The sequence below is a fragment of the Bradyrhizobium sp. 1 genome (genome assembly GCF_023073315.1).
Lineage (GTDB): Bacteria > Pseudomonadota > Alphaproteobacteria > Rhizobiales > Xanthobacteraceae > Bradyrhizobium.
Window position 1 is genome coordinate 1 of record NZ_JADPJH010000004.1, and the last position, 52665, is coordinate 52665.

The following is a 52665-nucleotide window of genomic DNA, read 5'->3' on the forward strand; positions in this document are numbered from 1 at the left end:
ACTCCCGAAATCCAACATTCTTGCCCAGCCTCGTCGGGCAAAACACTGGCATGATGTCATCGTGCCCGCGATGGACCTCCCGGCCTGCCTCGGGGCAACCGCCGATATCGGTCCAGTAAGTCGGTTGTCAGTCGATCACCTCGTCCGCGCGCACCAATAAGGACGGCGGCATCTGGATGCCGAGCGCTTTGGCGGTCTTCAGGTTGATGACCGTCCTGAACTGCGTCGGCTGCTCGATCGGAACGTCGGCCGGGTTGGCGCCCTTCAATATCTTGTCGACGAAAACGGTGGCGCGGCGAAAAATTGCGGTGAAGTCCACCCCGTAACCCACCAGCGCGGTCCCTCGGGAAGCGACAATTGGCGCGGCAACCGACGGCACGCGGCACTTGTCGACAATCGCGGCGACGGTGGAAGGGTTGGTGACAAACGCATTGGCGTCCGTGATCACGAGGCCGTCCATGGGGGTCGCGCCGACGGCTGACAGCGCGCTTTCGAGGTCGCCGGGGAGGTCAATTTCGATCGGTCGCAGTTCGATCTTCAAGACCCGCGCGGCGGTCGTCATCGCGCTCATTGTACCGGTGTTCAGCGGGTTGCCTCGCTGCAGGAGCACCCCTGCGCGGGTCATGGAGGGAGCCAGGCTCGCGAGAATCTCAAGCCGCTTGGCGGCCAGTTCTGTCAGGAAAAAGGTTTGCCCCGTGATGTTGCCGCCGGGATGAGCCATGCTGGCTGCAAGGCCTATGGCCACCAGATCGGGGCCCACGATCATCACGGTCGGAATCTTTGTCGTCGCATGGTGAGCGGCAAGAATCCCGGGAAATGTGGCTGTCACGAGAACGGCGACATCGAGGGCGACCAGTTCAGCGGCCAGCGCCGGCAACCGGCTGTCATCGCCGCCGGCGTCGCGATATTCGACATGAACGTTCTCGCCCTCAACCCACCCGAGATCGCGAAGCGCCCCGAGGAACGCATCGACCTCCAGATTGCGCGGCGGGGGTAGAAAAAGCCCAATGCGGGCGATTCGCTTCGCTTGCTCGGCGCGTGCCGCGACAGGTTGCGCCAATGCCCCGCCAACCAGAGCCATGAATTCACGTCGCTTCATGCCAACCTCAAGCTCATAACCTTGAGCAGAGAGTATGCAATTTTCGGCATGGGTCCAAGCGAGCCAGTAAGCGTGTAGGATGGGTTTCGCTTCGCTCTACCCATCCTACACGTGCTGCGACTCTCGTGCTTCATGGGTCCCGATGTTCGAGAAATTCCTTCACCGGCCCGACGAAGGGGTGCACGAACTGGCCGAGCATGCCGCCAGGGATCGGCTTCACCGTACCGTATTTGACCGGCCAGCGATCTTTGGGCAGGTGCCAAGTTCTACCCAGCATATCGAACAGCGGCGTGTGTGCCGCGTAATTCTTGTCGATGGCCTCGGCGTCCGACGCGTGGTGCCAGTGATGAAATTGCGGCGTGACGATCACGTACCGCAGCCAGCCGACATCCATCTTGATGTTTGAATGGATCAGCACCGATTGCACAGAGATGAAAATGAGATAGGCGAAGATCGTGTCCTGCGGGAAGCCGAGCAGGACGATCGGCACCAGCACCAGGGCGCGCGTTGCCAACGGCTCGAAGAAATGGAGGCGCGATCCCGAGAGCCAGTCCATGTGTTCGGGCGAATGATGGACCGCATGGATTCGCCACAACCACGGCACCTCGTGATAGGCGCGGTGGGAGACGTATTCGACTGCATCGGCCGCCAGGATCACCAGCACGAAGCGGACGATCGCCGGCAGGGCCACGACATGCGCCTGCAGTGACGGGCTGATCGCCCAGGCGAAATAGTCATGGGCAAAATGTGTCGAGACGACCAGGAAGATGCCGATCAGCAGGTGGTTGACGCCGAAATAGGCGAGATCGAGCCTCCAGCCGGCGCTGAGTGGCCCTTGCTCCGGCCGCACCCGTGGGAAGACCCACTCGAGCAGCACGAATGCTGCGCCGGTGAAGAATAGATCGAGCACCAGCCAGTCGAGGCCGAGATAGAAGCGCGGCTGCAGAAAATCCGGTGTCGGCACGTAGGGCCCGCCAAGCAGCGTGGCGAGGAAAAGCGCGCTGAGTCCGATCGCAGCGGGCACCCGCAGGCCGCCCAGCACGATCCCGACGACGCCGAGCCAGGCACCGACGACCATGGCGATCGCGAGGGTGAGGCGGAGCAGCTCGACGTCGTAATGGACGCGCAGCTCAGGCGTCGTGAGAAAGGCAGGGTAGCGCAGGCATAGCACTGCAGCGACGCTGAGCACGCCGATTACGGCGCAGAGAGAACTGCCGATGCGCCCTTCGCCGATGCGCGGCCTTGAACTTTCTTGAGCCATTAATGGTCTCCCAACAAAGGTGCTCAAGCGCGTCAGCATAGGCGCGCGAGAGTTTTCTCAAATCCGACGGCTAAGGTACGTAGATGGCCGATAAGAGTTAAAATTGCCAGAAGTCAAAGTCCGCCTTGGGTCAAGGCAGACGGAGCAGGATCCGTAGTCTGGGTCCGCCTGGAGTCAAGAGCTGACGCTCGGCGGGTAGCGCGGCAAGGTCAGGTATGGGCCAATGGACTAAACCCCTCATCTCAAGACAGGACGCCCCGTTGCGCTATCCTCTTGGCTCCGTCGCCAGCCGTGGCGCCCTACCGCGCGAGCGGTTTAGTCCTCTGAGCCGAAGCCGACTATTGCCTCGCCGCAGCGCTTGGGGCTCATGAGCGAGCGAATACATCATCAGAGAAACCATTCATGACCGAAGCTCACGCAGCGGCTCCCGGAATGTTCAAGCCGCAATTCACGGCGACGATGTTGCTCGGGGAAAATGTGAACATCTCGTTCCGCCAATTACTGGAGGAGTTGGCGCGGATCGCGCCAGATGCGGTGCTTGGCGATTGGGGCGGGCCCGTTACCGACCCCGACTTAGTCCCAGGCATCGAGATGGTGACCCTGAACGATGAGATCCTGTCGGTGATCATCGTCGACGCTCCGGCAAATCCGGCAATCTTGCAGCCAGGTCCGTTCCGCAACCCGCTATGGCCGAATGCCGAACAGGAGGCGGCTCAACATAAGGCCCACATCCTGGTCATCGGCCTGAAAGATCCGCCCGACCGCGAAGGCGCGCTGGTGAAGGCGCGTGCAGTCACCTGGGTGACAGCGGCCTTAGCGCGGCTGGTGCCTGTTGTCGGCGTGAGCTGGGCCGATGGCGCGAATCTGGTGAGCGCGGCGGCATTCGCCTCGATCATAAAAAATAATTTCAGCCAGCCTAGCCACAACGCCGTGCCGTTCTGGGTGCGGATCAAGATTGCAAGGGCGGATGACGGGCCGAAGGGCGAACCGCTGATGACGATGGGTACCCTCGGACTGCATTTGTTTGGCTTGCGTGAGCTGGAATACGCCCCGGTGCCACCCGATCCGATGTCCATGATGGGGCACGCCTTCGGCGTCATGGAGTATCTTTTGAGATCCGGCAAGCGCCTGGACGAAGGTGAAACCATCGGAGTGGAAAGCGAAGGCGAGATGAAATTTGCAATCTCGCTTCGCGACAATAGCCACTTCGGACCGTCTCCGGTCGCTCGTCTTACCCTCATTAGTGGCCAGTGAGGGGACGCCACGGCCTACATGTTCGATCCGATGCACTTCAATGGCACGACCTTTGACCTCGACGAGACCACGCGGATGGTTGTGGGGTCTATGCGTTTTGGCCCCAATCCCATCCGGCGTCCTATGCGCTTCGGATTGGTGAAGGCTACGACGCGTAGTCAGGCTCGCGCTGTGAATGTCCGCGTCTATGTCACGAGCCGACATCGGACGAAGCAATCCGCAAGACCGCAGACAGTCCAGATGCTGACTTGCTGCCGCCAATCCGACGCAAGGCCAGATGCTACCCCGTCACACCACCCCCTGCTCCGCCAGGAACCGCATCAGCGCCTCCGTCTGCTGTGCACTCACAACAGCACCAACATAACCGTCCGGCCGCACCAGCACCCAATCGCCTGATGACACCGCGTACGCACCGTGGAAGTGCCTGCTGTCGTCGATCAGCTCGCCATCCGGACCGATGCAGTGGATGTGCAATCCGGCGCGCGCCGGCACGGCATCGCGCTTCACCTGATAGCCGAGCAAGGTCCAATGCGGACCCTTGAACAGCTCGAACAGGCGCGTGGGCTGTCCGCCAGCACCGTGGAGCGGTGCATCCGGTGCGCGGTCTCCCGCGAGCACGCCTGCGACGCGCTCCGGTTTCTCCAGCGCCAGCGGCGAGCCGGGGTAGCCGATGTCGAGTTGCTGGACTTCGCGGCCGCGCCTGATGTCGCCGCGCTTGGCGGCTTCCAGCAGTCCGGTGGCAAGACCGAGCATGCTGGCGGCGACGGGGCGGCGTTCGCGCTCGTAGGTGTCGAGCAGGGTTGCGGACGCGCCGCTGATCACGCTTGCGAGCTTCCAGCCGAGATTGTAGGCATCCTGCACGCTGGTGTTGAGGCCCTGCCCGCCTGTCGGCGGATGAATGTGCGCGGCATCGCCGACCAGGAATACGCGGCCATCGCTATAACGATCGGCGAGACGCGCGTTCATCTGATAGGCCGACGCCCAATGCACCGCGTGAACGCGGATATCATCGCGTCCGGTGCGATCGGTGACCATCGCCGAAAGCCCTTCAGCCGACAGATCGACCTCGCCTTCGCGCGGGACCGGCGCCTGCAACTGGAAAAACTCCGTTCCGGCCAGCGGACATAGCGCGAGCTGGCGGTCCGTCGCGCCATCATTGAAGCGGTGCCATGCCGTGCGGTCGAGTCCCGTCAGGACAATATCGGCTACCACCGCGCGCACGCCCAGCGTCTTGCCTGGAAAGCCGATATCGAGCACGTGACGCACGAAGCTGCGGCCACCATCGGCACCGACGAGGTAACGCACTTGTATCGTCTCCTCGCCGGCCGCGCCGGAAAGGCGCGCGGTCACGCCGTCCTGGTCCTGTGCGAGGCCGACCAGTTCGCAGCCGAACTCCACGCGGTGGCCGAGTTCGAGCAGACGCTCGCGCATCACGGCCTCGGTCAGGAATTGCGGGATCATCAGCGCCATGTGGTAGGGCTCGGCCGGTGTCGGGGCAATGTGCTCGGCGACCTCGGAGTCCGTGAAGCTGCCGTCGTCGCGATAGACGCGCTGCGGCGGGTAGAGGCCGCCGGCTGCGACGATGCGGTCAAGAATGCCGAGATCCTCGAAGATCTCCTGGGTGCGCGGCTGGATGCCCTTGCCGCGCGAGCCGTGGAACGGACGGTCCATCTTCTCGATCAGCCGGAAGGAGACGCCGCGGCGCGCTAGATCAATGGCGAGCGTGAGACCGGCCGCGCCGGCGCCGCAGATCAGGACATCTGCCGTGAATTGGTTTGTCATGGGATCCTCAATATGTGTATTATGCACACATAAGACCGGGGACGGCGGGATGTCAAGAAGCGTGCAAAATACACACATTAAAAAACGGGTGCGTTCGCTTCACGAAGCGTTGATCGACATCATCAGCGTCATCAACCGCCGGCAAGGCGACGAGATGATGATCCGCGAGGCCGGCATCTCGCTCGATCGTGCGCTGTTTCCGCTGCTGGTCGGCATCGAGCGGCGCGGACCGATCGGCGTCGTCGACCTCGCCGATCGGATGGGACGGGACTACACCACGGTCAGCCGGCAGGTCGCGAAACTGGAAAGCCTGGGCCTGGTCAAGCGCCACGCCAGCAAAGCGGATCGCCGCGTCAGCGAAGCCACCATCACGCCTGATGGCAAAGCCATGACGGACGCGGTCGACAGGGCACGCGAACGGATCGTGGGAACGATGTTTGCAGGCTGGGACGAACACGATATCGAGGAACTGGTACGATTGATGCGCAAGCTCGCCGATGCGATGACCGCGCAAAGCGACCCGGCCTGAGACCAATCACGGAAGCGCTGCCTGATGACCAAGACCAATCGCGTGCTGTTTCTTTGCACGGGCAATTATTATCGAAGCCGCTATGCCGAGGAGATTTTCAACCATCGCATTGGGCTCGAAGGACTGGATTGGGTCGCCTTCTCGCGCGCCGTCGCCGAAACACTCTCGCCTGAAAACGTGGGGCCGATCTCGCCCCACACGCTGGAGGCCCTGCAAGCGAGAGGCATCGCGCCGGGAGGCGCTGCGCGCAATCCGGTGCTCTGCACGCTCGACGACTTTGCGCAAGCCGAGCTTGTGGTCGCGCTGAAGGACGCCGAGCATCGGCCGATGATCGCGCAGCGCTTTGCCGGCGTCGTCCATCGCGTCCAGTACTGGGACGTGGATGATATCGAGTACCTCGATCCCAAGACAGCGCTGCGCAAGATCGACGAACAGGTTGGACTATTGATCGAAAGCCTGCAAATCAGCGACCGATAACGGCAAGCCCCTTGCATATGACCTTTCGTCAGATTGTATCAAGCAAGACCAAGAAGGAATCCCATGAGCCAGACGCGGCGCGTTCTCTCGGCGCAAGTCGCCCACGAGACCAACACTTTCTCGATCGTTCCGACGACGCTCGAGGACTATCGCAAGCGGCTATTTCTGCGTGATGCCGAGATCGCCGCGGCGCTGGCCGACACCAGGATGGAAATCGCCGCGCATCTGGCCGCAGCCAAACGCTACGGCTGGACCCTGGTGCAGCCGGTCGCCGCCGCGGCCACCCCATCCGGGAAGGTGACGGCGGAGTGCTGGGCCGAATTGCAGCGCCTGGTCTACCAGGCCTGCGAAACCGGGCCGCTCGACGGCGTCATCCTCGCGCTGCACGGCGCGATGGTCACCGAGACCGACGACGACGCGGAAGGCGCGCTGCTCGAAGGATTGCGCAAGCGCCTCGGCGACACGATCCCGATTGCGGTGACGCTCGATCTGCATGCCAACGTCACCGAACGGATGGGCCGGCTGGCCAGCATCATGCTGCCCTACCGCACCTACCCGCACATCGACCAGTATGAGACGGCGTTCCGCGCCGCTGAACTGCTGCAATCGGCGATGGACGGCACGACCCGCCCGAAAGTGTTCCGCATGCAGGGAGCTCTGCTCGACGGATGCAATCACGGACGAACCCAGGGCGGCGTGATGAGCGATTTGCTGGCGCGCGCCGCCGACATGCAGGCGCAAACGCCCGGCCTTTTGTCCGTCGATGTCTGCGCGGGCTTCAGCCGTGCAGACATTGCCGAAGTCGGCCCCAGCGTTCAGATCACCTACGACGCCTCCCACAACGCCGCCGAAGCGGCCGCGCGGCAGGCCGCGGCCGCGCTCCAGGACGAGATGATCCGCCGGCGCGCCGAGGTCACCGTCACGCCGCTCGATTTGCCGACCGCAACGACGCTTGCCGCCTCGGCTGCAGCGGACGTCGCGGACACCCGTCCCCTCGTGATCGCCGACTTCAGCGACAACCCAGGTTCGGGCGCCTACGGCGATGGTGTCCGCCTGCTGGAGGCGCTGCTGCAGGCTGAAATCCGCGGCGTGCTGTTCGGCGTCCTCGGCGATCCCGAAGCCGCGGCCCGCTGCCATGAAGCGGGCCTCGGGGCCAGTCTGGACGTCATTGTCGGTGCCAAGCGCCATCCCGCCAGCTACGGACCTCCGCTGATGCTGACCGGGCGAGTGACCGGCCTGTCGGATGGCGCCTTCGTCTGCGAGGGGCCGATGAATGCCGGTCAGCCCATGACGCTCGGGCCCTCGGCCTTGCTCGAGGTCGACGGCATTTCCATCGCGCTTTCGACCAACACGCTGCAGACCTACGATCAGGAAATGTTCCGAATTCTCGGAGCAGAACCGGCTCAATTCCGGATCGTCGTAGTCAAGTCGGCGCACCACTTCCGGGCTGCCTTCGGGCCGATGGCCAAGGAGGTGATCCTGGCCGATAGCGGCGGGCTCGCCACCTTTGACCACACGAAGCTGTCCTACCGAAAAGTCCGCCGCCCCATCTGGCCGCTCGACGAAATCCCGCCGGGTTGAACCTCCCGCTCGCGGCTCATCCCGCGCAAACGAAAAGCCCCGGCGCGAAGGCCGAGGCTTGCGATCCAGTCCGCGTACATCCGGCGAACCAATCGTCGGACGTAGAACTACCCGCGAATCTTGAACGGATGATGACGAGGTTGGGTCGACAAAATGTCGCGTCAGACGCCGTACTGCTCGTCCGTCACTTTTTCCATCCACGCGACGGGGCTGCCGTTGAGCGCTTCCTGAATCGCGATATGGCTCATGGCCGTCTTTGGGGACGCGCCGTGCCAGTGCTTCTCGCCGGGTTCGAACGACACCACGTCGCCCGGGCGGATGTCCTCGACAGGACCGCCCCAACGCTGCACGCGGCCAAGGCCGGAGGTCACGATCAGCGTCTGGCCGAACGGATGGGTGTGCCATGCCGTGCGCGCGCCGGGCTCGAAGGTGACGTGATTGCCGGCGACGCGCGAGGGATCGACGGCCGGAAACAACGGATCCATACGAACCGTACCGGTGAAATATTCGGCCGGGGCACGGCTTGAGGGTTGGGAGCCTGCTTGTCTGGTCTGCATCTGTTGCCTCCTTGAGCGCCCAAGCTGGCGCTGTTCACCGCAACACATAGCGCCCCGGGCAGCGTTCGATTAGCCGCTATAATTTGCTTGCATTGATCGATACCGGCCATGAATAGTGCCGGCCATGGCAGCGCAGGATTTCAACGATCTGCTGGCTTTCGTGGCCGTCGCCCGCGAGCGCAGTTTTACGAAGGCCGCAGCGAAGCTGGGCGTCGTGCAGTCGACGCTCAGCCATACGATCAAGCGGCTGGAATCGCAGATGGGCCTGCGGCTTCTGACGCGCACGACCCGAAGCGTCGGCCTGACCGAGGCCGGCGAGCGGCTTTTGCAATCCGTTGCGCCCCGCATTGAGGAGATCGATCGCGACATCGCCGCGCTGATGTCGCTGCGCGACACGCCGTCGGGCACCATCCGGATCACGCTGTCGGATCATGCGCTCGAAAAGGTGGTCTGGCCGAAGCTGGTGCCTGTTTTGAGGAAGTACCCCGACATCAAGGTCGAATTCAGCCTCGATGCCGGTTTCCGCAACATCGTCGAAGACGGCTTCGATGCGGGCATCCGCCTCGGTGAGAGCGTCGAAAAGGACATGATCGCGGTGCGCGTTGGCCCGGATTGGCGGCTCGTCGCGGTCGCCTCGCCGACCTATCTGAAATCGCACCCGAAACCGAAGCACCCGCAAGAGCTCGTCGATCATGTCTGCATCAAACGGCGCCTGGCGGCGGGTGGCCATTATGTCTGGGAGTTCGCGAAGAATGGTCCCGACCTCAGGGTACGAATCGACGGGCAGCTGACCTTCAATGACTCCCGGTCGATGATCGAGGCCGCCGTCAAAGGGTTTGGCATCGCCTATCTCCCTGAAGACATGGTGGCGCCGCGAGTCAGGTCCGGGGAGCTCGTCATCGTGCTCGACGACTGGTCGCCGAAGTTCGACGGCTATTACATTTATTATCCGACCTCGCGGCAGAACTCGGCTGCCTTCAAGGTCATCGTCGATGCGCTCCGCCATCACGACACGCGACGAAAGCGCGGCTAGTGCCCGCCGGATTGATCGACGAAGATCCGGACGCGGCCGAAATCCTCAATTTCGCGATAGCGACTTAACTCCGCGCGGAGCTCGGGCTCCGCATTGGCCCAGGCGAGCCAATCGAACGGGAACGAGCTCAGCAAGAGCGTGTCCACGAGAATGATATCGGGACGACCGTTGCGCACATCCGCCAGCAAATGCTGCCGCTCGAACTGGATGATCCCGTCCAGCCTTGCCTGCTCGGCTCGGGTTGATTGCGCACCGTTCTGGCGCAGGATTGCGCCGCCCGCCAAAAGTTGCGCGGCGCATGAGCTGCCGACCCAGGTTCCGCCGATCTCGCGCACGAGCGGATGGCCGAGACCAACGTGATCGGTAATCGTGAGCAGCCGCGGGTGTTTTACGAGGGCCTCGATACGCGCCGCCAGTGGCGGAAAGCCGGGAGCCGGTGACGACAGATAGAGCCCGATGAGCGCAATCGCAGCAAGGCCGCCGATCACGACGGGTGCCCGCAAGGCCTTCCTGCAGACATGCAGCAGTGGAGCTGCAATTGCAAACATGCAAAGCGCGAACGCCATATAGGCCCAGCCCTTGCCTTGAAGCACGAAAGTCGCCGCTCCCCCGATCGCTGCGGCCAGCCACGGCGTTGCATCGCTCCAGAGCTTCAACTGGTGCGGAGCCGACAGGCGCAGGAACGCAATCGAAGCGCCGATCACGACGATCGGGAGCGGAAGCAGGCCGCTCAGCTCTTTCCTGATCGGAAGATAGGCCTCCGCCACCATCGGCGCGTAGGTGGAGAGATAGTCGGGGAAGGCGGCAACGACGACCGCTCCGTAGCCAATGACGATGATTGCAGCCGTGCAGGCCTCAGGGGTGAGCAAGGGCTTTAACGAACGCCGGCGAACGACATCGAGGATCATGGGAAGGCCGACCACGAGCGCAAAGAAGGGCTTGATGCTCATGGCGAGCCCCGCACCTACGCCTGCGAGGATCGCAACCGGTCCGGGATCGAGGCTGCGCCAGCGCAGCGCGGTGATGGCGACAAAGGGGGTCAGCGCGACGACGGCGATGTGTTCACGCTGCCCGAACACCGCGCCGGGAAGAATCGCGAGCAGGAACGCCAGCGAGCAGATCGTCGTGCTTCGCTCCCAGGCGTCCAGCCGTGCCGCCGCAGCCGCGCGATCGATCAGCAGAAGCGCGGCGACGATCGCCGCGATCACCATCATGATCAGGACGAACTCGGGTGCGGCCCCGGTTGCTCGCGCAAGCCACGCGGCCGGCATGTACATGAAAAGCGACAAAGGCGGGTTCAACTCGAAGACGTCGATCCCGAGCTTTCCGCCATCTAGGATCTTTTCGTTGGTCGTCAGCAGGCAACCCAGATCCGGGTTGAGAACAATGGGTATTTGAACGAGCGCAGCCGTCAGGAGGATCGCGGCCACGATCACCCAGCGCTGCCTCGTGCCGAAATTGAGTCCCGGGATACCCACGGCGCGACCTTCTCTCTCGGAGCGGCCCGTGGAGGTCTGCTTCACGGGTGCGAGCGGACATCCCACATCGATCGGGCGTCTCCGTCTTAAGGTACACGCCCTAAGAGTTGGTAACAGCCCTAGCCCATCACCCCACCCCGCTTGATCAGTTCCTTGCCGACGGCGGCAAGGTGGACCTGATCGGGGCCGTCGCCGATGCGCTGCGCCATCACGATCCTCGAAAAAACGCGACTAGAGCCGGCGTGATTCCGCCATCGGGCTGTGCCTGTAAATTTCAGCCAACCGGCCCGGGAGTCCAATCGTCGCCAGACAGCGGCGTGACGGTGACGTCAGGAATGACTCCACGATCCATGTCCGGATCGAAATGCCGCATCGTCCGCTCATTGAGGTCAATGATGCGGCCGGGCTTGAGCGGACCCACGTCATTGATCTTGACGATGACCTTCTTGCCGACGGCCTCGACGAGAGCATATTTCGGCGGCGCCCCGAATTGGACCCCACCAAATTTCCGACGCAAGCTCGTCTTGATGGCGGCCGTCCAGACCTCGGGATCATAACGCTCGCCGGAGGCCGTGCTCGGGCCGCCCTCCTCCTTGCCGGGCTTGAACGGATTATACGTCGATGCTGCGCCAACGATCGCATCCCCGGAGGCGGCGACGGCGCTTGAATGAACCCCGCTGGCTTCACTTCGTGCCAAGGTAACAGAAACGGCAAGCGCAACCAGGGCGCCGCAAATTGCGGCGCTCGAGCGGAACACCATTATATCTCCTTTGATTTTCTCGATCGTCCGGTTCCCGATGCCGCGAAACATGGTCAAGCGAACGCGGAAGCGTTTCGAACTTGCGCCAATCGTTTGCGGATTCGAGCCAACCCCTGGCCGCGGAACCGTCGTCGGAACCAGAGCGGTTCCGCACAGTGTTTTCGTTGTCGCCGTCTAAGACAGGGAATGAGTCAGCAGCATGGCCCCGAGAGCCTCGGGTCGCGCCTTTCCGGAGTCTTACGTGCTCAGCGCATTGCCCGACGTCCGTGAAAACCGCAATCGCGCGAGATTGCGGGACACGTGCCTGTCGTTGTTCGGCAACGGGAGGCTCTAGCCTCCGCCTACATCGATCACTCCGCCGCGCTTGATCAGCTCTTTGCCGACTGCAGCGAGGTGGACCTGGTCGGGACCGTCGCCGATGCGGATGAAGCGGGCGTAGACATAGGCGCGGGCGAGGAACGTATCCTGCGAGACGCCGGCGGCGCCGTGGATCTGGATGGCGCGGTCGATCACACGCGCGGCCATGCTGGGCACCACGATCTTGGCCGCTGCGATCAAATCGCGCGCGGCCTTGTTGCCTTCGCGATCCATCTTGTCGGCCGCCTGCAAGGTCAAGAGCCGCGCCTGCGCGATCTCGCAGAAGGAGTGTGCGATGTCCTCACGCACCGAGCCCTGCTCGGCGAGCGGCTTGCCGAAGGCTGTGCGTGACACCGAGCGCTGGCACATCAATTCGAGGGCGCGCTGGGCACAGCCGATCAGCCGCATGCAATGGTGGATGCGGCCGGGACCGAGCCGGCCTTGCGCGATCTCGAAGCCGCGGCCCTCGCCGAGCAAAATATTCTCGGCGGGCACGCGGACGTTCTCATAGACGATCTCGGGATGGCCGACCGGCGCGTCGTCGTAGCCGTAGGTCAGCATGTCGCGGACGATGCGGACGCCGGGCGTGTTTTTCGGCACCAGGATCATGGATTGCTGGCGGTGGCGATCGGGATCGTCGGGCGCAGTCTTGCCCATCACGATCAGGATCTCGCAATCCTCGTTCATCGCGCCTGACGTGAACCACTTCCGCCCGTTGATGACGTAGTCGCCGCCGTCGCGCCTGATCTGGCACTGGATGTTGGTGGCGTCGCTGGAGGCGACCTGCGGCTCCGTCATCGAGAAGCCGGAGCGGATGCGCCCCTCCAGCAGCGGTTTTAGCCACCGCTCCTGCTGCGCCGGCGTGCCGTAATTCGCCAGCACCTCCATGTTGCCGACATCAGGCGCCGAGCAGTTGAACACTTCGGGCGCCCAGAGGATGCGGCCCATGATCTCCTTCACCGGCGCGTAGTCGAGGTTTGTGAAGCCTGGACCGTGTTCACCGGAGAGAAACAGGTTCCAGAGCCCCAGCTCCCGCGCCCGCCGCTTCAGGTCCTGCAGAACCTGGGGCGTCTTGTAGCGCGCGGCCTCCGGCTTCACCTGCTCGTAATAGAGCTCCTCGACCGGCTCGACATGCGTCCGCATGAACTTGCGGACGCGCTCCTGAAGCTCAAGCGAACGGGCGGAGTGCTGAAAGTCCATTGGGTTCTCCTCTTCCCTTCTCCCCCTGTGGGAGAGGGTGCACCGTCTCTGCCGCCAGTCGCCTAGTTACGCCTCACGTCCCGCGCAGCAACTCGCTCGCGACCACCCAGTCGTTGCCGTCGAACTGGAGGATATAGCCGTCCTTGATCGGGCGGAAATCCTGCGGCGTCGTGTTGAGCGTGATGCCGGGCATCAGAAGCGACAGCGGCACGTTCTTCAGGTTCGACGCCTGCGCCATGATGTTCTCGCGCGTCAGATTGTCCTTGCACTGCTTCAGCAGGACCACCAGCGCCTCGGCGACGGTGTAGCCATAGAGACCGGCGACGTTGTTGATGTCGGCATTGGGCAGGCGCTTCTTCATGAAATCGATATAGGCCACCATCGCCGGATCGTCCTTCGGCTGCTCGACGAACGGTTTCAGCGAGCCGAGCGACAGCACGCCCTTGCCGGCATCGAGGCCTGCCGGCACCATCACGGTCGCCTTGTTGGCGCAGCCGGAGGCAAGAAAGCGCGTCGCCTGCCAGCCGACTTCATGCGCTTTCCGGATCGCCTGCGCGCAGGCGCGCGGCGTCACAGAGTAAATCATGAACACGTCGGCCTTGGTGTTGGCCAGCGTCAACACCTGGGAATCGACCGTGGGATCGCTGACCTCGAAGCTCGAGGCCATCGCGATCGCCTTGTCGGCGTCGGCGCCGAGCGCTTCCTTGACACCGCGCAGATATTCCTTGCCGGCGTCGTCGTTCTGGTAGAGCACCGCAAAGCGCGCGTTCGGGTTCTTGGCGCGGGCATAGGCGACGTCGATCGCGGCCTCGCTGGTGTAGTTCGGCGCCCAGGGCAGCGCCATCGACCACGGCATGTTGGCGGGATCGTTCCACTTCGAGGCCGAGCTGATCAGGAAGATCTGCGGCACCTTGTTGCTGTTGAGATATTTTGCGATCGCCGAGCTCGGCGCCGTGCCCATGGTTGCGAAGATGAAGGCGACACCGTCGCCCTCGACCAGCCGCCGCGCCGCTTCCATCGTCTTCGGCGGCGAGAAGGCGTCGTCCAGCGACAAAAGATTGAGCTTGCGGCCGTTGACTCCGCCCTTCTCGTTGACCTCGTCGAAATAGGCCGAGATGACCCTGCCGGTGATGCCGAGCGGCGATGCGGGGCCGCTATAGGGCATGGTGTTGCCGATCTTGATCTCCGTGTCGGTGACGCCGGGACCATAGGATTTCTGTGCCAGGACGGGCGTGGACAGGCAGGCGGCAGCCAATGCTGCGGCCAGGGCCAAAGCGGCTTTCATGGTTTCTCCCCGGTGATGATCGTCCACGCGAGGCGAACGCGTGACGCGCTGCTTTTTGTCAGCGCGTCAGATCAGCGGAGTTCCGCAAGACGGTCTTGCGTCGAGTTGCTGATAGCCTAGCCGCGCCGCTTCAGGCTGAAGCCCAGACTCACCCAGCCGGCGCCCGCCATGATCAGGTCGATGCCGAGGAACAGGCCGAGGATGTAGACGCTGTTGACCGGCCAGCGCGCCAGGATCAGGAGCCCAAGCAGCAGCGTGATGATTGCCGACAGCGCCACCGACACCCACGGGCTCTCGCGCTTCATGCTGAAGGCGAGAAACAGCCTGACGGCGCCGGAGGCCAGCAGCGAGGCGCCGAGGAACAAGGTGAGCAGCGCTGCCGCGAACAACGGGTTCTCGAAGGTCAGGAAGCCCGCGACGATGTAGAGCACGCCGAGCAAAGCCCAGATCGCGAACTTGCCCCAGCTCTTCATCTGGAACGCGCCGATCACCTCGGTGACCCCGGCGACGATCATCATCGCGCCGACCACGATCACGCTCGCGACCGTCGCCATCATCATGCTGCCGAGCGCGACGAAGCCGGCGATGAGATAGACGACGCCGAGGGTGACGATCCAGCCCCATTTGGCATGAAGCGCCGCAATGCCCGAACCGAGGCTTGGATGATGAGACGTTTCGGAAGCACTTGTCATGATGGCCACTCCTGCATGCGAAGCCCCAGAGCACATCTCAGGATAGCATGCGCCAGACCGGGACAACAGCCAGCAGAGCAGTCCACCGGCGCCAACATTGATGCAAATCAAGATCGAATGCGGCGCTTCACGCCCATCTCAATCCGGAATGCTGAAATAGAACGCCGCTCCCTTGCCGATGTCTGCCGTGGCCCAGATGCACCCGCCATGGCGCTGCACGATGCGCGATGCGATCGAGAGGCCGATCCCCGGCGACGAAGGCGATCGCGAGCCGCTTGTAAACCGGCTGCTTGATGCGGGCCCCATATCCCAGAACAGCAACGCCACCAGACCCGAGATGAGGGCTATGCCGGTATCCAGGATGGTGTGGAGTTCGGGATAGTCGCGTCGTCCGGTCGTCAGCAGCAGCGCACTGCCGACGCCGAAGGCGATCAACATGCCGACGACGCTGAACGACGAATTCACGTTCCTGGTTGCCGTGCCCATATCGCCACTGCGGGAAAGATCGCTTCAGAGACACGAACGATGCGAATCAAAGCCTGCAATTTTTCGCCTCTTTCCGCACCGCACGCAATCTGTACGTGCGGGACGGCGCGCGAAAGCCTATTGCAGCGCCGCCTTGCGCACGTCGAGCACGGCCTGCGCCCATTCGGCGGGCCGTTCCTGCGGCAAATTATGGCCGGCGCCGGCGAACACGCGCCGCTCGAAGAAGCTCTCGAACTTGCGCGCATGGTGCGCGGTGCCAGGATTAACGCCGTCGCTGTCGCCGTCGATCGCGATCGTCGGGACGCCGACTTGTGGCTGCGCGGCGAGCCTCGCCTCGATTCCGGCATAGGCGGGATCGCCTTCCACCAGCGCGTAGCGGTGGCGGTAGGAGTGGATCACGACATCGACGAAGTCAGGGTTGTCGAACGACACAGCGCTTGTCTCGAACGTCGCGTCATCGAACGCCCATGTCGGCGACCACATCGACCACAGCTGCCGGGTAAAGCCGCGGCGGTTGCGCTCCAGCGCGCGGCGGCCGCGCTCGTTGTGAAAGAGATATTGATACCAGAGCGCGGCCTCCTCCGGCGGTGAAGCCGGCTCCATGGCGCGCGCGATGTTCTGGATGTTGTAGGAATTGCCGGACACGAGCCCGACCACGCGCTCGGGATACAGCACCGAGACCACGCAGGCCGCGCGGCCGCCCCAATCATAGCCGCCGACGACCGCGCGTTCGATGTGAAGCGCGTCCATGAAGGCGAGGAGATCGGCGCCCAGCGCCGCCTGTTCGCCGGAGCGCAAGGTCGACGCGGAACGGAAACGCGTCGGCCCGTAACCACGCAGCCAGGGCACCAGCACCCGCGCGCCCGCCTGCGCGAGCAGCGGCGCAGTCGCAGCATAAGCGTTCACGTCGTAGGGAAAGCCGTGGCCCATGATGCAGGGCCAGCCGTCGGACGCGCCGTAGTCGAGATAGGCGATGTCGAGAACGTCCGTGGTGACGGCTTTTTGTTGCATGATTGACTCACGGATTTTGCGCGATCGCAGCCCGGATGCCGCTGCGCTCATGCGGGTTCCGAGACCGAGCTATTTCTGCGGCCCGGACAGCGAGATTTCGCGCTCGGCACGGAAGACGTTGCTGTAGAGATTGGCGATCCACTGCCGGCCGATCTCGGTCTTGTTGAGATAGCCGATCTCGGTCTGGATGTGCGGTGCGACGCTGTTCCAATAGAATTGTGGATAGCGGTTTACGATATCGGCGGGCGAGTCGTAGCCGAGCTGCCGATTCATGCCGACTTCCTCGAACTCGTAATACAGCGCATTGGCCTTGCGCAGATAATTGGGATCGCCGAGCTGACCGATGAAATCCGCAGCGCGCAGGATCGAGGCATCGTCATCATATTCCTGCCCCTGGCGGGCCGGAAAACGCGTGCCCTCGATGGCACGGGCAATGCGTTCACTGTCGATGCCGCGGACCCCCGGCAGCCGTCGCCTCACGAAAAGCTTCGAGCGATCAACGTGATACAACATCAGACTGGCATCGGAGGCGCCGCGCGGCAGCGCCACCTTGGTGCCGGCATCGTCGATGATGAAGCCGTCTTCGTCATCCTCAGGAAACAGGCCACGGACATAGCCGATATCGTGTGCAAGGCAGGCGATCAGGATATGGAGGTAGTCCTCCGCCGCAAGATGCGCATGGAGATTACGTCCCGAGAGGATGGCCTGAGCGGCCAGCGTCACCAACATCGTATGCTCGATGTTGTGGTACAGCGCGTCGCTGTTGCCGATACATTCCATCGCGGTGCGCGTCGAGCCCTCCAGCACCCCGGCAGAGGCCTCGTCGTACCGGCGGCGCATGAACGAGCCCAGCATCCTTTCCAGGGTTTCGGCCGCCAGTCGCGGTAACGTCATCATGGATGCAGCCCCGCTTGTCGGTGGTGTCCCACGCCAGCTCCCGACGTCTCATTCACGTCTTCGACGCAAGGGACAGCATAGCCCATCTTTGGCTGGCTCGCCAAATCCCGAAACAAGAACACGGAAATATGTTACGCTATCGCTTCGCAACATCACGGTTGCGGTCATGGTCCGGCACACTTGGCGGGCGGCGGGCCAATGGCCGACCCTGGGGACGCTTGCACCGCGCTGCGGATGGCGGCGTCAATTCCCTCGCCCGACGCGCCCCAGCATGGCGTCGAAAGCAGCCTTGATCCGGCGGATGTAAGGGTCCTTATAAGGACAATCCGGATTCCGGTCGTGCACCAGTACCCCGCTCACTCCACCAGCAGCACGTCCACGGCGACGCTGAGCTTCTGCTTCGGCGAGCCGACGATGATGCCGTCGACCGGCGATACGTCGGAGAAGTCCCGCGCGACCGCGAGCACGATATGGTCGTTGGCGACGAGGAGATCGTTGGTCGGATCGAAATCGACCCAGCCAAGCTCCGCCCCGCACCACAGCGACACCCAGGCATGGGTGGCATCGGCGCCTTGCAAACGCGGCTGCCCCGCAGGCGGAATGGTGCGCAGATAGCCGCTGACATAGGCCGCGGGCAGACCGAGCCCGCGCAGCCCCGCGATCATCACATGGGCAAAGTCCTGGCAGACGCCGTGGCGCTTGTCGAAGACCTCGTTGAGCGGCGTCGAGATCACGGTGGCTTTGGGGTCGTAGCGGAATTCAGTGCGGATGCGATGCATCAGATCGACCGCCCCGGCAAGGATACCCGCGCCGGACGCGAAGCTCTCGGCCGCATAAAGGCTGACCGGACGCAGCACCGGGACCAGCGGGCTCGCAAAGACATAGCCGACCGGCGAGCACGGCCCGAGGCTCGTCGCCTCGAAGGCGAGGTCGCGGATACTTTCCCAGGGCGGGCTTGCAGCGTCGCGCGCGGGCGGCTTGCGCGAAATCGAGATACGCGAACGTGAATCGATGCGCAGATTGCGATGCGCGGTTTCGATCACGATGCTCTCGGTCAGCGTGCCGAAGAAATCGCGGCGGACGTTGCGCTCGGACGGGCGCGGACGGATTTCGACCTTGTGCGAGATCAGTTCTTGACCGTTGCCGTCCTTCGGCTCGAGCCGCAGCGTGCAGCGGGCGAAGCTGACCGGGCTTTCGTATTCGTAAGTCGTGACGTGCCGGATGTCGTAGATCACGCGAGCCCCGTCAGCTTTTCCGGCCGGCTAGCATTGGGGCCATGCGGGAAGTAGTGCAGACTGATGGCTTCGGCGAGACTGAGCAGGTCCTGCTCCAGCGAGAACAGCGTCTTCACCTCGAGCTTCTCGGCCTCGGCGGTAGCCAGCATCGACTGCGCCGCGAGCGCGAGCCGCTGCGGCTTCTCGATCAGGCCATGCTCCTTCAGGCTCGGAAGTGCCGCGATGTGCTCGTTCAGCGTCGTCACCTGGAACGCCACCGAGCGCGGATTGTAGGGATCGAGCACCGCGAGGTCGCGCACCGGCGCCAGGATCGGCGCCAGCAGATAGCGCGAGTGATAAGTGATCTGGGAATCCACCAGCGTCAGCAGGATGTCGAGATCCTCGTCGCCGGCCTCGTCATAGGCGAACTGGCGGGCGAAACGCGCGGTGTTGATGGCGCGCTCGGTGCGGCGGCCGATGTCGAGGAAGCGCCAGCCGGCGGCGCGGTTCATGTTCTCCTGCGCCAACCCGGCAAAGCTCGCCAGCTCCTGCAAGGTCAGCTCGGCCGCGCTGACCACGCTGTCGTCGCCCTCGACCTCCCAGGCCAACCGATCGGCCATCTCGGTGATGACCTGCCAGGCATCGGGCGACAGCCGCTCGCGCAAGGAGGTCGCGGTGCGCTGCGCCGCGCGCACCAGCGACAATGCCGAGCCGAAGCGCTCCGGGCTCTGCAAGGCTTCGGCGACAATGCGCGCGGGGGCCGCACGTGAGGCTTGCGAGATCGCGCCCCAGGCCACCAGCAGACGCTGGATACGTTCGGCTGATTGCAGCGAGGCCGCGGTGCCCTTGTTGGGCCCGCTCGGCGAGCCCAGCGCGCGCACCAGCCGCAGCGTCGCTTCGGCCCGTTCGAGATAGCGGCCGAGCCAGTACAGATTGTCGGCGGCACGGCTCGGCAGCACGCCGGCGATGCGACGGATGCGGACTTTGTCGGTCGCCGGCAGCAGTGAGGCGGTCGCGACCTTCTTCTCCGAGACTACCCAGACGTCGGCGGCGCGGGCGCCGTCGCCCATCGACACCGCGCGCGCATCCGTCTTCTCGGCGATCCGGCAGAAGCCGCCGGGCATGATGGCCCATCCGTCCGGCGTCGCCGCCGCGAACACGCGCAGCACGAAGGGACGCGGCGTGAGCTGGCCCTGCTCCCAGACCGGCATGGTCGAGAGCCGCACCACCTCCTGGCCGACGTAATCCATGCCGCGCGCGGTGATGGAGTCGATCAGGCGCTGGCGGCCCTCGGCGTCGAGCTCGCTCGCGAGCACCGGGCCATTGCTGTCGACGCCGGGCACGCCGCGCCGATAGGCGCCTTCGATCGCGACCTCGTCGAGCCGCGACAGCACCTCGTCGCGTGCCGACTTCTGGCCGCACCACCAGGTCGCGATGTGCGGCATCTTCAGCTCTTCGCCGAGCAGGCGGCGGCTGAGCGCCGGCAGGAAGCCGAGCAGCGCGCGCGCCTCCAGCACGCCGGAGCCCGGCATGTTGGCGACGACGACGCCGTCCTTGCGCAGCACGTCGATCAGGCCGGGCACGCCGAGATGCGAGGACGCATCGAGCTCGAGCGGATCGAGCGAATTGGAATCGACGCGTCGCAAGAGCACGTCGAGCCGCTTCAACCCCGCGACCGTGCGGATGTGGATGCGATTGTCGCTGACGGCGAGATCGTCGCCCTCGACCAAGAGGAAGCCAAGATAGCGCGCCAGCGTCGCGTGCTCGAAATAGGTTTCGCTGAAGGCGCCGGGAGTGAGCACGCCGATCCGCGGCTCATCGCGATCTGCGCGTGCGCGCAGGCTGTCGCGGAACGCCTCGAAGAACGGCGCGACGCGCGGCACGTTCATCGACTTGTAGAGATCGGAGAAGGCGCGCGAAAGCACCAGGCGGTTCTCCAGCGCGTAGCCCGCGCCCGACGGCGCCTGGGTGCGGTCGCCGAGCACCCACCAGCGGCCGTCGGGGCCGCGGCCGACATCGGCGGCATAGAGCGAGAGATAGCGCCCGCCCGGCGGCTCGACGCCACAGACGGGGCGGAGATATTCAGGACTGCCGGCAATCGCGGCCGCGGGCAGCGCGCCTTCGGCGACCAGCTTCCCCTCGCCATAGATGTCGCGCAGCACAAGCTCCAAAAGCTCGGCGCGCTGGGTGATGCCGGCGGACAGCTGCTTCCAGTCGGCCTCGTCGATCAGCAGCGGCAGATGGCTGATCGACCACGGCCGGTCGGCGCCGTCACCGGGCGCCCGATAGGTGACACCGGCCTCGCGCAGATGGCGGTCTGCCATGCCGAAGCGCCGCTCGACCTCGTCGGGGGCAAGCGCGCCGAAGGCGTCGAAAAAGCGGCTCCAGACCGCGCGCGGGGCGCCGTCGGGCCCCAGGAACTCGTCGGGAATGCCGGGCAGGCGGCGATAGTCGCGGACCCATTGCGCAAGGCGGCGCTGGCCGTCAGTTTGTCCTGGCGCCTTACCCGCCTTGTCGTTCTGTTCGGCTGCGCCCTCGCCCATGGGCCTGTCCCTCCCCCACCCTCATACTCATTGCAGGAGCGGGGTCCGCAAGTCGAGGGTCAGCGGAAACTCATTTGTGCGTTCCTCGGGCGGCGGCTGCATCGGGCCGGGCGTATGGCCGTGGTCCTGGAAGCGCGCCAGCCGCCGCGCCTCGGCCTCATAGGTGTTGACGGGCTTGGTCTCGTAGCTGCGGCCGCCGGGATGGGCGACGTGGTAGACGCAGCCGCCGAGCGAGCGGCCGTTCCAGGTGTCGATGATGTCAAAGGTCAGGGGCGCGTGGACCGGGATGGTCGGGTGCAGGCCGGAGGCCGGCTGCCAGGCCTTGAAGCGGACGGCGGCCACGGCTTCGCCCGAGCGGCCGGTCGAGGTCATCGGCAGGCGGCGGCCGTTGCAGGTGATGATGTGGCGGCCCTCGACAAAGCCCTCGGCTTTCACCTGGAGCCGCTCGACCGAACTGTCGACATAGCGCACCGTACCGCCGGCCGAGCCTTCCTCGCCGAGCACGTGCCAGGGCTCCAGCGCCTGCCGCAGCTCCAGCGTCACGCCGCCTTGATGGACGCGGCCGAAGGCGGGAAAGCGGAATTCGAGCTGGGCCAGATACCATTCGGGATCGAACGGATAGCCTGCTTGCTTCAGCTCGGAGAGCACGTCCTGAAAATCCTCCCAGATGAAATGCGGCAGCATATAGCGATCGTGCAGCGCCGTGCCCCAGCGCACGAACTTGCCGGCTTGCGGCTCGCGCCAGAATTTTGCGATCAACGCGCGGATCAGCAACTGCTGCGCCAGCGACATGCGCGGATCGGGCGGCATTTCGAGCGCGCGAAATTCGACTAGACCGAGCCGGCCCGTGGTCCCGTCAGGCGAATAGAGCTTGTCGATGCAGATTTCGGCGCGGTGGGTGTTGCCGGTGATGTCGACGAGCAGATGCCGGAACAGGCGGTCCACCAGCCATAGCGGCGTCTGGTAGCCCGGCGGCGGCACGTGCGAGAGCGCGATCTCGAGCTCGTAGATGCTGTCGTGGCGCGCTTCGTCGATGCGCGGCGCCTGGCTGGTCGGGCCGATGAACAGGCCAGAGAAGAAATAGGACAGCGAGGGATGCCGCTGCCAGTACAGCACGAGGCTCTTCAACAGATCAGGCCGGCGCAGGAACGGCGAGTCCTGCGGGCTGGAGCCGCCGATCACGACATGATTGCCGCCACCGGTGCCGGTATGGCGGCCGTCGACCAGGAAGCGGTTGGCGCCGAGGCGTGTCTTGCCGGCGTCCTCATAGAGCCCGACGGTGATGTCGACCGCCTCGCGCCAGCTCTTCGCCGGCTGGATGTTGACCTCGATGACACCAGGGTCGGGCGTCACCTTGACGACCTCGATGCGCGGATCGAACGGCGGCGGGTAGCCTTCGACGTGGACCTGAATCTGCATCTCTTCGGCGGTCGCTTCGAGGGCCGCGACCAGCTCGAGATAATCCTCGATGCGCTCGACCGGCGGCATGAAGGCGCAGAGCACGCCGTCGCGGACTTCGACCGACATCGCGGTACGGACCGGGACGGACGTGTTGAGATGCTCGGGCTCGACCTGCGGCGGCGATTCCGGACGCGCCGGAAGGCTGAACACCGGCAGCTTGCCGCGGGCCTCCATCGGGTCCTGTTCGACGATGTAGGGATATTGGTTGGGCGGGATATGGCCGAGCGAGCCGATCGGCAAGCGCAAGCCCAACGGTGAATCGCCCGGCATCAAAAACAGATGATTGCGCCGGAGTTGCCAGCGCTCGCTGCGCCAGCGCGGCGGCGCGTTCCAGCGCTGCACCGGCAGCACGAAACCCCGCGGCGTGTTCAGCCCCTCGTCAAACACCCGCGCCATGCGCGCGCGCGCTTCCGGATCGGATAATTTGGAGTCGGAGGGATCGACGTTGACGGCAAGCTCGGCCTCCTTGTGGAGCCAGTAGGCGGTGTCCTCATAGGCCGGGATGATGTAGCCGGGATCGAGCCCGAGCCGCAACGCCGTGCCCTCCACGAACGCCTGGGCGTCCTTGACCTCGGCGCGCCGCGGATTCTCGATCTTCGCGATCAGATCGGCATTCTTCCAGATCGGCACGCCGTCCTTGCGCCAGTACAGGCCAAAGGCCCAGCGCGGCAGGCTTTCGCCCGGATACCATTTGCCCTCGCCGTAATGCAGCAGCCCGCCAGGCGCAAAGCGCGCGTGCAGGCGGCGGATCAGATCGTCGCCAAGCGCGCGCTTGGTCGGACCGACCGCCTCGGTGTTCCATTCGGCTGCTTCGAGATCGTCGACGGAAACGAAGGTCGGCTCGCCGCCCATGGTGAGCCGCACGTCCTGCGCGGCGAGATCGCCATCGACCTGCTCGCCGAGATCGTTGAGCCGCGTCCAGGATTCGTCGGAGAACGGCTTTGTGATGCGCGGCGCCTCGCGGATCCGCTTCACGCTCATGTCGAATTCGAACTCGACCTCGGCAAAGCCGGCGCCGCCGGAGATCGGCGCAGCCGAGCGATAATGCGGCGTGGCGGCAACCGGGATGTGCCCCTCGCCCGCGAGCATGCCGGAAGTCGCATCAAAACCGATCCAGCCTGCGCCCGGCAGATAGACCTCGGCCCAGGCGTGCAGATCAGTGAAATCGTTCTCGACTTCCGGCGGTCCCTCGATCGGATCGATGTCGGGACGGATCTGGATGAGATAGCCGGAGACGAAACGGGCGGCGAGCCCGAGATGACGGAAGGTCTGGATCAGGAGCCAAGCGGAGTCGCGGCACGATCCGGCGCCGGAGGTGAGCGTCTCCTCCGGCGTCTGCACGCCGGGCTCCATGCGGATGATGTAACGGACGTGCTTCTGAAGCTCGCGATTGAGATCGACCAGGAAGTTGACGGTGTTCGGAGCTTCATGCGGGATCGTGTCGAGAAATTTTGCGAACAGCCGATCAGGCTTGATGGTGTCGAGATACGGCGCGAGCTCGGTCTTCAAATCCTTCGAATACTCGAACGGAAAGGCGTCGGCATAAGGCTCGACGAAGAAGTCGAACGGGTTGACCACGGTCATCTGCGCGCTGAAATCGACCTCGAATTTCAGCTCGGTCGTCTTCTCCGGAAACACGTAGCGCGCGAGCCAGTTGCCCTGCGGGTCCTGCTGCCAGTTCACGAAATGATTGGCCGGGGTGACCTTGAGCGAATAGCTCAGGATCGGCGTGCGCGTGTGCGGCGCCGGCCGCAGGCGGATCGTCTGCGGGCCAAGATCGATCGGACGGTCGTATTTGTAGTGCGTGACGTGGTGCAATGCGACGTAGATCGACACGGGGTGCGGTACTCCAGCAGCTTTTTTGAGCAGAACACCTGACGTCAGTGCGATCAAGCACTAACAACGGGCAAACCCTGCCTATACAAGGTGCGGGCCGTCCGCTTGCACGTCGTTAACGGGTACGCCGAAGGTCTTACGCCGCCGAAGTCAGCCGCTGCAGGAACTGCGTGACCTCGCGGCGGAGCGTCTCGACCTCGCCGTGGACGCGTTCTGAGGCGCTGTTGACGCGGCTTGCGACGCGGCCGGTGTCGGCGGCGGCTTCGCTGATGCCCGTCACGTTGGAGGACACTTCCGAGGTTCCAGCCGAGGCTTCCTGAACGTTGCGGGCGATCTCGCGGGTCGCAAGGCCCTGCTGCTCGATCGAGGTCGCGATCGAGGCGGTGATGCCGTTGATCTCGGCGATGGTCTGCGCGATGGCTTCGACGGCTGCGACCGAGTTGGTGGTCGACTGTTGCATCTCGCCGACCTTGGCGCTGATTTCCTCGGTCGCTTTCGCGGTCTGGTTGGCGAGACTCTTGACCTCGGAGGCCACGACGGCAAAGCCGCGGCCGGCCTCGCCCGCACGCGCCGCCTCGATGGTGGCGTTGAGCGCCAGCAAATTGGTCTGCGAGGCGATCTCGCTGATCAGCTTGACGACGTCGCCGATCCGTAGCGCGGCATCTGCGAGCGAGCGGATCTCGCTGCCGGCGCGATTGGCCTCGTTCACGGCGCGTCCCGTGCTCGTGGTCGAGCCGCTCACCTGGCGGCCGATCTCGGCGATCGAGGATGCGAGCTGCTCGGCGGCGCTGGCGACGGTCGCGACATTGCGCGAAGCCTGGTCGGAGGCGCTACGCACGCCGGAGGTCTGCCGGCTGGTCTTCTCGGCCGCAGCCGACATCTGGCCGGCGTCGGATTCGAGATCGGTCGCGGCGCCCATCAGCGTACCAGCAACGCCGTCGAGATGCGTGCCGAACTGCTTTGCGAGATCTGCGATCTCGACGACGCGGCGGCCGAGGCTGTCGGTGCCGGAATTGATGACGACGGCCGAACGACGGAACGAGCCGGGCAGACCGCGCGCGAGGATCTTTCGAAAGTGCTTGCCGCGGCTGGCATAGTCCATCGACGCCGAGGCCTCGCGCAGGAAGGCATCGGTGATGTCGAGCATGTCGTTGACCGACTTCTGGATCGAGCCGATCCGACCGGCCTGGCGATTGCTGAGGATGCGCGCTTCGACATCGCCATGCGAAGCCTTGCGACAGACATCGGCGACTTCATCGACGGCCATTGCCGTGCGATGCTGGCACCAGACGGCGTAACCGAGCAGCGCGACCGTCGCGCCGAGCAGCGCTGCACTGGCGATTCCGGTCACGCCGAGAAGCGAGAGGACGAACGCGACGACAGCAAGAACACACGCGAGCGCGGTCGCTCCCTGCGCCTTAGAGAGAGAGCACAAATTCATCGTAACCGACACCCTGTTGCTTCAGTAGTCCGACCATCGCTTCGAAGCTCGCGTGCATGCCGTCCTTGGCGTTGGCATGCCGCGCCTCTTCCGCGCACAGCGTCTTGTAGATCGGCTTGATGCGCTCGATCTGCGCAGGATCCGGCTTGCGACGGTTGGAGTGATAGCCGACGACATTCCCGCGCTCGTCGAAGGTCGGCGTGACGTGGGCGAACACCCAGTAATGACTGCCGTCCTTCGCGAGATTGACGACGTAGGCGAAGATCTCCTGCTTCGACTGAAGCGTGTCCCAGAGCAGCTTGAAGACGCTGCGCGGCATGTCGGGATGGCGGATCATGCTGTGGGGCGCGCCCATCAGCTCGGCATAAGAGTACTTCGCCATGCGAATGAAGACGTCGTTGGCGTAAGTGATGCGGCCCTTGAGATCGGTCTTCGACACGATCAGCTCCTCTTCACCGAGGAGGTTTTCTACGCCGGTCGGCCGTATCGCACGCGTCATCGTTGACGAATCCCGTCGAGGGGCGAACGCCCCAGATAAGGAGGCGAGCTCGCATTGTCCAAGGATTACGGCAAGAATTGTTAATCGTGTGTGAGCACAGGAATCCGTGCGGTGGTATGGCACCTACGTATGACTACGTAGGTGCGCTGCCCCTCCTGCATATTCCCGCATCGAGACGCACGACGCGCGACAATCACATCGTCGCGCCGAGCACCCAGGGCGCGAACTCGGCACCACCAAAGTCAAAGCTCTCGCTCTTGGTCGGCTGTCCCGAGGCGGTCTTCAGGATGAGCTCAAAAATGCGCTGGCCGCACTCCTGGACGCTCTCCTCGCCTTCGAGGATGGTGCCGCAATTGACGTCCATGTCCTCTTCCATGCGCTTGTACATGGGCGTGTTGGTGGCGAGCTTGATCGAGGGCGCGGGCTTGCAGCCGAACACGCTGCCGCGGCCGGTTGTGAAGCAGACCAGATTGGCGCCGCCGGCGACCTGGCCCGTTGCGGCGACCGGATCGTAGCCGGGCGTGTCCATGAACACGAAGCCGCGCTTGGTCACGGGTTCGGCGTAGCGCAAGACGTCGACGAGATTGGTGGTGCCGGCCTTGGCCATCGCGCCCAGCGATTTTTCCAAAATGGTGGTGAGACCGCCGGCCTTGTTGCCGGGGCTCGGATTGGCGTTCATCTCGGCGCCTTCGCGCGTCGTGTATTCGTCCCACCAGCGCATCAGACCGACCAGCTTCTCGCCGACCTCGCGGCTGACGGCGCGGCGCGTGAGCAGATGCTCGGCGCCATAGGTCTCCGGCGTCTCCGACAGGATCACGGTGCCACCGTGACGCACGATGAGATCGCTGGCCGCACCGAGCGCGGGATTGGCTGACACGCCGGAATAGCCGTCCGAGCCGCCGCATTGCAGCGCCACGGTCAATTCGCTCACCGGCACGGACTCGCGCTTGACCTTGTTTGAATCCGCGAGCGCTTCGCGCACGAAGGCAATGCCAGCTTCCACGGTCTTTCGGGTGCCGCCAACTTCCTGGATGTCCATCGCGCGCAGGCGGCCGGCGAGCTTCTGCTCTTCCATCAGGCCGCCGATCTGGTTCACCTCGCAGCCCAGCCCGAGCACGATTACATGAGAGAAGTTCACGTGCCGCGCATAACCGCCAAGCGTGCGGCGGAGCAGCGCCAGCGGCTCGTTCTGCGTCATGCCGCAGCCCGTCTTGTGGGTCAGCGCGACCACGCCGTCGACATTGGGGAATTCGGCCAGCGGATTGTCGCCGGTGAAGGGATTCTTCTTGAAGACGTCGGCGACGAGGCTTGCGACATGCGCGCTGCAATTCACCGAAGTCAGGATGCCGATATAGTTGCGGGTGGCGACACGGCCGTCCGGGCGGCGAATGCCTTCGAAGGTCGCCGGCAGGTCGAAGTTCGGCGTCGGCTTGACGTCGGCGCAATAGGCATAGTCCTTGGCGAAATCGCCCATGCCGATGTTCTGCACGTGCACGTGCTGGCCCGGCGCGATCGGCATGGTCGCAAAGCCGATGATCTGGCCGTAGCGGATGACAGGCTCGCCCAATGCGATCGGCTTGATCGCGACCTTGTGGCCGGAGGGAATGCGCTCGACCGTGGTCACGCCGTCGGCGACCAACGTTCCCGGCGGCAGGCTCGCGCGCGCGATCAGCACGCCATCATCGGGATGCAGGCGGATGACGGGGCTGATGGTCATGGCTATCTCCTGTATCGAAACTCTCGTGCCCCGGACGCTGCGCAGCGCGAAGCGGTGCGCTGCAGATCCGGGGCCCAGGTGTCGTGTCTTTCACTAGCAACTGTGTCCCGGCTCTGCGATGCACCGCTTCGCGCTGCATCGCGTCCGGGACACAGAGAGATCAGGCCTTGCCGCCGGCGTCCTTGCGGGTCGCGTTGACCTGCATCTTGGCGTAGGTGGTCATCAGGCCGACTTCGTTCGAGAGCGTCACCAGCTTGAAGCCCATGTTGATGGCGCGCGCGGCACCCTCGGCGCCGCTGCAATGGATGCCCGGGAACAGCCCGCGCTTGTCGCATTCCTTGATGATCTTGTCGTAGATCGCGAGGATCTCGGGCTCGGTGCGGTCGAGCTTCGGCTCGAGGCCGTAGGAGAAGCCGAGGTCGGACGGGCCGATATAGACGCCGTTGAGACCTTCGACGTCGAGGATCGCTTCCATGTTCTCGACCGCGGTCTTCGTCTCCATCATCGGCAGCAGCACGATGTCGTCGTTCGCGGTCTTCTGGTAGGAGCCCGCGGTGCCGTACATGCCGGCGCGGATCGGGCCGTTGGAGCGGACGCCCTTCGGCGGATATTTGGAATAGGAAACGAGGTTCTTGGCTTCCTGCGGCGTGTTGACCATCGGGCAGATCACGCCATAGGCGCCGCCATCGAGCACCTTGCCGATGATGCCGGGCTCGTTCCAGGGCACGCGGACCATCGGGGTGACCGGATGCTTGTCCATGGCCTGGAAGCACTGCACCATCGAGAGATAGTCCTGCACGCCATGCTGCATGTCGACGGTGACGCTGTCGAAGCCGCATTGCGCGATCATCTCGGCCGAGAAGCCGGAGGGAATCGCGAGCCACGCGTTGACCACGGCCTTGCCCGACTTCCAGATTTCCTTGACCTTGTTCGCCACGTTGCCTTCCTTCTTTGTTGTTTGGGTCGCCGTTGTTTGGGTCGTCGTTGTTTGGGCCTTCGTCACCATGACGAGCGCCGCGACAGCACACCATCGCTGTTACCGCGAACCGGGTCGCCGCGCTACGCTCGCAATGACGCAAGACCTATGCGCTTGGTCACAGGATCCGGGCCTCGCGGGCGGCGTCCACTATCGCCGCCCGGGTGTCATCCGGCAAGGGGATGCCGTTCGACGCGTTCGGCCTGGAATCCACCCCCGATGACGGAACCTTCCGGTCAAGCACTCGCCTTGGCATGGCCGCCGAGATAGGCGGCGCGGATGGCTTCGTTGCCCCAGAGTTCGTCGGGCTTGCCGCCGAGCACGATACGGCCGGTCTCCAGCACATAGCCGTAATCGGCCACCGACAGGCCCATGCGCGCATTCTGCTCGACCAGCAAGACGGTCGTGTTGCGCCGGATCTCGGAGATGATCTTGAACACGGCCTGCACGATGACGGGCGCAAGGCCAAGCGAGGGCTCATCCAGCAGCAACAGCCGCGGCTTGGCCATCAGCCCGCGCGCGACCGCCACCATCTGCAACTGTCCGCCGGACAGCGTCCAGCCGAGTGCGCTGGTGAATTTGCGGATATCCGGGAACAGGTCGAACATCGCATCCGCTTCGCGCGAGATCTCCGAGGTCGAGGCCCGGCGATTGGACGCGCCGAGCATGATGTTCTCTTTCACCGTGAGACCCGGAAACACACGACGCCCTTCCGGCACGTGCGAGATGCCCATGCGGACGATGGCTTCGGGGCCAAGACCCGCGATCGACTTGCCGTCGAACAGGATCTCGCCCGAAGTCGGTTTGGCGAGGCCGGAGATCGCGCGCAAGGTCGTGGACTTGCCGGCACCGTTGGCGCCGAGCAAGGTCACCACTTGCCCCTCCTCGACGGCGCAGGTGACGCCGCGCAGCGCTTCGATCTCGCCGTAGCGCACCACGAGATTGCGGATTTCGAGCAACGGCATCATTCGCTCCCGAGATAGGCGGAGACGACGTCGGGATGACGCAGCACGGCCATGGATTCGCCGTCCGCGATGCGGCGTCCGAAGTTGAGCACGGTGATGTGCTGGGCCGCTTCCGAGACCAGCGTCATGTCGTGATCGATGATCAGGATGGTCAGGCCTTGCGCGGCGATGCGCTTGAGCAGCTCGTGCAGCTCGAGCTTCTCGGTCGAGTTCAGGCCGGCCGCGGGCTCGTCGAGCAGCAGCAGCGTTGGATTCGAGGCGAGCGCACGCGCGATCTCGATCAAGCGCTGATGGCCGTAGGAGAAGCTCGAGATCAGCTCGTTGGCGCGGCTACCGAGGCCGACGAAGGTGAGCGCCTCCATCGCACGCTCGGTCAGGGCGTCATCGCCCTTGCCGACCATGGTGTTGCCGGGCCGCTCGGCGCCGATCTCGACATTCTCGAGCGCCGTCATCGAACGGAACAGGCGGATGTTCTGGAAGGTGCGGCCGAGCCCGGAAGCCGTGCGCTGATGCGGCGGCATGTGGGTGATGTCGGTGCCGTCGAGCACGATCCTGCCTGACGTCGCCACATAGAGACCCGAGAGCACGTTGAGCGTGGTGGTCTTGCCCGAACCGTTCGGCCCGATCAGCGCATGCACGCCGCCGCGCTTCACGGCGATGTCGACACCATCGACAGCCTTGAGGCCGCCGAAATGCTTCGACAGACCGATGACTTCCAGCACAATGTCGCCGCCGGTCATCGCCGGCTTCAAATGCAAGGCGCCCGCGACCGGCGGCGCCGGGAGCTTGGCGCGCCAGCGCGTGAAGGCGTCCGCAACAAAACCCCAGATGCCGTCGGGCATGAAGCGGATGATCAGGATCACGAACAGGCCGTAGATCGCGAGGTACAGGCCCGGGACGCTCTTGAGGAAGCGCAGCCATTCCGGGATCAGGATCAGCAAGCCCGTGCCGATCGCCGAGCCGATCGGCGAAGCCACGCCGCCGAGCAGCGACATAGTCAGGAACACGATCGATTCCGCGAAGGAGAACTGATCGGGGCTGACATAGGCGAAGCCGCCGGCGAACAATCCGCCCGCGAGACCGCCGAGGAGCGCGCAGAGCGCGAACGCGTAGATCTTGGTGCGGAAGACGTCGATGCCGTTGACGCCGGCCGCAAGCTCGTTGTCGCGCACCGCGCGCATGGCGCGGCCGAGCTTGGTGTCGGAGAGATGCCAGACCAGATAGCCGACGATCGCCAGCATCGCGACGCAGAAGGCGAGATAGCTTTGCGACGACTGGAACAGGTCGGGCCGCTTGATGTTGGGGACGCCGTCGGGACCGCGCGTCAGCCAGATCGCGTTGATCATCACTAGCGTGACAATCTGCTGGAACGAGATCGTCACCATCGCGAGGTAGTGGCCGCCGAGCCGCAAGGTCGACATGCCGAGGAAGGCGCCCGCGAGCAGCGAGATCAGACAGCCGCCGACGAGGCACAGCCAGAAGCTGAGCTGCAGATCCGTCGTCCCCATGCCGACCGCATAGGCGCCGAGGCCAAAGAACGCGGCCTGCGCCAGATTGATCTGGCCGCACAGGCCGAGCACCACCGAGAGCCCGAACACCGCGATCGCGAACGTCGTGGCCTGGAGCAGGATGTTGTGAACGTAGCCGTCGAAGTTCATGTTGGCCGCGAGCACGACCAGGATCGCCGCGCCGATGAAGTACGGCAGATGCCGGACCACGAGCGGTTTCGAACGGATGGCGGGTGCCGGAATCGGCATGTTGTCGCTGGGGGCGCTCATGCCTTCTCCGCCACGCGTTCGCCGAAGATGCCCTGCGGCCGGAAGATCAGGAAGGCGATCAGCACCAGGAAGGCGAAGCCGTCCTTGTAGGGCACCGAGACATAGGCGGCGCCAAAGGTCTCGATCACGCCGAGTGCGAGACCGCCGATGATGGCGCCGGCGACGTCGCCGAAGCCGCCGATGATGGTGGCCGCGAACGCCTTCAGTGCGATGGTCGAGCCCATCTGGATCGAGACGAACAGCACGGGGGCGACGAGGATGCCGGCAAGACCGCCAAGCACCGCCGAATAGATGAAGGTGATCATGATCATGGTCGAGACGGAAATGCCGAGCAGCGAGGCCATTTCCTTGTCCTGCGAGGTCGCCTGCAGCTTCTTGCCGAGCAGCGTCTTCTCGAAGAACCAGAAATTGAAGATCACGAGGCAGATCGTGACGCCGATGATCAGGAGGTACTGGCTGTCGAGATAGACCGGGCCGACCTGGATGCCGGGTGTTTCAAACCAGCCTTCCAGCACCTGAGGCTGCGGGCCGTAGATCGCAAGCACGGAATTGGCGAGCAGGATCGAGGCGCCGATGGTGGCGATGATGACGGGCAGATAGCTGCGGTGGCGCAGCGGATAATAGACGCCGAGATTGAAGACGGCGCCGAGCAGCGCCATGCCGAGCAGCGCGACGATGAACGCCGCCCAATAGGGCAAACCGGCCTCGACCGCGACGACCATCAGATAGGCCGCGACCATCGAGAACTCGCCTTGCGCAAAATTCACCACATTGGTGGCTCGGAAGATCAGCACGAAACCGAGCGCAACCAGCGAGTAAACGGCGCCGATACCGATGCCGGTAAAGAGGAGTTGTAGGGCGAGATCCATGACAAGCTTCTGTTGGAGATCAAATACGTTCGACGGAAGACGTCACGACCTCCCCGACCGGCATCGGGGAGGTCGTTTCAACGTCAGTCGTTGAACTCGATGTGCTTGTCGAAGGTGATGTTGCCCTTCTCGTTCTTCACGATGTTGTAGCCGTGGAGACCGTCGCCGTTCTGGTCGAAATTGTATTCGCCCTCGGCGCCCGGGAACTTCTTGATCGCGAGGATGGCTTCGCGGATCTTGGCCGGTTCGGTCGTGCCGGCCTTGTTGATGGCCTGCGCCATCACGTTGATGGCGTCAAAGGTCCAGGAGCTCTGGTTGTCGGGCGCAACCTTGACCGCGTCGCGGTAGATCTTGCCGAACGCCTTCGAGCCTTCGCTGGAATCCTCGGCATAATCCGCAACGCCATAGGTGTTATAGAGCGCGGGACCGGCGAGCTTCAGCGCGGTGATGTTGACGATCGAGGGCGAACCGACCCAGGGAATGTTCACGCCGAGCTGACGCAGCTGGCGAGCGAAGATGCCGAGATCGTTCTCGAAGGTGAAGTAGGAACCGAGGATGTCGGCGCCCGACTGCTTGATCGCGAGCACGACCGGGGTGAAATCCTGGCTCTGGTTGGCATAGCCCTGGTCGAGCACCGGCGGCGCGCCGAGCTTTTCGAGCGCAGCCGTCAGCGCCTTGCCGCCCGCGGTGCCGAACGCATCGGTCGAGTGCAGCACGGCCCATTTCTTCTTGGCGAGCGTCGTGACGCCGTATTCGGCGATGACACGGCCGGAATAGCTGTCATTGGGACGGCAGCGGAACAGCCATTGATTGCCCATGTGGGTGAGGTTCGGATCGGTGCCGCCGATCATCACGGGCTTGCCGAGCTTGATCACGTCGGGCGCCATCGCGTGCACCTGGGTCGAACGGATCGAGCCGAGGAAGCCGACGATGTCGGGCTGCGAGGCGAGCTTGGAGAAGGCGAGCACGATGCCGGGATTGGTGGTCTGGTCGTCCTCGACGATCAGCTCGCCCTGCTTTCCCAGGATACCGCCGGCTTTGTTCACGGCTTCGAGCGCGAGCTTGGCGCCCTTGATGGCGTATCCGCCGGATTCAGCCGCGGGACCGGTGACGGGCGCGCACATTCCGATCTTGATGGTGGCGCCTTGCGCATTTGCGCTTTTGATGAGGTAGGGCGCGGCAATGCCGGCAGCAATTCCGGCCGCGAAGTCGCGTCTCGTCAGTCTCATTCATTCCTCCCTGGGGCCGGGCGTCCTTGTCGGCCCTTCTTTGTTTTGGCTCTATCGCTGAATACAGAGCCGGATGCTACTTACGGATTCTGCCGACGTGAGTAAATTGATATTGAGCCATCATCGACTAAGGGCGGAGAACTCGCACCCGAAGATGACTAACACCTGCGGCGATGATCTATTCTCAGCTGTTTTCTGCGGGCTTTTCTCGCATTTGGTTGCGATCACGCTGCTCACGCGCGTTATGCAACGACGACAGTCATGCGTAACTGACAAGTCATCATGCAAATTTGCCGTTACGTCTCGTCCGTGACGTCGTCACCCGCATCGGGGAAAGCAAGGCACAATTCCAACTGCCCGAGCATCTCCTGCAACTCGGCAAGCTTGCGCGCGCCAAAGCGCTGGGTGATCTCGGCATAGATCGCTTCCGAGGACGGCGCGACGGAGGCCATCAGCTTCACGCCCTCCTTCGAGATCGAAACCATGCTGCGGCGCTGGTCGGCCTTCGCGGTCTTGCGCTCGATCAGATTGCGCGCCTCGAGATCGCGCAGGATGCGCGACAGGCTCGGCCCGAGCAGAAACGCCGTGCGCGCGAGTTCCGTGACCTCAGCGGCCTCGATGGACGCGAGCGCGCGGAGGATGCGCCATTGCTGCTCGGTGAGACCATGCTCGCGCAGCTTGGGACGAAACTGCCGCATCACGGCTTCGCGCGCCCTGAGCAGCGACATCGGCAGCGAGCGCGAGAAGTCGCGCATCGGCACTTGCCGTGTGGGCGCGCTTGCGTTCGCGGAATCAGCCGGTCTCTTCGTCATGACGCCCTTTCAGATCGCAAAACGTTTGCAGTGCAGCAAGCCGGAATTGTGTTTGACGCATTCACTTAACATGTTAAGTATCTTCGAGCACCACGATTTTGGCCGATCATCCATGGCGCTTTCCAGCGACGATATCCAAGCTTGCGCGAGCCGTCTGCACCAGGCGGAGAAGACCCGCGTGCAGATCCGGCAGCTCTCGCAGGATTTCCCCGGCATCACCATCGCCGATGCCTATGCGATTCAGAAGGCCTGGGTCGACGTCAAGATTGCCGAGGGGCGTGTCGTCAAAGGCCACAAGATCGGCCTGACCTCGAAGGCGATGCAGAGCGCTCTTGATATCAATGAGCCCGATTCCGGCGTGCTGCTCGACGACATGTTCTTCGCCGATGGCGGCCTCGTCCCGACCGAGCGCTTCATCGCGACACGCGTCGAGGCCGAGCTCGCCTTCGTCATGAGCAAGCGGCTCTCAGGCCCCGACTGCACGCTGTTTGACGTGCTCAACGCCACCGACTTCGTCGTGCCGGCGCTGGAGATTCTGGACACGCGCATCGAGCGCGTCGATCCCAAGACCAAGGCGACGCGGAAGATCTTCGACACCATCGCCGACAACGCGGCGAATGCCGGCATCGTGCTCGGCGGACGGCCGATCCGCGCGCTGGATGCGGATTTGCGCTGGATCGGAGCGTTGTGTTTCAGGAACGGCCAACTCGAAGAGACCGGCCTTGCCGCCGGTGTGCTCAATCATCCCGCGACGGCTGTCGCGTGGCTTGCCAACAAGATTGCGCCGCTCGGCCTCGCGCTGGAGCCCGGGCAAGTCGTGCTCGCGGGCTCCTTCATCCGTCCGATCGAGACCCGCAAGGGCGACACAATTCAGGCCGATTATGGCGCCTACGGCTCGGTGAGCTGCTACTTCGCTTAAATAACAAGACGACACAGGGAGTGAAAACGCGATGCCGCATTTCACGATCGAATATTCGGCCAATCTCGATGGCCGCGTCGATATCGGCGCCGCCTGCGAAGTCGTGCGCAAGGCGGCGGTCGAGACCGGCATCTTCCCGCTCGGCGGCATCCGCGTCCGCGCCATCAGGTGCGAGCACTATGCGATCGCCGATAACAGGCAGGACTACGGCTTTCTCGACATGTTGCTGCGCATCGGCGAGGGCCGCGATCTTCCCACGCGTCAGAAGGCCGGCGAGCAAATCTTCCAGGCGCTTTCAAAACATCTCGACCCCGTCTTCGCCGCCAGCAAGTTCGCCTTGTCGTTCGACATGCAGATCAACGACAAGGACACGAGCTGGAAGCGCAACAACATCCACGACGCCCTGAAAGTGGAGACCGCAAATGGATAAGCCCACGGCGAAAGCCGATATCTTCCAGGCCAACCGCGACCGCGTCGCGCCGCTGCTGAAGAAACTCCGCGCCGACGGCATCGGCCACATGATCGACGGCAAGATCGTTCCCTCGATCTCCGGCGACACGTTTGAGACGAAGTCCCCGGTCGATGGCGCGTTGCTCGCGAGTGTTGCGCGCGGCAATGCCGAGGATATCGATGCCGCAGCGACGTCCGCTGCGCTTGCCTTCAAGTCCTGGCGCGATATGGGCCCGGCGATGCGCAAGAAATTGCTGCATCGGGTCGCCGATGCGATCGAGGACAATGCCGACGACATCGCCGTGCTCGAATGCATCGATACCGGCCAAGCCTACCGCTTCATGGCCAAGGCCGCGATCCGCGCCGCCGAAAACTTCCGCTTCTTCGCCGACAGATGCGGCGAGGCGCGCGATGGCCAGAACACACCCAGCGACGAGCATTGGAACGTCTCGACCCGCGTGCCGATCGGGCCCGTCGGCGTCATCACGCCGTGGAACACGCCGTTCATGCTCTCGACGTGGAAGATCGCCCCGGCGCTCGCCGCCGGCTGCACTGTCGTGCACAAGCCGGCCGAATGGTCGCCGGTGACGGCGGCCATCTTGTCGAGGCTGGTCAAGGAAGCCGGCGTCCCCGACGGCGTGCTCAACACCGTGCACGGCTTCGGTGAAGAAGCCGGCAAGGCCCTGACCGAGCATCCCGCCATCAAGGCGATCGGCTTCGTCGGCGAAAGTTCGACCGGTTCGGCGATCATGGTTCAGGGCGCGCCCACGCTGAAGCGCGTGCATTTCGAGCTTGGCGGCAAGAACCCTGTCATCGTGTTCGAAGACGCCGATCTCGACCGCGCGCTCGATGCGGTCGTGTTCATGATCTACTCGCTCAATGGCGAACGCTGCACATCGTCGAGCCGCCTGCTGATCCAGAAAAGCATCGCCGAAAAGTTCATCGAGAAGCTGACCGCCCGCGTGAAGGCGCTGAAGGTCGGCCATCCCCTCGATCCCGCCACCGAGATCGGGCCGCTGATCCACGAGCGGCATCTGGCAAAGGTCTGCTCCTATTTCGACGTCGCGCGCCAGGACGGCGCTGTGATCGCGGTCGGCGGCAAGGCCTATGACGGCCCCGGCGGCGGACATTATGTCGAGCCGACGCTGGTAACAGGTGCCAACGGCAAGATGCGGGTGGCGCAGGAGGAGGTGTTCGGCCCCTTCCTCACGGTGCTGCCCTTCAAGGACGAAGCGGACGCCATCGAGATCGCCAACGACATCCGCTATGGCCTGACCGGCTATGTCTGGACCAACGACGTCGGCCGCGCGTTGCGCGTTGCGGATGCGCTGGACGCCGGCATGATCTGGCTGAACTCGGAGAATGTCCGCCACCTGCCGACGCCGTTCGGCGGCATGAAGGCTTCAGGCATCGGTCGCGACGGCGGCGACTACTCGTTCGACTTCTACATGGAAACCAAGCACGTCTCGCTGGCGCGGGGCACGCACAAGATTCAGAAACTGGGAATCTGACGCTCGTCGTTCCGAGGGGAAACGCAATGCCCGTACCGCAACACATCTTCGAGCCGCCGTTCAACATCGTCCGCTCCAGCCACGTCGTGCTCGACGTGACCGATTTGAAACTGAGCCGCGAATTCTACGAGACGACGATCGGCCTGCATGTCGAGGATGCCGACGACAATGTCGTATACCTGCGCGCTGCCGAGGAGCACCAGCATCACTCGCTGGTACTGAGGAAAGCAGCAGCGCCCGCCTGTAACAGGCTCGGCTTCAAGGTCGGCAATGACGGCGATCTCGACAAGGCCGCAAAATTTCTCTCCGAGAACGGCCTCGGCTACGCCTTCGTCGACCAGCCCTTCCAGGGCCGCACGCTCCAGTTCACCGATCCCTTCGGCTTCCAGATCGAGCTCTATGCGGCGATGGACCGCCGGCCGCATCTGCTTCGTCGTTATGACCTCTACCGGGGATGCCACCCGCAGCGGCTCGACCACTTCAATGTCTTCGCCGCCGAGGTGCAGGACACCGTCGAGTTCTATGCGCGGCTCGGCTTCCGCCTCACCGAATACGCCGAGGAAGACGGACCGAACGGCCGCATCGCAGCCGCCTGGATGCATCGCAAGGGCAATGTCCACGATTTCGCCATCACCAACGGTAAGGGCCCGCGGCTGCATCACTTCGCCTATTGGACGCCGACAGCGATGAACATCATCCATCTCTGCGACGTCATGGCCTCGCAAGGTTTTGTGAAGAACATCGAGCGCGGCCCGGGACGCCACGGCATCTCGAATGCGTTCTTTCTCTACGTGCGCGACCCTGACGGACACCGCCTCGAGCTCTACACCAGCGACTACTTTACGGGCGATCACGACCACGAGCCGCTGCGCTGGTCGCTACGCGATCCGCGCCGACAGACGCTGTGGGGCGCGCCTGCCCCGCGCTCGTGGTTCGAGCAAGGCTCATCGTTCTCAGGTCAGGCCGTGCGTGAACCAAAGTTCGTGGCCGACGTGCTGGTGGCGGATTAAACGATGAAGCTCCCTCGCCTCGCCACTTATTCCATCAAGGGTGACATCAGCTACGGCGCCGTCCTGGAGGGCGGCATCGTCGATCTCTCCGCGCGGTACGCAAAAGACTATCCGACGCTGCGCGAGGTGATCGCGGCCGGGAAGCTCGCGAACCTTGCCGAGGAAGCCGCCGGCCGCAAGCCTGATCACGCACTTAGTGACATCACCTGGCTGCCCCCGGTGCCCGCGCCGGAAAAGATCATCTGCATCGGCGTCAACTATCCCGACCGCAATGCCGAGTACAAGGACGGCCAGGACGCGCCAAAGTATCCGAGCATGTTCATGCGTTCGCCGCGCTCCTTCGTCGGCCACGACACGCCGCTGGTGCGCCCGCGCGCATCCGCGCAGCTCGACTACGAAGGCGAGATCGTGCTGGTGATCGGCAAGCAAGGCCGGCACATTGCGGAAAGCGCCGCGCTCGACCACGTCACCGCGCTGACGCTCTGCAATGAAGGCTCGGTGCGCGACTGGCTGCGACACGCCAAATTCAACGTCACCCAGGGCAAGAATTTTGATTCCAGCGGCAGCCTTGGGCCGTGGCTCGTCCCGTACACGAAAGAAGCGCAGATCGCCGACATCAGGCTCACCACGCATGTCAACGGCGAACTGCGGCAGGACGACCGCACCAGCCGGCTGATGTTTCCGTTCCGCTATCTCATCAGCTATATCTCGACCTTTGCAACGCTGGTTCCCGGTGACATCATCGTGACGGGCACGCCGACCGGCGCCGGCGCGCGGTTCGATCCGCCGCGCTATCTGAAGCCTGGCGACGTCATCGAGGTCGCGGCCGAGGGCATCGGCTCGTTGCGCAACGGCGTGGTCGACGAAGCCTAGAACAGTGATTGAAGTGGAATAATGCAATGACCACCCTTACCGGCGGCGAAGCGATCGTAAGCGGGCTTGTCGCCCACGGCGTCGACACCGTGTTCGGTCTGCCCGGCGCGCAGGTCTACGGCCTGTTCGACGCGTTCCATCAAGCCCAGCTCAAGGTGATCGGCGCGCGGCACGAGCAGGCCTGCGGCTACATGGCGTTCGGCTATGCGCGCTCCAGCGGCAAGCCCGGCGTGTTCAGCGTGGTGCCCGGCCCCGGCGTGCTCAACGCCAGCGCGGCGCTGCTCACCGCTTACGGCTGCAACGAACCGGTGCTGTGCGTCACCGGCCAGGTGCCGACGCAATTTCTGGGCAAGGGCCGCGGCCATCTGCACGAGATGCCGGACCAGCTCGCGACCTTGCGCACCTATGTGAAATGGGCCGACCGCATCGAACATCCCGGCAATGCGCCCACCACTGTGGCGCGCGCCTTCCAGGAGATGACATCGGGACGGCGCGGCCCCGCCTCGGTCGAAATGCCCTGGGACATTTTTACTCAGCGCGCCGACACTCGTGCCGCACAGGTGCTGGAGCCGCTGCCCGCGCCGCTGCCTGACCCCGACATGATCAAGCAGGCGGCAGCCCTCATCAAGAACAGCAAGGCGCCGATGATCTTCGTCGGCAGCGGCGCGATCGAGGCGCGCGAGGAAATCCTCGAGCTTGCCGAAATGATCGATGCGCCCGTCGTCGCCTTCCGCAGCGGCCGCGGCATCGTCTCGAATGCGCATGAGCTCGGCCTGACCATGGCGGCCGCCTACAAGCTATGGCCCAAGACCGATCTCATGGTCGGCATCGGCACGCGGCTGGAACTGCCGATCATGTCGCGCTGGCCGTTCCGCCCCGACGGCCTGAAGAGCATCCGCATTGACATCGATCCCGTCGAGATGCGGCGTTTCATTTCCGACACCGCCATCGTCGCCGACGCCAGGACCGCGACGGCCGACCTCACTGCGGCCATCGGCAAGGCCGGCTACAGCAAGACCGCCGGCCGCCGTGCCGCGATCCGCGAGGCGACCGCGACGGCACAACAGGAGATCCAGCGCATCCAGCCGCAGATGGCGTATCTCAACATTTTGCGCGAGGTGCTGCCGGCGAACGCGATCGTCACGGATGAATTGTCGCAGTTCGGCTTCGCCTCCTGGTACGGCTTCCCGATCTACGAGCCGCGCACCTTCATCACCTCGGGCTATCAGGGTACGCTCGGCTCAGGCTTTCCGACCGCGTTGGGCGCCAAGGTCGCCAATCCCGACAAGCCGGTGGTTGCGATCACCGGCGACGGCGGCTTCATGTTCGGCGTCCAGGAGCTTGCCACCGCGGTGCAGTTCAACATCGGCGTGGTGACGCTGGTGTTCAACAACAACGCCTATGGCAATGTCCGCCGCGACCAGCGCGAACGTTTCGACGGCCGCGTGGTGGCCTCGGATCTCGTCAACCCGGATTTCGTCAAGCTGGCGGAGTCCTTTGGCGTGGCGGCTGCGCGCGTCACCGCGCCGGATCAGTTCAAGACCGCGATGGAGAAGGCACTCGCGCATGGCGGGCCGTATCTGATCTCGGTGGAAGTGACGCGGGACTCCGAAGTCAGCCCCTGGGCGTTCATTCATCCGGCGAAGCCGTAAGCTTCAACGCGTCCTGCGGAACGTCAGATTGATCCGCTTGCGCCCGAGCAGCGCATGCTCGCCGTCGGCGAGCAGCGCGACGCCGTGATAGGCGAGCCTGCTGGGCCCGCCCCAGACCACGACATCGCCATGCACGAGCCGGAACCGGCGCGGCTTGTCGGCGCGCGCTAGGCCGCCAAACAGGAAGGTCGCGGGCAGGCCGAGCGAGACCGAGACGATCGGCGCCGAATAGTCCAGCTCGTCCTTGTCCTGGTGCAGCGATAGCCGCGTGCCGGGCTCGTAGCGATTGACGAGGCAGGCATCGGGTGCAAAACCCGTGAAACCGCCCTGCTCGGCCGCGCGGCGGGCGAGATCGCAAAACACCGGCGGTATCGCGGGCCACGGCGCCTCGGTCCGCGGATCGATCGGGTCGTAGCGATAGCCGGTGTGATCGGTGATCCAGCCGCGCTCGCCGCAATTGGTCATCGCCACCGACATCTGATGGCCGCCCGGCGTCGTCATGCGGCGGAACGGCGACTGCGCCACGATGGCGCGTACCGCTTCGATCAGCTCGCTCTCGATCGGCTTGACGAACCCGCGCAGCAACACAGCACCGTCGGCGATCTCCTCGCGCGATGGCTGCGCCTCGGCAACGCTGTCGAACAAGTCAGACGTCAATCGCAATGCTCATTTGGCATCATGGAAGATCGCACCCAGGGTATGGCGCTGACCGGAGCGAATCCGGCTGACGCCATGGCGCAGATTAACGCGGTAGGTGCCGCGTGTCCCCTGCACCGGGCGATGATGCACGGCAAAGGCGACCGCGTCACCTTGCGCCAGCGGAACCACCTCGGCACGAGACTGCATGCGCGGGCGCTGCTCGGTCAGCACGAATTCGCCGCCGGTGAAATCGCGGCCGGGCTCGGACAGCAGGATCGCGACCTGCAGCGGGAACACGTGCTCGCCATAGAGGTCCTGATGCAGGCAGTTGAAGTCGCCCGCCTGATACTGCAGCAGCAGCGGCGTCGGCCGGTTCTGTCCGGCCTCGTGGCAGCGCTTGAGGAAGGCCGCATGCCCTTGGGGATAGCGGATGTCGATCCCCATCGAATCGTTCCAGCGATTGGCGACGGCCTGCAAGTGGACGTAGAGCGCCGGGCGTAGCTGCGCGATGAGATCAGGCAGCGGGTAGGAGAAATATTTATACTCGCCGCGGCCGAAGCCGTGGCGGCTCATGACGATGCGGCTGCGGAAGTGCGTGTCGTCGGGATAGAGGGTGGTGACGGCGCGGCACTGGTCCGGCGTCAGCAGGCCCTTGAGGACGGCGCAGCCCTGGGTGTCGAGTTCGCTGGTGATCTGCGGCCAGTCGAGGGTGTCGACGTGGGCGGCGAGATCGGCGGCGGGCGGGGCTGATTTTCGTGCTGTTGCTGTCATGGCCATGACTTTCGCAAGACCGCCTCGCCCTCTGCCACCCGATTTCCGACAACTGTCTCCCCGTCATTGCGAGAGCAGCGAAGCAATCCAGAATCCTTCCGCGGAACCGGTCTGGATTGCTTCGTCGCAAGGGCTCCTCGCAATGACGGCGGAAGGGCCTCAGCCCAGCACAGGCAGCGTCGTCACGGCATATCCATGCTTGATGGTGCGCTTCAAAACGGGATCTTCAAGCTCGAACTCGAAGCGGTCGGCGGGGCGGATGCCGCCCTTGGCTGCAAAAGTGCCGCCGAACATGGCGCAGCCGTCGGGGAACTTGTTGCCGTCGAAGCCGCGCTTGATAAGGTCTGCGACCGGCAGCATCGCGTCGAGCGTGCCCTCCTGGTAGAGCACGCGCTTGCCGTTGATCGTGGCCCAGGAGCGCAAAATCATCTTGTCCCAATGCCCGATGACGTCTTCGAGCTCCCAGAGCGTGGAGGCAATCGGCTTGTCGCACATCTGCTTGGAGACCGTGACGTTGTAGGCCTCGACCTTGCGGTCGGTGTGGTCGGAACCACAGCCGACGAAGATGCGGCCCTGCCAGCCGATCAGCACGAACTCGACCTCGCCGGAGGAATCGCCGCCGGTGCACTCGATGCTGTCTTCCTGAGTCAGCCGCCGCGCCGAGGCGCGGTAATAGATCGGTGTCGAAGCCGGCGGGGCGATGCCCATCTCTTGCAACTCGGCGATATGCTTGTCGCGCGCGATGGGATCGCGGCCGGTCCAGCCGGCGATGACCATCTGGTCGATCGCCAATGTCAGCGGCGTGGTAGTGTCCTGTGCGTCGACGGTGAAAGTCAGGTCAAACACGAATTACGGCCTCCATGCCGGCAGCAAGTTCAAAAATACGGCGATCCGAGCCGCCCGCCCCTGCAAGCATCAGGCCCACGGGAATGTCGCCCTCGCGATGTGCGGGCAGCGAGATGGCGCAGCCGTCGATCATGTTGATCAGGGTGCAATTGCGCAGCACGCGCAGATTTTCCCTGGTGAACGCCTTGTCGTCGGCCAAATCTGAAATCTTCGGCGGTGTGTTGGCGGTGGTCGGCAGCACTAGCGCATCATAGGGCGCAATGCGCGCATTGACGCGGGCGATCAGCGAGCGGCGCTCATTGAGGAGATCGATGTAATCGGCCGCGCTCTGCGCCTCGCCGCGCAGGATGCGCACGGAAACGCGGGGATCGTAGACGTCGCCCTTTGACGTGATGAGATAGCGATGCCAGGCATAGCTTTCGGACGCGGCAAAGCCGCCCTTGGCGTTCATCGGCCCGATGTCGTGGAATTCGGCCATCTCGATGCGCTCGATGATGGCGCCGTGATCGGCGAGTGATTTCAACGCGCGTTCGAAAGTCTCGGAAACCTCTGCGTCGAGATCGTCGAGCGCGATCGTGGTCGGCACCGCCAGCCGCATGCCCTTCACGGGGCGCGGCCTCAGCGGAACGACCGGCTCGTTCGCGAGCACGGCATCGAGAATGGCACAGCAGCTGACCGATCGCGCCAGCGGCCCGATGCTGTCGAGCGAGAACGACAGCGGCACCGCGCCGTCGAGTGGCACGCGGCGCTGCGTCGGCTTGTAGCCGACGATGCCGTTATAGGCGGCCGGAATTCGGCAGGAGCCGCCGGTGTCGGTGCCGAGCGCACCATGCGCCATGCCGTCGAGCACGGACACCGCCGCGCCCGAGGACGAGCCGCCGGGCACATGACCCACAGCCCGGTTCCAGGCGCCCTTCGGCGTGCCGTAATGCGGGTTGATGCCGATGCCGGAATAGGCGAACTCGGTCATGTTGGTGCGGCCAATCACGACGAAGCCGGCCTTGCGCAGCCGCGCCACCGTCGCCGCGTCCTGCTCGGCCGGCGGAGAATCATCGAGCGCGCGCGAGCCCGCGCGCGTCACCTGGCCCTTGATGTCGAACAGATCCTTGATCGAGACCGGGATACCGGCATAGCGCGACGGCGCGGCGTTGGCCTTGCGCAAGCCGTCCATCGCATCCGCGGCCGCGAGTGCGGCGTCCTTGTCGACATGGATGAAGGTGCGCTGGCCCTCGCCGGCGGGATCGGCGATCCTGGCGATGCAGGCCTCCACCAGTTTTCGGGAGGTGGTGCGGCCGCTTTCGAGGTCTTCGGCGAGCTTCGCCAGTGTCGGAAAATCGGGCATGTCTGTCTCACGGAATATTTGCGTGCAATGTATAGCGCTGCCTCACTTCGACACAAGCATTGTGCGCATGATGGCATGCATGCGCGTTGCTGGACCGTTGACGCGCCATGGTCGATTGTCGCATCAAGATTGAAACAGGCGGGCAAGGCCTGTGCCTTTAGGATATTCCCCGGGAGGACCAGCCGAATGGCCGAACCGCAGCGCGCGCGACCGAAACCGACGCCGGAAACCCAGCATTTCTGGGACGGCGCGAAAGCGGGCGAATTGCGCCTGCAACGCTGCGACGCCTGCGCGCATGTCTATTTCCCGCCGCGCCCGTTCTGCCCGTCCTGCGCCTCGCGCAAGGTCAGCATCTTCAAGGCGAGCGGCAAGGGTTTTCTCTACAGCTATGTGATCAACCAGCGTCCCGCCGCGCCCGGCTTCACGCCGCCTTACGCGATCGCCGTGGTCGAGCTCGCCGAGGGGCCGCGGATGATGAGCAACATCATCGACTGCCCGCAGACCCCGGAGGCGCTCGAGCTCGACATGAAGCTCGAGGTCGCCTTCGAGGCACTCGACGACAAGATCACCCTCCCCGTGTTTCGCCCGGCGAAGGGATAGACCATGCGCAGCAACCAGGTTGCCGTCGTCGGCGCGGCCGAGACCACCGAGCTCGGTGTCATCCCCAATGTGTCGCAGCTCCAGCTTCACGCGGATGCGGCGCTTAACGCCATCGCGGATGCCGGGCTGAAACTGTCCGACATCGACGGCTTCGCGACCGCGGTCGAAACGCCGCAGCAGGTCTGCCACTATCTCGGCATCAAGCCCACCTGGGTGGACGGCACTTCGGTCGGTGGCTGCTCGTTCATGCTGCACGTCCGCCATGCGGCGGCGGCGATCGAGGCGGGTCTCTGCAAGACCGTTCTGATCACGCATGCCGAAAGCGGCAAGTCGATGATCGGCAAGGCGCCGCGTTCGACGGCGCCGGACAGCCTCAACGGCCAGTTCGAGGCGCCCTACGGCGTCTACGGCCCGCCCAGCATGTTCCCGATCCCCGTGCTGCGCTTCATGAAGACCTATGGCATCACGCATGAGCAGCTCGCCTCGGTCGCGGTGGTGCAACGGGAATGGGCCGCGAAGAATCCGCGGGCGATGATGAAGGACCCGATCACGGTCGCCGATGTCCTCAATTCGCGCATGATCGCCTATCCGTTCCGCCTCTTGCAATGCTGCCTCGTCACCGACGGCGGCGGCGCGCTGATCCTGACTTCTGCCGACCGTGCCAAGGATTTCCCGCGAAAACCCGTCTACATCATGGGCACCGGCGAGAGCGTGGAAACACCGATGGTCAGCCAGATGGAGACTTTCAACTCCTCGCGCGCGTTCAAGACCGCTGGTCCCCTCGCTTTCAAGGAAGCCGGCATCGCGCACAAGGACGTTGATCATTTGATGATCTACGACGCGTTTGCGCATCTGCCGCTGTTCGGTCTCGGCGACCTCGGCTTCATGCCACATGAGGAGACCGGCCAATTCATCGCGGACGGCAATACGCGTCCGGGCGGGAAGCTGCCGCTCAACACCAATGGCGGCGGATTGAGCTACATGCATTCGGGCATGTACGGCATGTACGCGCTCCAGGAAAGTGTGCGCCAGATGCGCGGCATCGCGCCGGCGCAGGTGGCTGGCGCGAAGATTTCAGTGTGCCACGGCGTCGGCGGCATGTTTGCAGCGTCAGGCACGATCGTGTTTACGAACGAGAGGTAACCCACATGACAAAATCACTGCAAGACAAGGTCGTCATCGTCACCGGCGCAGGCCGCGGCATCGGGCGGGAGATCGCGCTGCTGTGCGCAGCCGAGGGCGCCAAGGTCGTGGTCAACGACCCCGGCAGCGCCGCCGACGGCGCCGGTTCGAGCGCTTCTCCCGCCGAGGAGGTGGTCGACGAGATCAAGAAGCGCGGCGGCATCGCGGTCCCCAATTTCGAGTCCGTGGCCGAAGCCGTCCCCGCCAGCAAGATCGTCAAGACCGCGACCGATCATTTCGGCCGGCTCGACGGCGTCGTCAACAATGCCGGCATCTTGCGCGACATGATCTTCCACAAGATGAGCGTGGAAGCGTTCGAGGCCGTCATCAAGGTTCATTTGATGGGCTCGTTCTACGTCAGCCACGCCGCGGCGCGCATCTTCCGCGAGCAGGAGTCCGGCTCCTTCGTGCACTTCACCTCGACCTCCGGCCTGATCGGCAATTTTGGCCAGGCCAACTACGCCGCCGCCAAGCTCGGCATCATCGGGCTGTCGAAGTCGATCGCACTCGACATGGGCCGCTTCAACGTCCGCTCCAATTGCGTCTCGCCGTTCGCCTGGACCCGCATGATCGGCACGATCCCGACCGAGACCGAGGCCGAGAAGGCGCGCGTCGAGAAGATTAAGCAGATGGGGCCCGAGAAGATCGCGCCGATCTGCGCCTATCTGCTGTCCGATGCCGCCAAGGAGGTCAGCGGTCAGATCTTTGGCGCGCGCATGAACGAGTTGTTCCTGTTCAGCCAGAACCGTCCATTGCGCTCCGTGCACCGGAGCGAAGGCTGGACGCCGCAGACAATCGCGGAACACGGCATGCCGGCGCTGAAGGGCTCGTTCTACAAGCTCGACCGTTCCGCCGACATCTTCCCCTGGGATCCCGTGTAGGGATTAAGTCCAGCCGCATTTCCGGCATCCCAGCTCTGCGATCTCTGGTTGCCTCGCCCAGAGATCGCTCTGCTTTATGCCCGAATGCGGGCGAATGGTGTCTTCCCAACAAAAATCTTGGGAGGAAACCATGACAAGAATACTGACCAACTCCGACGACACCACCGCAACTGGCGGCCTCGGCCGCCGCACGCTGCTCAAGGGCGCCGCCAGCATGGCTGCAACGGCCCTGCTCGCTTCAAACGCCGACGCCCGCGACTTCGGCGCCAATGCCGAGCCGCAGCGCTATCCCGATCCCGACATCGTTGTCATCGACCCCAAGCGCTTCAAGGCCAAGGTCGGCAACACCGCGATCAAGCGGCTTTACACCGGCTGTCTGTGGGCGGAGGGACCGGCGTGGAATGCGCAGGGACAATATCTGGTCTGGAGCGACATCCCGGCCAACCGGCAGCTGCGCTATCTCGACGACGACGGCCACATCTCCGAGCAGTTCCACAAGCCGTCGAACGAGGCCAACGGCAATTCGTTCGACACCGAGGGCCGCCAGATCACCGCCGAGCGCACCCGCCTGGTCCGCTACGAGCACGACGGCTCGGTGACGACGCTGGCCGAGCAGGCCAATGGCAAGCCGCTCAACGGTCCCAACGACATGGTCGTGCATCCCAACGACAGGGCGATCTGGTTCACCGATCCCGGCTACGGCGCAATCAGCATCTACGAGGGCAAGCTCGCCAACACCGGCTCGCTGCAGCCCTACCAGAAGGAAGCGGTCTATCGTCTCGACACGCAGACCGGACAGGTTGCGAAGGTCGCGGACGAACCGTTCAAGCCGAACGGCATCGCGTTCTCGCATGACTATAAGAAGCTCTATGTCTGCGACACCGGCATCACGCATTATCCGCAAGCGGAGAACGTGGTGTGGTCCTATGACATCGACGGGCCGAAGCTCTCCAACCCGAAGCGGCTGATCGACATGAAGCTCGACGGCAAGTCCGGCTTCCCCGATGGCCTGCGCGTCGACACCGAGGGCAATATCTGGGTCGGCGCCGGCTGGGTTGGTCCGGGCTATGACGGCGTGCAGGTGTTTTCGGGAGCCGACGGCGCGCGGATCGGACAGATCCTGCTGCCGGAGACCTGCGCCAATCTCTGCTTCGGCGGCAGGAAGCGCAACCGGCTGTTCATGACCGCGAGCCAGTCGCTGTATGCGGTCTATGTGGAGACGCAGGGCGCGCATTTCTGTTGAGTGACGCGAATGGTGAGTGGCGAATGGCGAGTAGACTCCATTCGCTACTCGCCATTTCGCTATTCGCTTCCTACCCCGTATTTCTCAGCCCCGCCGAGATGCCGTTGATCGTGAGCTGAATCCCGCGCAGCACCTGCTCGTCCGGGTTCTGCGCGCGGTGCTCCTTGAGCAACTCAACCTGCACGTGGTTGAGCGGGTCGAGATAGGGGAAGCGGTGGCGCACCGAGCGCTCCAGCAGCGGGTTGCCTTGCAGCAGCCGATCCTGCCCCATGATGTCGAGCAGTGTTTCGATACAGGAATGCCATTCGCGGCGGATGCGGCCGAAGATCTTTTCACGCAAGGCTTCGTCCGGCACCAGTTCGGCGTAGCGCGAGGCGATCGCGATCGAGCTTTTCGCCAGCACCATGTCCATGTTCGACAAGAGCATGCGGAAGAACGGCCATTCCTTGTAGAGCTCTTTCAGGAACGGCATGCCCTTGTCGGGATGCTCCGCAATCCACTGCTCGACCGCGCTGCCGAAGCCGTACCAGCCCGGTAGCATCAGGCGGCATTGCGCCCAGGAGAACACCCAGGGGATGGCGCGCAGATCCTCGATCGCGCGGGTCTTCTTGCGCGAAGCAGGTCGGCTGCCGATGTTCAGCGTCGCGATCTCGTTGATCACGGTCGAGGCCCAGAAGTAATCGACGAAACCGTCTGTCTCGTAGACGAGGCCGCGATAAGCCTTGAAGGCGAGGTTCGACAGCTCGTCCATCGCGGTCAGATATTCGCCGCGCGGCGCGCTCTGGCGCGGATGCAGCAGGCTCGCCTCGAGCGTCGCGGCCGCCAGTATCTCAAGATTGCTGCGGCCGACTTCGGCGTTGGAATATTTCGACGAGATGATCTCGCCCTGCTCGGTGATGCGGATCTGGCCGTTCACGGCGCCGCCGGGCTGGGCGATGATGGCGTCATAGCTGGGCCCGCCGCCGCGGCCGACCGAACCGCCGCGGCCGTGGAACAGGCGCAGCCGCACGCCGTGACGCTCGAACACGTCGACGAGGCCGATCTCGGCCTTGTAGAGCTCCCAGCCCGAGGTGACGAAGCCGCCATCCTTGTTGCTATCGGAATAACCGAGCATGACCTCCTGCACGCTGCCGCGGCTGTCGACCAGGCGGCGGTAGTCGTGCAGCGACAACATGCGATCCATGATGCCGGATGACGCCTGCAAATCCTCGATGGTCTCGAACAGCGGCACGACGTTGATCGCGCTGCGTCCGGAGGGATGGACGAGGCCGACTTCCTTGAGCAGCACCGCGACCTCGAGCATGTCCGACATGCCCTTGCACATCGAGATGATGCATTGGGGAATGGCGTCCGAGCCGAACTTCGCATGCGCTTCTGCCGCGGCATGGAAGACGTTGAGCTCGCCCATGGTCTCGTCGCTGTACTTGACGAATGGCGACACCAGCGAGCGGATGCTGCGCAGTTCGTTGGTGAGCAGCGAGATGCGGGCATCCTCGCCGAGCGCGAGATAGGACATGCCGGGATTGGCGGCGTCCATCAGTTCGGCGATGGTGCGTTCGTGCACCGCCGAATTCTGGCGGATGTCGAGCCGCGCCAGGTGGAAGCCGAAGCAGTCCACCGCGCGGCGCAGCAGCCGCAGCCGGCCGCGGGCGATGACGCGGGCGTTGTTGGAGATCAGCGAGCGATGCAGCACGTCGAGGTCGGCCTGCAACTCCTTGACGCTCTCGTAAGGCCGCCCCTTGCCGACCGGCCGGCGCGTGATCTCGACCTGGAGCATTTCGGCCGTCGCCGTCAGGCGCGCATAGATGCCGGAGACCGCAAGGCGATAAGGTTCGCCGCTGCGGTGCGGCGACGTATCAGGCGAGCGTTCCGCCAGCGTGCGCAGCTCCTCGGATATGTCGGCGAGATGTGCCGCGATCGACAGCTCCGAGCCGAGCACGTGCAGCTCGTTCAGATAGAATTGCATCACCCGGCTCGACTGCAGCCGCAGCGTACCGCGCATGACGTCGGCGGTGACGAAGGGATTGCCGTCGCGGTCGCCGCCGATCCAGCTTCCCATGCGCAGGAACGAGGCAAGCTCGCTGGCCGCCGCTTCGCCGTCCTCCTCCAGCCGGTCTTCCAGCACGTTGACCAGCCGCGGCACTTCGCGCAGGAAGGTGTAATCGTAGAACGACAGGCCGTTGGCGACCTCGTCGAGCACAGTGAGCTTGGTTCGGCGCAAGAGATTGGTCTGCCACAGCGTCAGCACCTCGCGGCGGAGCTGCTCGTCGCTGGCGGCGGCTTCGTCCGCGGTCAGGGCGACGCGTTCGCGGCGGTCGAGCAGGCTGGCGACCTCCATCTCGCGGTCCATGGTGCTCTTGCGACGGACTTCGGTCGGGTGCGCGGTCAGAACCGGGCTGACGAGTGCGCTCTTGAAGAAGCTGCGCAACGCGTCGGCATCGATGCCCGCCGCCTTGGCATGGGCCAGCGTCTCCGCGAGCACGCCTGCGCCGTTGGTGGCACTGCGGGCGCGCATCTGGCGGATGTTGTTCTGGTCCTCGGCGATATTGGCGAGGTGGGAGAAATAGCTGAAGGCGCGGACGATCCGCACTGTCTCCGAGGTCGACATGCCGTCGAGGATCTGCTCGAGCTCGCGGCGGGCGAGCCGGTCCTCGTCGCGGTGGAACCGGATCGAGGTCTGCCGGATACGCTCGACCAGGTCGAACAATTCGGCGCCCTCCTGGTCGCGCACCGTGTCGCCCAGGATGCGTCCGAGCAGGCGGATGTCATCCCGCAGCCGCACGTCCGCTTCCAGCGCCTGGACGTCTTCCGGGCGGTTGGGGCGTTGATCTGCGGCGTCGGATGGTAACGTCTGGAGGGACATTGGCTCGCTCCCCTGGTTCGAGCTCGCTTGGCTGCCCGGCTCAGCCGAGTGTGCGATATTTTTCTGCCGCAGTGCAAGATGAACTTGATCGCGGCGCGGCAGGATGGCTTTCACAGAGCGGCGCGCACACACGTCCGCGGTCTCGCGGCGCGGGCGCCCGAGCTTTGCTGTCCGTTTCGCCCTCATCGAGAACAAAGGGCGCAGGGAAGGCCGGGCGCCGGCTGGCACCCAGGGTCCGCATACGAGAGACGCACGCGGGGTGACCACAGGTGATGCCGGGACATCCCGGCCTTCCCTGCGCAATGGTTTTACGGCTTATGGCGCGCTCTCCCCGGGGAGCGATGCACTATTGCCCCCGTCGCCTTGCGGATGATCGATGCGCGCACCCGGTCGGGCAGCTCACACCACCGCAAGCCTTGACGCACAGACCCCGGGCGTCAGGACCACACGCTTTTGCCGTCCGCGGACGTCCCTCCCCGGACATTCGGAAGCTCGCGCGTGCTCGCCCCCGAAGCCGAAAAGAAATGCTGTGACCGCGCCGTGTCGATCCGCGGATCGCAATGGCTCACGGGGACTACCCGCCCTGCCATCCCGTCACGCGCCGGCGCTACCGCGTCCATCGCCTCCCGGCCTGCGTATCGTGACGATCGCGAACGCCCCTTTTGGCGGGCTGGGATGTTATGCGGTTTAACCGAAGAGACGAATTCGGTCAATCAGAATATTTGCGGACCGGTCGCTTGACCTGCATGTGGCGTGTTTTGCCCGTCGAGGCTGAGCAAGAATTGGTCGTTGGCGGCCTTAGGC

General features: G+C 64.2%; 44 protein-coding genes. 15 read left to right on the plus strand and 29 right to left on the minus strand.

The genetic code is table 11. The annotated features are described in order from the left end of the window. Positions 1 to 127: 127 nt before the first annotated feature. A complete protein-coding gene (locus IVB29_RS02345; RefSeq protein WP_247501787.1) occupies positions 128 to 1099 on the minus strand; it encodes an ABC transporter substrate-binding protein in 972 nt (323 codons plus the stop codon). A 130-nt stretch (positions 1100 to 1229) separates the two neighbouring features. Next, the gene (locus IVB29_RS02350; RefSeq protein ID WP_247501788.1) at positions 1230 to 2399 is read right to left on the minus strand and encodes a sterol desaturase family protein; all 1170 of its coding nucleotides are present in this window, start codon (positions 2397 to 2399) and stop codon (positions 1230 to 1232) included. A gap of 363 nt (positions 2400 to 2762) precedes the next feature. Between IVB29_RS02350 and IVB29_RS02355 the strand changes: the two genes are divergently transcribed. Then, a complete protein-coding gene (locus tag IVB29_RS02355; protein ID WP_247501789.1) occupies positions 2763 to 3614 on the plus strand; it encodes a DUF4261 domain-containing protein in 852 nt (283 codons plus the stop codon). A 288-nt stretch (positions 3615 to 3902) separates the two neighbouring features. On the opposite strand, the gene IVB29_RS02360 is transcribed toward IVB29_RS02355, so the two are convergent. Next, positions 3903 to 5396: an FAD-dependent oxidoreductase gene (locus tag IVB29_RS02360; protein ID WP_247501790.1), complete on the minus strand. Its 1494-nt coding sequence runs from the start codon at positions 5394 to 5396 to the stop codon at positions 3903 to 3905. A gap of 49 nt (positions 5397 to 5445) precedes the next feature. Between IVB29_RS02360 and IVB29_RS02365 the strand changes: the two genes are divergently transcribed. From IVB29_RS02365 to IVB29_RS02375, 3 genes are all read left to right on the plus strand, one after another. Next, positions 5446 to 5925, plus strand: a complete 480-nt coding sequence (locus tag IVB29_RS02365) for a MarR family winged helix-turn-helix transcriptional regulator (RefSeq protein ID WP_247501828.1) — start codon at positions 5446 to 5448, stop codon at positions 5923 to 5925. Between the two features lie 24 nt (positions 5926 to 5949). After that, positions 5950 to 6402, plus strand: a complete 453-nt coding sequence (locus IVB29_RS02370; RefSeq protein ID WP_247501791.1) for a low molecular weight phosphatase family protein — start codon at positions 5950 to 5952, stop codon at positions 6400 to 6402. Between the two features lie 63 nt (positions 6403 to 6465). Continuing rightward, a complete protein-coding gene (locus IVB29_RS02375; protein WP_247501792.1) occupies positions 6466 to 7983 on the plus strand; it encodes a M81 family metallopeptidase in 1518 nt (505 codons plus the stop codon). Positions 7984 to 8144: 161 nt separating this feature from the next. On the opposite strand, the gene IVB29_RS02380 is transcribed toward IVB29_RS02375, so the two are convergent. Further along, positions 8145 to 8540: a cupin domain-containing protein gene (locus tag IVB29_RS02380; RefSeq protein ID WP_247501793.1), complete on the minus strand. Its 396-nt coding sequence runs from the start codon at positions 8538 to 8540 to the stop codon at positions 8145 to 8147. A 124-nt stretch (positions 8541 to 8664) separates the two neighbouring features. Between IVB29_RS02380 and IVB29_RS02385 the strand changes: the two genes are divergently transcribed. Beyond that, positions 8665 to 9573, plus strand: a complete 909-nt coding sequence (locus tag IVB29_RS02385) for a LysR family transcriptional regulator (protein ID WP_247501794.1) — start codon at positions 8665 to 8667, stop codon at positions 9571 to 9573. Here IVB29_RS02385 and IVB29_RS02390 read toward each other — a convergent pair. The 20 genes from IVB29_RS02390 to hpaR form a co-directional block, all read right to left on the minus strand. After that, positions 9570 to 11051: a hypothetical protein gene (locus tag IVB29_RS02390; protein ID WP_247501795.1), complete on the minus strand. Its 1482-nt coding sequence runs from the start codon at positions 11049 to 11051 to the stop codon at positions 9570 to 9572. The genes IVB29_RS02385 and IVB29_RS02390 overlap by 4 nt on opposite strands. Before the next feature lie 274 nt (positions 11052 to 11325). Further along, positions 11326 to 11811 (minus strand): septal ring lytic transglycosylase RlpA family protein, encoded by a 486-nt coding sequence (locus IVB29_RS02395; RefSeq protein ID WP_346731264.1) that lies wholly within the window; start codon positions 11809 to 11811, stop codon positions 11326 to 11328. Between the two features lie 330 nt (positions 11812 to 12141). Beyond that, positions 12142 to 13368, minus strand: coding sequence for an acyl-CoA dehydrogenase family protein (locus IVB29_RS02400; protein WP_247501796.1), 1227 nt, complete (start codon positions 13366 to 13368; stop codon positions 12142 to 12144). Positions 13369 to 13441: 73 nt separating this feature from the next. Then, a complete protein-coding gene (locus tag IVB29_RS02405; RefSeq protein ID WP_247501797.1) occupies positions 13442 to 14653 on the minus strand; it encodes an ABC transporter substrate-binding protein in 1212 nt (403 codons plus the stop codon). Between the two features lie 116 nt (positions 14654 to 14769). Then, positions 14770 to 15345 (minus strand): HdeD family acid-resistance protein, encoded by a 576-nt coding sequence (locus IVB29_RS02410; RefSeq protein ID WP_247501798.1) that lies wholly within the window; start codon positions 15343 to 15345, stop codon positions 14770 to 14772. A 138-nt stretch (positions 15346 to 15483) separates the two neighbouring features. After that, positions 15484 to 15831, minus strand: coding sequence for an ATP-binding protein (locus IVB29_RS02415; RefSeq protein ID WP_247501799.1), 348 nt, complete (start codon positions 15829 to 15831; stop codon positions 15484 to 15486). 117 nt (positions 15832 to 15948) lie between these two features. Next, positions 15949 to 16842, minus strand: a complete 894-nt coding sequence (locus IVB29_RS02420; RefSeq protein WP_247501800.1) for an alpha/beta hydrolase — start codon at positions 16840 to 16842, stop codon at positions 15949 to 15951. Between the two features lie 69 nt (positions 16843 to 16911). Further along, a complete protein-coding gene (locus IVB29_RS02425; protein ID WP_247501801.1) occupies positions 16912 to 17739 on the minus strand; it encodes an HD domain-containing protein in 828 nt (275 codons plus the stop codon). Positions 17740 to 18095: 356 nt separating this feature from the next. Next, complete coding sequence (locus IVB29_RS02430) at positions 18096 to 18974, minus strand: transglutaminase family protein (RefSeq protein WP_247501802.1); 879 nt, start codon at positions 18972 to 18974, stop codon at positions 18096 to 18098. After that, complete coding sequence (locus IVB29_RS02435) at positions 18971 to 21496, minus strand: circularly permuted type 2 ATP-grasp protein (RefSeq protein ID WP_247501803.1); 2526 nt, start codon at positions 21494 to 21496, stop codon at positions 18971 to 18973. Before IVB29_RS02435 ends, IVB29_RS02430 begins: the two co-directional genes overlap by 4 nt. A gap of 27 nt (positions 21497 to 21523) precedes the next feature. After that, on the minus strand, positions 21524 to 24793 hold the full coding sequence (locus tag IVB29_RS02440) for a transglutaminase family protein (RefSeq protein WP_247501804.1): 3270 nt from the start codon (positions 24791 to 24793) through the stop codon (positions 21524 to 21526). Positions 24794 to 24929: 136 nt separating this feature from the next. Next, positions 24930 to 26234 (minus strand): methyl-accepting chemotaxis protein, encoded by a 1305-nt coding sequence (locus IVB29_RS02445; protein ID WP_247501805.1) that lies wholly within the window; start codon positions 26232 to 26234, stop codon positions 24930 to 24932. Next, the gene (locus IVB29_RS02450) at positions 26212 to 26733 is read right to left on the minus strand and encodes a PAS domain-containing protein (protein ID WP_247501806.1); all 522 of its coding nucleotides are present in this window, start codon (positions 26731 to 26733) and stop codon (positions 26212 to 26214) included. The genes IVB29_RS02445 and IVB29_RS02450 overlap by 23 nt, the downstream gene beginning before the upstream one ends. Before the next feature lie 193 nt (positions 26734 to 26926). After that, positions 26927 to 28450 carry an altronate dehydratase family protein gene (locus IVB29_RS02455; protein WP_247501807.1) on the minus strand — a complete coding sequence of 508 codons (1524 nt, stop codon included), beginning with the start codon at positions 28448 to 28450 and terminating at the stop codon, positions 26927 to 26929. Positions 28451 to 28610: 160 nt separating this feature from the next. Further along, the gene (locus tag IVB29_RS02460; protein ID WP_247501808.1) at positions 28611 to 29387 is read right to left on the minus strand and encodes an aldolase/citrate lyase family protein; all 777 of its coding nucleotides are present in this window, start codon (positions 29385 to 29387) and stop codon (positions 28611 to 28613) included. Positions 29388 to 29662: 275 nt separating this feature from the next. Then, on the minus strand, positions 29663 to 30391 hold the full coding sequence (locus IVB29_RS02465) for an ABC transporter ATP-binding protein (RefSeq protein ID WP_247501830.1): 729 nt from the start codon (positions 30389 to 30391) through the stop codon (positions 29663 to 29665). Further along, a complete protein-coding gene (locus tag IVB29_RS02470; protein ID WP_247501809.1) occupies positions 30391 to 32169 on the minus strand; it encodes a branched-chain amino acid ABC transporter ATP-binding protein/permease in 1779 nt (592 codons plus the stop codon). The genes IVB29_RS02465 and IVB29_RS02470 overlap by 1 nt, the downstream gene beginning before the upstream one ends. Then, the gene (locus tag IVB29_RS02475; RefSeq protein ID WP_247501810.1) at positions 32166 to 33038 is read right to left on the minus strand and encodes a branched-chain amino acid ABC transporter permease; all 873 of its coding nucleotides are present in this window, start codon (positions 33036 to 33038) and stop codon (positions 32166 to 32168) included. The genes IVB29_RS02470 and IVB29_RS02475 overlap by 4 nt, the downstream gene beginning before the upstream one ends. An 83-nt stretch (positions 33039 to 33121) precedes the next feature. Further along, positions 33122 to 34267, minus strand: coding sequence for an ABC transporter substrate-binding protein (locus tag IVB29_RS02480; RefSeq protein WP_247501811.1), 1146 nt, complete (start codon positions 34265 to 34267; stop codon positions 33122 to 33124). Between the two features lie 296 nt (positions 34268 to 34563). After that, positions 34564 to 35079: a homoprotocatechuate degradation operon regulator HpaR gene (gene hpaR, locus IVB29_RS02485; protein WP_247501812.1), complete on the minus strand. Its 516-nt coding sequence runs from the start codon at positions 35077 to 35079 to the stop codon at positions 34564 to 34566. Positions 35080 to 35191: 112 nt separating this feature from the next. Between hpaR and hpaH the strand changes: the two genes are divergently transcribed. From hpaH to IVB29_RS02515, 6 genes are read left to right on the plus strand one after another with little or no spacing between them, the layout of a single operon-like run. Then, positions 35192 to 35998, plus strand: coding sequence for a 2-oxo-hept-4-ene-1,7-dioate hydratase (hpaH, locus tag IVB29_RS02490; protein ID WP_247501813.1), 807 nt, complete (start codon positions 35192 to 35194; stop codon positions 35996 to 35998). Positions 35999 to 36029: 31 nt separating this feature from the next. Next, a complete protein-coding gene (locus IVB29_RS02495; RefSeq protein ID WP_247501814.1) occupies positions 36030 to 36428 on the plus strand; it encodes a 5-carboxymethyl-2-hydroxymuconate Delta-isomerase in 399 nt (132 codons plus the stop codon). Continuing rightward, positions 36421 to 37959, plus strand: a complete 1539-nt coding sequence (gene hpaE, locus IVB29_RS02500) for a 5-carboxymethyl-2-hydroxymuconate semialdehyde dehydrogenase (RefSeq protein WP_247501815.1) — start codon at positions 36421 to 36423, stop codon at positions 37957 to 37959. The genes IVB29_RS02495 and hpaE overlap by 8 nt, the downstream gene beginning before the upstream one ends. A gap of 26 nt (positions 37960 to 37985) precedes the next feature. Continuing rightward, complete coding sequence (gene hpaD, locus IVB29_RS02505; protein ID WP_247501816.1) at positions 37986 to 38969, plus strand: 3,4-dihydroxyphenylacetate 2,3-dioxygenase; 984 nt, start codon at positions 37986 to 37988, stop codon at positions 38967 to 38969. Between the two features lie 3 nt (positions 38970 to 38972). Beyond that, complete coding sequence (locus IVB29_RS02510) at positions 38973 to 39842, plus strand: fumarylacetoacetate hydrolase family protein (RefSeq protein WP_247501817.1); 870 nt, start codon at positions 38973 to 38975, stop codon at positions 39840 to 39842. 26 nt (positions 39843 to 39868) lie between these two features. Next, the gene (locus IVB29_RS02515) at positions 39869 to 41494 is read left to right on the plus strand and encodes a thiamine pyrophosphate-dependent enzyme (protein ID WP_247501818.1); all 1626 of its coding nucleotides are present in this window, start codon (positions 39869 to 39871) and stop codon (positions 41492 to 41494) included. 3 nt (positions 41495 to 41497) lie between these two features. Here IVB29_RS02515 and alkB read toward each other — a convergent pair whose 3' ends face one another. The 4 genes from alkB to IVB29_RS02535 all read right to left on the minus strand — a co-directional run bounded on the left by alkB (position 41498) and on the right by IVB29_RS02535 (position 45092). Beyond that, positions 41498 to 42151: a DNA oxidative demethylase AlkB gene (gene alkB, locus IVB29_RS02520; protein ID WP_247501819.1), complete on the minus strand. Its 654-nt coding sequence runs from the start codon at positions 42149 to 42151 to the stop codon at positions 41498 to 41500. 9 nt (positions 42152 to 42160) lie between these two features. Beyond that, positions 42161 to 42904: a 2OG-Fe(II) oxygenase gene (locus IVB29_RS02525; protein ID WP_247501820.1), complete on the minus strand. Its 744-nt coding sequence runs from the start codon at positions 42902 to 42904 to the stop codon at positions 42161 to 42163. A gap of 159 nt (positions 42905 to 43063) precedes the next feature. After that, positions 43064 to 43750, minus strand: a complete 687-nt coding sequence (locus IVB29_RS02530; protein WP_247501821.1) for a DUF2848 domain-containing protein — start codon at positions 43748 to 43750, stop codon at positions 43064 to 43066. Continuing rightward, the gene (locus IVB29_RS02535) at positions 43743 to 45092 is read right to left on the minus strand and encodes an amidase (protein ID WP_247501822.1); all 1350 of its coding nucleotides are present in this window, start codon (positions 45090 to 45092) and stop codon (positions 43743 to 43745) included. The genes IVB29_RS02530 and IVB29_RS02535 overlap by 8 nt, the downstream gene beginning before the upstream one ends. 186 nt (positions 45093 to 45278) lie before the next feature. On the opposite strand from IVB29_RS02535, the gene IVB29_RS02540 reads away from it, so the two are divergent. The 4 genes from IVB29_RS02540 to IVB29_RS02555 all read left to right on the plus strand — a co-directional run bounded on the left by IVB29_RS02540 (position 45279) and on the right by IVB29_RS02555 (position 48998). Then, positions 45279 to 45692 carry an OB-fold domain-containing protein gene (locus tag IVB29_RS02540; RefSeq protein WP_247501823.1) on the plus strand — a complete coding sequence of 138 codons (414 nt, stop codon included), beginning with the start codon at positions 45279 to 45281 and terminating at the stop codon, positions 45690 to 45692. 3 nt (positions 45693 to 45695) lie between these two features. Beyond that, positions 45696 to 46835, plus strand: coding sequence for a thiolase (locus tag IVB29_RS02545; RefSeq protein ID WP_247501824.1), 1140 nt, complete (start codon positions 45696 to 45698; stop codon positions 46833 to 46835). Positions 46836 to 46840: 5 nt separating this feature from the next. Then, complete coding sequence (locus IVB29_RS02550; protein WP_247501825.1) at positions 46841 to 47755, plus strand: SDR family oxidoreductase; 915 nt, start codon at positions 46841 to 46843, stop codon at positions 47753 to 47755. Between the two features lie 130 nt (positions 47756 to 47885). After that, the gene (locus tag IVB29_RS02555; protein ID WP_247501826.1) at positions 47886 to 48998 is read left to right on the plus strand and encodes an SMP-30/gluconolactonase/LRE family protein; all 1113 of its coding nucleotides are present in this window, start codon (positions 47886 to 47888) and stop codon (positions 48996 to 48998) included. A gap of 70 nt (positions 48999 to 49068) precedes the next feature. Here IVB29_RS02555 and ppc read toward each other — a convergent pair whose 3' ends face one another. Beyond that, positions 49069 to 51861, minus strand: coding sequence for a phosphoenolpyruvate carboxylase (ppc, locus tag IVB29_RS02560; protein WP_247501827.1), 2793 nt, complete (start codon positions 51859 to 51861; stop codon positions 49069 to 49071). Positions 51862 to 52665 lie beyond the last annotated feature (804 nt).

Coding starts and splice junctions, on each gene's coding strand:
- IVB29_RS02475 (WP_247501810.1), bottom strand. CDS start 33,038: ATGGATCTCGCCCTACAACTCCTCTTTACCGGCATCGGTATCGGCGCC.
- IVB29_RS02345 (WP_247501787.1), bottom strand. CDS start 1,099: ATGAAGCGACGTGAATTCATGGCTCTGGTTGGCGGGGCATTGGCGCAA.
- hpaD (WP_247501816.1), top strand. CDS start 37,986: ATGCCCGTACCGCAACACATCTTCGAGCCGCCGTTCAACATCGTCCGC.
- IVB29_RS02535 (WP_247501822.1), bottom strand. CDS start 45,092: ATGCCCGATTTTCCGACACTGGCGAAGCTCGCCGAAGACCTCGAAAGC.
- ppc (WP_247501827.1), bottom strand. CDS start 51,861: ATGTCCCTCCAGACGTTACCATCCGACGCCGCAGATCAACGCCCCAAC.
- IVB29_RS02445 (WP_247501805.1), bottom strand. CDS start 26,234: ATGAATTTGTGCTCTCTCTCTAAGGCGCAGGGAGCGACCGCGCTCGCG.
- IVB29_RS02365 (WP_247501828.1), top strand. CDS start 5,446: ATGTCAAGAAGCGTGCAAAATACACACATTAAAAAACGGGTGCGTTCG.
- IVB29_RS02375 (WP_247501792.1), top strand. CDS start 6,466: ATGAGCCAGACGCGGCGCGTTCTCTCGGCGCAAGTCGCCCACGAGACC.
- IVB29_RS02425 (WP_247501801.1), bottom strand. CDS start 17,739: ATGATGACGTTACCGCGACTGGCGGCCGAAACCCTGGAAAGGATGCTG.
- hpaR (WP_247501812.1), bottom strand. CDS start 35,079: ATGACGAAGAGACCGGCTGATTCCGCGAACGCAAGCGCGCCCACACGG.
- IVB29_RS02515 (WP_247501818.1), top strand. CDS start 39,869: ATGACCACCCTTACCGGCGGCGAAGCGATCGTAAGCGGGCTTGTCGCC.
- IVB29_RS02395 (WP_346731264.1), bottom strand. CDS start 11,811: ATGGTGTTCCGCTCGAGCGCCGCAATTTGCGGCGCCCTGGTTGCGCTT.
- IVB29_RS02405 (WP_247501797.1), bottom strand. CDS start 14,653: ATGAAAGCCGCTTTGGCCCTGGCCGCAGCATTGGCTGCCGCCTGCCTG.
- IVB29_RS02525 (WP_247501820.1), bottom strand. CDS start 42,904: ATGACAGCAACAGCACGAAAATCAGCCCCGCCCGCCGCCGATCTCGCC.
- IVB29_RS02450 (WP_247501806.1), bottom strand. CDS start 26,733: ATGACGCGTGCGATACGGCCGACCGGCGTAGAAAACCTCCTCGGTGAA.
- IVB29_RS02510 (WP_247501817.1), top strand. CDS start 38,973: ATGAAGCTCCCTCGCCTCGCCACTTATTCCATCAAGGGTGACATCAGC.
- IVB29_RS02465 (WP_247501830.1), bottom strand. CDS start 30,391: ATGCCGTTGCTCGAAATCCGCAATCTCGTGGTGCGCTACGGCGAGATC.
- hpaE (WP_247501815.1), top strand. CDS start 36,421: ATGGATAAGCCCACGGCGAAAGCCGATATCTTCCAGGCCAACCGCGAC.
- IVB29_RS02470 (WP_247501809.1), bottom strand. CDS start 32,169: ATGAGCGCCCCCAGCGACAACATGCCGATTCCGGCACCCGCCATCCGT.
- IVB29_RS02355 (WP_247501789.1), top strand. CDS start 2,763: ATGACCGAAGCTCACGCAGCGGCTCCCGGAATGTTCAAGCCGCAATTC.
- IVB29_RS02415 (WP_247501799.1), bottom strand. CDS start 15,831: ATGGGCACGGCAACCAGGAACGTGAATTCGTCGTTCAGCGTCGTCGGC.
- IVB29_RS02550 (WP_247501825.1), top strand. CDS start 46,841: ATGACAAAATCACTGCAAGACAAGGTCGTCATCGTCACCGGCGCAGGC.
- IVB29_RS02400 (WP_247501796.1), bottom strand. CDS start 13,368: ATGGACTTTCAGCACTCCGCCCGTTCGCTTGAGCTTCAGGAGCGCGTC.
- IVB29_RS02555 (WP_247501826.1), top strand. CDS start 47,886: ATGACAAGAATACTGACCAACTCCGACGACACCACCGCAACTGGCGGC.
- IVB29_RS02455 (WP_247501807.1), bottom strand. CDS start 28,450: ATGACCATCAGCCCCGTCATCCGCCTGCATCCCGATGATGGCGTGCTG.
- IVB29_RS02385 (WP_247501794.1), top strand. CDS start 8,665: ATGGCAGCGCAGGATTTCAACGATCTGCTGGCTTTCGTGGCCGTCGCC.
- hpaH (WP_247501813.1), top strand. CDS start 35,192: ATGGCGCTTTCCAGCGACGATATCCAAGCTTGCGCGAGCCGTCTGCAC.
- IVB29_RS02350 (WP_247501788.1), bottom strand. CDS start 2,399: ATGCTGACGCGCTTGAGCACCTTTGTTGGGAGACCATTAATGGCTCAA.
- IVB29_RS02370 (WP_247501791.1), top strand. CDS start 5,950: ATGACCAAGACCAATCGCGTGCTGTTTCTTTGCACGGGCAATTATTAT.
- IVB29_RS02540 (WP_247501823.1), top strand. CDS start 45,279: ATGGCCGAACCGCAGCGCGCGCGACCGAAACCGACGCCGGAAACCCAG.
- IVB29_RS02420 (WP_247501800.1), bottom strand. CDS start 16,842: ATGCAACAAAAAGCCGTCACCACGGACGTTCTCGACATCGCCTATCTC.
- IVB29_RS02495 (WP_247501814.1), top strand. CDS start 36,030: ATGCCGCATTTCACGATCGAATATTCGGCCAATCTCGATGGCCGCGTC.
- IVB29_RS02545 (WP_247501824.1), top strand. CDS start 45,696: ATGCGCAGCAACCAGGTTGCCGTCGTCGGCGCGGCCGAGACCACCGAG.
- IVB29_RS02360 (WP_247501790.1), bottom strand. CDS start 5,396: ATGACAAACCAATTCACGGCAGATGTCCTGATCTGCGGCGCCGGCGCG.
- IVB29_RS02435 (WP_247501803.1), bottom strand. CDS start 21,496: ATGGGCGAGGGCGCAGCCGAACAGAACGACAAGGCGGGTAAGGCGCCA.
- IVB29_RS02380 (WP_247501793.1), bottom strand. CDS start 8,540: ATGCAGACCAGACAAGCAGGCTCCCAACCCTCAAGCCGTGCCCCGGCC.
- IVB29_RS02480 (WP_247501811.1), bottom strand. CDS start 34,267: ATGAGACTGACGAGACGCGACTTCGCGGCCGGAATTGCTGCCGGCATT.
- IVB29_RS02410 (WP_247501798.1), bottom strand. CDS start 15,345: ATGACAAGTGCTTCCGAAACGTCTCATCATCCAAGCCTCGGTTCGGGC.